Source organism: Ornithinimicrobium cavernae, assembly GCF_003121625.1.
GTDB classification, from domain to species: Bacteria; Actinomycetota; Actinomycetes; order Actinomycetales; family Dermatophilaceae; genus Ornithinicoccus; species Ornithinicoccus cavernae.
Genome location: NZ_QDDJ01000003.1, coordinates 170003 through 227673 on the forward strand (window position 1 = coordinate 170003; position 57671 = coordinate 227673).

A 57671-nucleotide genomic window follows, 5' to 3' on the forward strand; every position below is an offset into this window, starting at 1 on the left:
CGCCCCTACCTGTACGCCGGGATCATGGTGTTCGCCGCGCTCGGTTCCTACATCGTCAACCTCTCACCGATCGATGTCGGCCTGCTGTTCGGCATCGGTCTGCTCGGCTTTGTGATGCGCCGTTACGGATGGCCCGTCGCCCCCGCGATCATCGGGCTGATCCTCGGTCCCATCGCCGAGGGCCAGCTGCGTCGCGCCCTCCAGATCAGCCAGTTCGACCTGGGCATCCTGGTGTCCAGCCCGTTCTCCATCGTCGTCTACGTCGCCTGCGCGGCGCTGATCCTCGGCCCGGCTCTGGCCGGTGTCGTGGGTCGCTCCCGTCGCGGCAGTCTGACACCCGCCCCCTAGGAGGCCACCGTTGTCCACCCCAACCCCACCGGTCGTCGTGCTTGCCCACAGTCCGAACCAGTCCGCCGGCGCCGCCTTTGAGGCCGCCGTCCGGCAGGCGGGCTGGCGGGGCGCCCGGCTCGTCATCCTCAACGCCTCGACGGGCGAGTCGCTGGTCGACCCACACCACGCCAGGCCCTCGGATCTTGCGGACATGACCGGGCGCGCGGGCGAGGCGGGTGTCGACGCGGTCGTCGAGCAACCGATCGGACCCGACGTCGCCACGATCATCCTCGACCGCGCCGACGCCCTGGGCGCAGAGCTCATCGTCCTGGCGACCCGGCACCGCTCCAGCATCGGCAAGCTGATCATGGGCAGCACCGCCCAACGGGTGCTCATGGAGGCTGACGCCGAGGTGCTCCTGGTCAAGGACACAGACCGCTAGATGCTCACGGGTAACGTGCTGGTTCCCCGGCCGACCGTCGGGACGAAGGGAGTGGACAGAGCGATGTCGTCGCGTCCGGTGTTCAGCAAGAGCGAGTACGCCTACTCCGAGATCAAGCGGCGCGTCCTCGCCGACGAGCTCCAGGCGGGCACGACCGTCAACCAGGAGGTCCTCGCCGCCGAGCTGTCGATGAGCACCACCCCTGTGCGCGAGGCGCTCAAGCGGCTGGCGACCGAGGGCCTGGTGAGACTGGACACCCACCGCAACGCACGGATCACCGAGCTCACGGCGAGTGAGGCCCGCAGCCTGTACGAGGTGCGGCACCGCCTCGACCCGCTCGCCGTCGAGCTCGCGGCGCAGCGCCGGTCAGCGGAGGACATCGGCCGGATCACCGGGACACTGGAGACCCTCGAGCCACTGACCGCGGGGGACGGCGTGGAGGCGTTCGCCGCCCACCGGGCCTTCCACCGCGCCCTGTACACAGCCTCGGCCAACCCCCTGCTCGTGGAGGTCCTGGAAGGACTGTGGGACAAGGCAGACCGCTACCGGCAGCTCGGCCTGCGGGTGCGTTCGGCTGAGCCGATCGACGTGGAGCGTGTGCGAGAGGAGCACGCCGCGCTGGCCACGGCCGTCATCGACGGCCAGGCACAGGAGGCTGCCGAGGCCATGACGCGCCACGTCGCCAGCAGCCTGGGGCGCCGCGCCCTGGAGGCGCTCGAGGCCGAGGCCTGACGACCGGGGCGGCAGAGGCCTCACCCACACGCCCGGAGGCGGTCGGACCGTAGCGCCCGTCCCTCCGGGGCATCCATACCCAGACCCGACCCGTAGGACGACAGCGATGATCCGGCTCCCCGAGCAGTCCCTCCTCGTGTCCGGCGGCTCCCGGCACGGCTACTTCCCGGTGCCCGAGGTGCCTGGCTCGGAGCGGCTGCCGTTCAGCCTCAAGGTCGTCCTGGAGAACCTGCTCCGGCACCAGCACACGGGCCTGGTGTCCGCGGGCCAGGTCGCCTCCCTGGTCGGAGCTGCTGGTGCCGAGCCGGGAGCACCCGAGATCGCCTTCCACCCCAGCCGGGTCTTCCTTCACGACACCAACGGCGTGCCGGTCCTGACCGACCTGGCCGCGATGCGCGACGCCGCGACGGCCGAGGGTCTGCCGCCGGAGGTCATCGACACCCGCCTGCCCGCTCACATGACGGTCGACCACTCCGTCGTGACCGACTTCTTTGCGCGGCCCGACGCACCGCAGCTGAACGTGCGGCGGGAGTACGAGCGCAACGCCGAGCGCTACCGCTTCCTCAAGTGGGGGCAACAGGCCTTCAGGAGCCTGCGCGTCGTGCCCCCCGGCGCCGGGATCATGCACCAGGTCAACATCGAGTACCTCGCCGACGTCGTGACCACCCGTGACGGCCTGGTCTTCCCGGACACCGTGGCGGGCACCGACTCGCACACGACGATGGTCAACGGCCTGGCGGTCCTGGCCTGGGGGGTCGGCGGCATCGAGGCCGAGGCGGCCCTGCTCGGGCAGCCCGTGTCGATGCTGGTGCCGCCGGTCGTCGGGGTGGCGCTGCAGGGACAGCTGCGGCCCGGCGTCACTGCCACCGACCTCGTCCTGACCCTGACCGAGCGGATGAGGCAGACCGGCGTCGTCGGAGCGTTCGTCGAGTTCTTCGGCCCCGGAGTCGCTTCCACGACCGTTGAGACCCGCTGCACGATCGCCAATATGAGCCCGGAGTTCGGCTCGACCTGCGCGATCTTCCCGCCGGACGAGCGACTGGTGGACTACCTCACGCTGACTGGCCGGGACGCGGGCCAGGTGCGCCTGGTGCGTGACTACTTCGATGCCCAGCAGATGTGGCACGACCCCGACCGGGCGCCGGAGTTCAGCCGAGTGGTCACGCTCGACCTCGACGACGTCCGTCCCGCCCTGGCCGGGCCCCGCCGCCCACAGGACCGGGTCCCGCTGGAACGGATGCCGCAGGCCGTCGCGGCGGCGACGCCCGGTGGGGACGTGCCGAAGGCCTGGCCCGTGCCGGGCCACGGCGCGGTGGCGATCGCCTCCCTCACCTCCTGCACCAACACGTCCAACCCGGCCGTCATGATCGCCGCGGGGCTGCTCGCGCGGAACGCCGTCGACCGCGGGCTGCGGGTCCCCGACTGGGTCAAGACGAGTCTCGCCCCCGGGTCCACGGTCGTGACCGACTACCTCACCGACCTCGGCCTCGTCGGCCCGCTCGAACAGCTGGGCTTCGGCCTGGTCGGATACGGCTGCATGACGTGCATCGGCAACTCCGGCGACCTGCTCCCGGAGATGACCAGACTCGTGCGTGAGGAGGGGCTCGCCGCGGCCGCGGTGCTGTCCGGCAACCGCAACTTCGACGGACGCATCAACAACGACGTCTCGCTCAACTTTCTCGCGTCACCGCCGCTCGTGGTGGCGTTCGCGCTCGCCGGAACCACCGACATCGACCTGAGCACCCAGCCGCTCGGGGAGGACGCCGAGGGCCGGCCGGTGCTGCTGGCCGACATCTGGCCCACCGACGGAGAGGTTGCCGAGGCCGCCCGCGGTGCGCTCACGCCTCAGATGTTCACCCGCGCCTATGCCACCCTCTTCGACGGCGACGAGAACTGGCGAGCCCTCGACGCGCCCACCGGACCGACCTTCAGCTGGGACCCGTCGTCGACCTACCTGCAACCGCCCCCGTTCGTTCGGCGGGCCGAACCGGGGGATCCCACGACCGAGGCCGGGGCGTCTGCCGCAGGAGCCTCCTGTCGGATCCGGGGCGCGCGAGTCCTGGAGCTGCTCGGCGACTCTGTCACCACCGACCACATCTGCCCGGCGGGTCGGATCCCGAGCACCAGTCCCTCCGGTCGCTTCCTGATGGGGCAGGGGGTCGAGCTCCGGGACCTCAACAGCTATGCGTCGCGACGCGGCAACTGGCAGGTCATGGAGCTCGGCGGCTTCGGCAACGCACGCCTGGTCAACCACCTCGTCCCCGACGCTCCCGGCGGCCGGACCCTGGACCTCACAGACGTCGACCGGCCGGTGGTCGAGGTCCCGACGGCGGCACGCCGATACGCCGCTGAGGGGGTCCCGCTCGTGGTCCTCGGTGGGCACGAGTACGGCACCGGCTCCTCGCGCGACTGGGCGGCGAAAGTGACCGCACTGCTCGGCGTCCGGGCCGTCATCGCGCGGTCCTTCGAGCGGATCCACCGCTCCAACCTCGTCGGCATGGGCGTGCTGCCGCTGGAGTTCCGGGACGGACAGGACCCGACCAGCCTCGGGCTCGACGGACTGGAGGTCCTCGACGTCTCCGGCCCACCGGGTGACCTCGTAGCCGGGGCCGCCACGGTGACGGCCACCCACCCGGACACCGGGCGCGTGACCGAGTTCGACGTCCGGGTGCGCCTGGACACGGCGCGCGAGCGCGACTACTACCTCGCCGGGGGCCTGCTGCCCTACGTGCTGCAGCAGGTCCGCGCGGCCGCCGGCCCTCCACCCGATGCCCGATGACCCTCAGAGCAGCAGAAGGAGATCTCCATGACCCCGACACCTGGTGACGTGCCGGCCACCGCCGACCTGTGGGACGAGTACGGCGACCAGCTCGACAGCTGCGACCTCCCCCTCCACCGCTACGGCGGGCGCCGTCGGTTCGCGGGAAGGATCGTGACGTTGCGGGCGCGCGAGGACAACCGCGGCCTCAAGGCCCTCCTGGACGAGCCGGGTGAGGGGCGCGTCATCGTGGTGGACGGTGACGGGTCCACCCGGGTCGCACTGCTCGGCGACCTGCTCGCCGCCCGCGCCGCGGCGAACGGCTGGGCCGGCATCATCATCCACGGTGCGGTGCGCGACGTGGAGGCGCTCGCAGGGGTCGACCTGGGGGTGGTGGCCCTCGGCTCCAACCCGCGGCGCAGCCGCAAGGAGACCGATGGTGAGCGCGATGTGCCGGTGTCCTTCGGTGGTGCCCGGTTCGAACCGGGTGACTGGGTCGCTGTCGATGCCGACGGGGTGGTCGTGCACCGTGGGGGACCGCCACACCGGTCGTGAGCCGTCGCGAGTGACCCCGCCACCCGCGCTCCATGTCGGGTGGGGCTACGGGTGTCCGACGGGGCGCAGGACGGCGACGAGGAACTCGGCGTCGTCGCTGAACGGCCGCAGGTCCCAGGTGGAGAGCAGCAGGTCGGGCCGCAGCCCGCTCGCGGCGGCGTCCGTGAGGAACTCCTCGAACGGGTACCCCCGGCCGGCGCCGTAGCCGACCACGACCCGTCCCTCGGGGGCGGTGTGGGCGCGCAGGCGGCCGAGCACCTCCTGCCGGGTGCTGGGTGCGAGGAACGCCATGACGTTTCCGGCACTGACGACCACGTCGAACGGCTCGGGTATGCCGTGGGCCGGCAGGTCGAGCAGCGCCAGGTCCTGCGTGACCCAGGTCGGCCCGGGGTGGTCCTCCTCGGCCGCGCGGACCAGGACCGGGTCGACGTCCACCCCGACCACGGTGTGGCCGAGGCGGTGCAGCTGCCCGCCGATGCGGCCCGGTCCGCACCCGGCGTCCAGGATGCGGGCGCCCCGTGGCGCCATCGCGTCGACCAGCCGCGCCTCGCCGACCACATCGACACCGTCGGCCGCGAGCTGACGGAACCGGTCGACATACCTCACGGAGTGCTCGGGGTCCTCGGCAACCTGCCGCATCCAGCCGCTCTGCTCAACCATTGGACCAGGGTAGGCCGGGTCGGACCGCGACGGTGACCGTCTCCATCCAGCGGTGGGGAGGTGCGTCGGGACCGCCGTGCCGTGCGACCATCGGGCATGGCAGAGAGGCGACCGGGCGGACCGTCGACGAGGGTGAGAGTGGGGCTCGTCGGCTACGGCCTGGGCGGCTCCGTGTTCCATGCGCCCTTCATCGAGGCGGACCCCGAGCTCGAGCTGGTCGCCGTCGTCACCACCGACCCGCACCGGCGCGCCCTCGTGCGCGAGCGGCACCCGCACGCCGAGGTCGTCGGGTCGGTCGACGAGCTGCTCGCACGGGCCGATCTCGACCTGGTGGTGGTGACCACCCCCAACGCCACCCACGTGCCCCTGGCCCTGGCCGTCCTGCGCTCCAGCCGCCACGTCGTCGTGGACAAGCCGGTGGCGCCAGGCGCGGCGGAGGCGCGGGCGGTGGCCGCGGTCGCCGCCGAGCAGCAGCGCGTGTGCTTCCCGTTCCACAACCGCCGCTGGGACGGGGACTTCCGCACGGTCCGCGACCTGGTGAGTCAGGGGCGGCTGGGACCCCTGCAGCGCGTGGAGATCCGGTGGGAGCGGTGGCGGCCGGACCCCGCCCCCGCGCCGGAGAAGGCCTGGAAGGAGGACCCCGACCCGGGTGCCGCGGCCGGGGTGCACTTCGACCTCGGCCCCCACGTCATCGACCAGGCCCTGCTCCTGCTGGGTCGCCCGACGACGGTCTATGCTGAGCTCGGGACACGCCGGGCCGGCGCCCGTACGGTGGACGACGCCTTCCTGGCCCTCACCTTCGCCGGGGGCGCGGTCGCCCACCTGACGATGAGCCTGGCGGTGGGCGGGCCGATGCCGCGCTTCCACGTCGTCGGTCGGGACGCGACGTACGTCGGCGTGACCGCGCTGGACCCGCAGGAGGCCGCGCTCGCCGCCGGCCGTCGGCCGACCGAGCCCTCGTGGGGCACGGTCGGGGACGGCGAGTGGGGGAGCCTGCGGGCCGGCGACCGGGTCGCGGTCGTGCCGACCCTCCCCGGCGACTACGGAGCCTTCTACCGGGGCGTGGCCCGGACCGTCCTCGCCGACGACTCTCCGCCGGTCACGATGCGGGAGGCCATCACCGTCCTCGAGGTCCTGGACGCAGCTCGGCGCTCTGCGGCCGAGGGCACGGTCGTGCGGCTGGACGAGGGCACCCTCCACTCCTGAGGCGAGGTGGCGATCCGACCTGCACGCCGGGCGTTCATCGCGCTGGCAGTGCCCCTTTGTCGCTCTCCAGAGGGGGCAACGATCGAGATCTCGTGCTCTCGGATCCCGGCGTAGCCTCGTGGAGTGACCACCGCACGTGCGAGCGATCGCGAGGGGCCGACGGATGCTGCGGAGGTCGAGGCACTCATCCCGGTGCTCCGCCGCGTCGTCCGGGCGCGTGTGGGTTCCCACCCCCAGGCCGAGGACCTGGTTCAGGAGACTCTGGCGCGCGTGCTGGCAGCGAGGGAGCGCATCGAGCCAGGCATGCTGGAGCCCTACGCGATCGCGACCGCCCGCAACGTCGTGGCCTCGTTGTGGCGCCAGGGCGATCGCGCCGTCCGTAACGCCCACCGACTGTTCGATCCTGGGCGGCCTGACGGGGCGGATGACGTCGTCATCGCCACCGAGCAGACCGCGGCGGTGGGGCGGGCGCTGGCGCAGCTGTCCGAGGACGAGCGGAGACTGCTCCTGGCGCACGAGGTCACGGGCCAGGACACCCGGTCCCTCGCGGAGGCGGCTGACTCGACAGCGGGAGCAGTCGCCGCGCGGCTCAAGCGCATCCGCGCGCGACTCCGGGTCGAGTACCTGTTGGCGCTCGACGATGTCGAGCCGCCCAGCGACCGCTGCCGCGCTGTGCTCGTGGCGCTCTCCGGCGCCGACCGACGTCGCCAGGACGAACTGGACACCGAGCGCCACCTCCTGGAGTGTCCGCTCTGCGCGCGTCTGAGCGAGCCGCTGGTGGAGCGTGGCCCTGTGCGGTCTGACGAGGCGCACGTGCCGATCGCGGAGGCAGCCGACATCGTCACCGCACGGCACCGGGCCCGAGAGCTGGCCGCTCGGGCGGGCTTCGACGGGGTCGATCTGACCCTGATCGCGACCGCTGTGTCGGAGATGGCCCGCAACATCGTGAGGTTCGCCGACAACGGCGAGGTCAGCGTGCGACTCCTGGACAGGCCACGTCGCGGCATCCGTGTCATCGTCCGCGACACGGGACCAGGCATCCCCGATGTGGACAGGGCCCTGCAGGACGGGTACAGCACCGACGAAGGGCTCGGTCTCGGGCTCCCGGGAGCGCGGCGGCTGATGGACGAGTTCCTCGTCGAGTCGAGTCAGGGCAACGGAACGACAGTGAAGATGACCAAGTGGATCAAGAGAGGATGATGACTCGTGGCCGAGGACACCCAGACAGGCGAGGACCCCAGCGGGGTCCCGGCCACTCACCTGCTGCCGCAGCTGGTGGCGCACCTGCGCGAGCACCGAGCGAGGCTGAGCGACGAATGGGCGTCTCGCATACGTGACACGCACCTCCTGGAGGCGATGACCCCGCAGGAGATGGTCGCCGAGACGACCGCCGTCTACGACAACTACGTGGAGGTCCTGGAGACCGGCAGCGTGGAAGCGCTGCAGCACTACGCCCGCGACCTCTCCGAGCGGATCATTCCGCGTGGGGTGGAGACCCACGAGGTGGTCGGCATCGTCCTCCTGCTGCGCGACGTCCTGGCCAGGTCGCTCTTCGAGAAGTACGAGGGAGACTTCGGGCTGCTGAACCAGGTGCTCGACGCGTACGAGCCGGCCGCCAACCGCATCGCAAACACGGTCGCGGTGAGTTTCGTCGAGGAGCGCGAGCGAGTCATCCGTCAGCAGCAGGACGCCATCCGCGAGCTCTCCACCCCGGTCCTGCCGGTGCGCGAGCGTCTGCTCATCCTGCCCATCATCGGAGTCCTGGACAGTGACCGGGCCCGGCAGCTGACGGGACAGCTGCTCACGGGCATCAGGACACACCGGGCGAAGGTGGTCGTGATGGACATCACCGGCGCTCCCGAGGTCGACGAGACCGTGGCCAACCATCTCGTGCGGACGGTCGACGCGTCACGTCTCATGGGTGCCAGCGTCATCATCACGGGGCTGTCGCCGACGATCGCCCAGACCCTTGTCACCATCGGCGTCGACCTGAGCAAGATGAACACCATCGGAGACCTGCAGGGCGGCCTCGAGGAGGCCGAGCGCCTGCTCGGTTACACCGTCACCCGGAAGGAACCGTCGACCTCATCGTGAACACTGGTCCGGCGCTCGTCTCGATCCTGCGGCAGGGCAGCACCCTGGTCGCATCGATCCACACCGCCCTCAACGACACGGAGATGGTCCGCTTCCAGCAGGACCTCATCCGCCAGATCGGCGAGCACCGAGCGCGCGGCGTCATCATCGACGTGGCGGCCCTGGACGTGCTGGACAGTTTCGCGAGCCGGACCCTGCGCGCTGTCGCGGAGATGGCCCGGCTGCGAGGAGCGAGCACCGTCGTGGTGGGCATCCAGCCCGAGGTGGCCTACGCGATGGTCGAGCTCGGGACCGGTGGCGACGCTCTCACCACAGCCCTCGACCTCGAGGACGGGCTCGCTCTGCTCGCAGACCTCGGCCAGAGCGGGCCCGCCCGCGGATGAACGAGCTCGAGTCCCTCGTGAGGGACTACCGGGTCGCCTTTCTGCGCTACCTGCCCAAACGGGAGGAGGTAGCGCTGTCACAGGGCTACGAGATCGGCCGAGCCGCCTTCGCCCGCGGCATCAGTGTGCTGCACCTGACGCAGGTCCATCACACGGTGCTTGCCGAGGTCCTCGCCACTGCTCTGCCCGAGGAGATGTCACAGATCGCAGCGGCGGCAGCGGAGTTCCAGATGGAGGTGCTCGCCCCCTTTGACATGGCCCGGCGCGAGCGACCCCAGCGACCGGACACCGCAACCCCCACCACATGACGCGAGATGTCGTCGGTCGAGGTCCCGCGTCAGGACATTCTTCTGCGGGTTGCCACGTCGGAGGTCCAGTGAGCTCCGCGTCATACGGCTCACCCTCAGGCCTCTTCACTCCTGAACGGCCCACACGGGCACTCATTACGTACAGGAGATCGATCATGATGCTACGACGCAAGCTGCTCGGAACCGCTACCGCCGCTCTCCTCGTGGGGGCGCTGGGAGTCGCTCCCGCAACCACGGCGGCCACCGCGGCCACTCACGTGCCCGCCGCGGCGCCAGGAACCTTCGCCGCCGCACAGCCTGCCGCTACGGCGCAGGCCGTGACCGGCACGTTGCAGGACGGCACGGCCTTCACCGGTGCCATCAGCAACCTCACCGTCGGGACCGTTGACGGCGTCCTCACCCTCACCGGAACCCTCACCGGGACCGGCCTGCCCGCCGGAGGCGTGCCGTTCACCACGACGGTCACTGACCTCGCGGCCAACCAGGCGTGCACGATCCTGGACCTGACCCTCGGGCCGATCCACCTGGACCTGTTGGGCCTGGTGATCGACCTCAACCAGGTCGAGCTCGACATCACCGCTGTCCCGGGCGCCGGCAACCTCCTGGGCAACCTGCTGTGTGCGATCGCCGGCCTGCTCGACAACGGCGGACCGCTGCAGGGCATCGGCGCGCTTCTCAACCGACTCCTCACCGGCCTCGGCCTGTGAGTGCCGGCCCGTGAACGGTCGCGACCGGCATCAACCCTCGATGCCGGTCGCGACCGGGGCCCCAAAGATCAGAGATCGGAGCACCATGAAGACCCACCCACGTGGCCAACGAGGACTCCGGCAAGGACTCCTCATGGGTGCGCTCGGAGCCTGGCGGCGTCCTGACAGAGACACCGAGCGCATCGACGTGCGTCGCGGCGACCGGCCCTACGAGCGGGTTGTCGCCGACGAGGGCTCGCCAGCCGACCAGGCACATCGGGCCTCCGGGGAGCGGTCGCCGCACGGGCGGCCAGATGGCTCGCCGTGAGCGTGAGCTCGTTCCCCCTACGAGCGCCGTGCGAGGACACGGTCGTCTCAGGAACGGCCCTCGGATGAGACAGCCTCGCGCCGCACACGTGCGGTGCGCTGCGACCGAGGTGACGTGCGGCGACCGGCCACGGTGAGCCGGTGCAGCACCCTGACCCACAGGGACCAGCGCGCGGGGTGCCGGACCCTGCCGGTGGCTACTCGCTCCGCGTTGTCCAGCAGGTCCTCGAGGACCGCGTCGTGCAGGCTCCGCACGACGAGCGGGACGAGCACCCGCATCCGGCCCGTCGCCCGGGCACCGACCTCGTGGCGCACGCTGCACCGCTGCCTCCCTGCCGGGGTCACGGTGAACTCGTGCCACCCGACCAGCCCGGTCCTCGCGTGGAACGCGAAGCGGACTCGGCGCCCTGGCTCGTGGCCGGTCACGTGGTAGCGGATCGGTCCGTGTCCGCCGTCCGCGCCGACCTGCAGAGGGCGGTCCAGGATCATCGGCGGCCAGTTGCGTGACGGCCACCACCGGTCCTCCGGACCCCCGAGGGCGTCCAGGTGGGCTCCGACCGCGTCGGCCGAGGCATCGATCGTGCGTCGATGGACATTGCGCATGACAGGCGGCCTTCCATACGGGTGCGTATGGAGAACCGTACGCTACCGTATGGCGATGGCGCAACGACTTTCGGCGAAGGACTGGGCACGGGAAGCGCTGGTGGTGATCAGTGAGGGAGGCCTCGGGGCTCTGGCCGTCGAGTCGCTCGCGCGCCGCCTGGGTGCCACCAAGGGCAGCTTCTACTGGCACTTCGAGAACCGCGCGGCGCTGGTGGCGGCCGCCCTCGAGCGCTGGGAGCTGACCCACACCGAGGGCACCATCGCGCTCGCGGAGAGCCCGCTGCCCGACGGGGGTCAGCCCTCGCCGGCCGAGCAGCTCCGGAGGCTGTTGACCACGGTGGTCGGCTATACCCGGCACGGCGACCTGGAGGTCGCACTCCTTGCCTCGGCCGACGACCCACAGGTCGCCCCGGTGCTCCGCCGGGTCACGGAGCGCCGCATCGCCTATGTGGCCCGGCTGTACGAGGGCCTGGGGTTGGCGCCCGAGGACGCGAGGCGCAGTGCGGTCCTGGGGGTGAGTGTCTTCCTCGGGCACCTGCAGTATGCGCGGATCGGCACGGTGCCTCCCGAGCCCACCGGTCCCGAGTGGGAGGACTACCTGGAGCTGGTGATCCGGACCCTCATGCCTGCTGACACTCCCGCCGGTCAGCGATGACTCGATGGTGGGCCCGACCGCGGTTGTGGGCCCCGTGGGACTCGAACCCACAACCTACGGATTAAAAGTCCGCAGCTCTAACCATTGAGCTAGAGGCCCGGGCCCACGACGACACCATCCCGAGGCATCACGTGGGCTGCTGGGGAAGTCTACGTGCCGCCTCGGCCGAGACGGGATCTGCGCTGCCGGGACCTGCGCGCTTTGCCCTGTCCTGACCGTCTCTGGCACCTCGCTTGTCCGCGTGGTCGACACCTGCTCGGGGCGTCTTACGCAGACGTTCACGTGGTGGCCGATGTGCCGTCAGGAGCTGACGCCAAGGTCGGGAGCAAGCCGGCCAGTCGGCCGGCCATCAACCCACACGAGGAGTGGAATCGTGACCTCTCACGACAGTTCCCCCACGAGACGGACCTCGCCGCGGCTCCGCCTGACCGGTGTCGCAGCGGTCGGACTCACCGGCTTCCTGCTCGCCCCGGTCGCCGGGGCCGCCGGCCCCCAGCCCGGGCCGGACGCAGACTGGGCGAGCACGGCATACCGCGGCAGTGTCCAGGTCGTCCCGGGACCCGACGAGGACCAGGAGACCATCGACGGCGTCGTCTTCGTTGACCGGGACCGGGACTCGGTCCAGGGCACCGACGAGCGTGGGATCGGCGGCGTGACCGTCTCCAACGGACGGGACGTGACGACCACCGCGCCGGACGGCAGCTACCAGCTCCCCGCCTTCGACAACATGACGGTCTTCGTCACCCAGCCCCGCGGCTACCAGGTGCCGGTGGATGACGACAACGTCGCCCAGTTCTTCTACCACCACCTGCCTGAGGGCTCACCGGAGCTGCGGTTCGGCGGGATCGACCCGACCGGTCCGCTCCCGGACCAGGTGAACTTCCCGCTCGTCCAGAGCGCGGAGACCCAGGCCGCTGAGCAGCACTGCGTGATCGGTGGCGACATCCAGACCTACAACCACCCCCAGGTGGGACACGCCCGGAACGGGGCCTTCGCCGACCTGGCCGCCCGCGACGACTACACCGGGTGCGGCGCGCTGTTCATCGGCGACGTGGTCGGTGACGACCTCAGCCTCTACCCGCAGACCCGCGAGCTCGCCGGCATGCTCAACGGTCCCGCCCGCTTCCTGCCGGGCAACCACGACCTCGACTTCGATGCGGACACGCCCGAGCACAGCTTCGACACGTTCAAAGCCAACCTGGCGCCGGAGTACTACTCCTACGACACCGGCAAGGCGCACGTCGTGGCGCTCAACACCGTCGAGTACCCGACCAAGCCCTCACCGGCGAAGGGCGACTACAACGGCGCGATCGACGCGGACCAGCTGGAGTGGCTCGCCAACGACATCGCGCAGGTCCCCGAGAACCGGCTGATCGTTCTCGCGGCGCACATCCCGCTGCTGGACTACGCCGACCAGGGCAGCGACAAGCACCAGGTGGACCAGGTCCGCGAGATCTACGAGATCCTCGAGGGCCGTGAGGTCATCGCCCTGGGCGGGCACACGCACAGCCTCGAGAACCTGCGCGAGGGCGACCGCCTGGCCGGATGGTCCGACCTGTTCGGGGTCGACGGTCTGCCGTTCACGCACATCACCGCCGGTGCCATCTCCGGTGACTGGTACTCCGGCCGGATGCTGTCCGAGGGCTACCCGACGGCCATCCAGCGGGACGGTGCACGACCCGGCGTGCTCACCCTGGACATCAGGAACACCGAGGTCCGCGAGCGCTTCACCATCCGCGGGGCGGACGACTCCGAGCAGCTGGCCCTGGGGCTGAACACGCCGCGCTACCGCGAGTGGTATGCCGCCAACCTGGCCAACCGGGGATCCGCACCGGAGTTCGTGGACCCGTTGGTGGTGCCCCGGTCCGCGCTCGGTGAGACGTGGCTGACCACCAACTTCTGGATGGGCAGCACCGGCTCCACGGTCGAGGTGAGCGTCGACGGCGGCGAGGCGGTCGAGGCCCTCCGGAGCCAGCAGATGGAGGGGGAGGGCCAGCTCATCGGCGCCGAGTGGTCCGACCCGGTCGCCACCCAGGAGCAGCTGGTCCACGGCGGCAGCCTGGCCGACCGCACGATGCACCTGTGGCGGCTGGAGCTGCCCGCGGACCTGGCCGTCGGTGAGCACACCGCCGAGGTCACCGCGACCGACGTCCACGGGCGCGAGTTCACCGAGACCCTGACCTTCGAGGTCACGGAGTGACGGTCCGCTGAACAGTCGAGCGCCAGCACGGACGACCTGCCCGCGCTGGCGCTCTGCTGTGCCCGGTGCGGTCAGCCCTTGTGCGGCAGGTGCACGTCCACCCACACCAGGCGGTGGTCGCTGGAGGGGAACGGGTAGGTGCCGGTCAGCGCCGACAGCGGGTCGCTCGACACGGGCCAGAAGACGCCCGAGTCCTGGATGCGCAGGCTCTTGCTCGGCAGGACGTAGTCGACGCGGATGTTACCGGGGGGCTCGGCGAAGTCGGCGGTGTCGAACCTCGGGTCACCGACGTGCTCGAGGTTGATGCCGCCCTGCAGCTCGCTCGCCTCGACGGCGCCCTCACTGGCCGGCGGGTTGGTGGCGTTGACCCGCGGGTGCTCGAGCAGCTGGTTGATCGCGCCGTCGTAGGAGTCACCGTCCAGCGGGTCCGCGTTCTGGTCACCGGCGATGACGAACCGCGCGCCCGGCTGGAGCCCGCCGGTCCCGTCGTTGTCGTCGTAGATGTAGGCCGAGTCCTGCGGCGACCCGACATAGTCGGCCCAGAACCGGATCTCGTCGTGGTTGCGCCGGCCGTTGCGGTCCTCCGGGCCGTCGAAGGTGGGAGGCGTCGGGTGGCTCACCAGGAAGTGCACCGTCTGGTTCGCGCCGACCCGGACCGGCACGTCCCAGTGCGACTTGCTCGACAGGCGCAGGACCGCCTGCTCCTCGGGGGAGTAGAAGTCGGTCGGCAGCAGGTTGCCGGGCATGTCCTGCCACCGGAAGTTCTGGAAGGTGCGCACGGCCTCGGTGTCGATGGGGTACCTGGAGTAGACGACCATGCCGTACTGCCCCGGGAAGAGCCCGAACCCGAACGCGTCGTCACCGCCGCCCACGACGCCGTCGTTGTTGAGGTCGTGACCCGACGGGATGCCGGTGTTGGACGGTGCCACGTAGTAGTAGGGGTAGTCGACCGGCGCGGCACCGTTCTGACCGACCGCCAGGTAGTTGTCGCGGAACAGCTCGGCGGCCCGGCCGCCCTCGACGTAGTCGAACTCGTTGACCAGCAGGACGTCGGGGGCGTTGCGCTGGATGATCTCGGCGATGACCTTGGCCTGCGCGTTGTCGGGCGTGGACAGGTCGGCGAGCAGCTGCCCCTCGGAGCCGCGGTTGAGCGAGGCGTTGAAGGTCGAGAAGCGGACGTCCATGTCGGGCCTCCCGGGCTGGGCGGCGGCCGCCGTGGCGGCGGGCGCGGTGGGTGCCGCACTGGCGGGCAGGAGCGCCGCACCGGAGGCGAGGGTGGCAGTCGCCAGGCCGACCACGGCCAGGCGCTGCATGCGGTGAGCAGTCATGCAGGGCAGGCTAGACCCGCCGGTATGCCGTGTCGCGCGTTCAGCGTGAACGTCCGGTGAATCCTCACCGGCCTGCGAGGGCCTCCTCCATGCCGCGCGCGGCCCGGTCCCCGAGCCGCTCCAGCGCCAGGGCGAGGACCGGCCGCAGGAGACGGACCCAGCCGCGGAAGGCGAACTCGGCACGGTAGTCCACCGTGCTGCCACCGGCGGCTGCGGGCCGGACCGTGATCGTGTCCCTGGCCACGAGGGAGGCGTTCTCCCCCCGCAGGGCGATGCGGCCCGCCGGGTCGAGCTCGACAACGGTGTAGATCACCTCGGTGGTCCGGCCCAGGAAGCGGCTGGTGTTGCGGTACCTGGTGCCTACCCCGCCGTCGCCGCTCTCACGCACCGTGCGCACCGTCCCGGGGTCCCACTCGGTGGTCGTCTCGAAGTCACTGAGGTAGGCGAAGGCCCGTGCGGCGTCCCGGTCCGTGGACATCCGTCGTTCGATCTGCATCGAAGCACTCCTGTCGCTTGCGCGGATGATGCGGTTGACCATAGTCTAGACAAACAGTAGACAAGACGCCAGGTGGACGGAGCACGGTATGGACAGCAGGACACCGCGGGTCGCGGTCATCGGGGCCGGGATCTCCGGTCTCACGGCGGCCTACGCGCTGCGTGAGACCCACGCGGTGACGCTGTTCGAGTCCGACGACCGGCTGGGCGGGCACGCCCACACGCACGACGTGCCGACCGCCGACGGGGGAGTCGTCCCGATCGACAGCGGCTTCATCGTCCACAACGAGCGGACCTATCCCACGCTGCTGCGGCTGTTCCACGAGCTCGGTGTGCCGACCCGTCGGACCGAGATGTCGATGAGCATCACCTGCGACGGCTGCGGCCTGTCCTACGCCGGTGGCCGTGGCCTCCCCGGGTTGGTCGGCGGCCTGGGCCTGCGCGGCCGTGACGACGTCCGGCACGCCGCGGCACTGGCTCCCGTGCTGCGGCAGGTGCCGCGCTTCTACCGCGCCGCTCGCAGGCTGCTGGACACGCCCGCCTCGACGTGGGACCCGACGCTGTCCCAGTTCCTGCACCGGCACCTCTTCAGTGACCACTTCGTGCGCCACTTCGCGCTCCCGCTCGTCAGCTGCGTCTGGTCCGCCGGCGACCTGGATGCCGAGGTCTACCCCGCGCGCCACCTGTTCACCTTCCTGGAGCACCACGGGATGCTGCGGATCAGCGGCTCACCGACCTGGAAGACGGTCGTGGGCGGCTCGCGGACCTACGTCGACCGGGTCGCCGCCCAGCTGCCCGATGTCCGCCGGAGCAGCGCCGTGCACGCCGTGGAGCGACACGAGGACTCCGTCGTCGTGACGGAGTCCGGCGGCCGGCGCGAGACCTACGACCGGGTCGTCGTGGCCACCCACGCCGACCAGGCTCTCGAGCTGCTCGCCGACGCCGAGCCCGCGGAGAAGGAGGCGCTTGCCGCGTTCGGCTACTCGGTCAACCAGACGCTGCTCCACACCGACGTCTCAGCCCTGCCGGCCCCGCGGGTCCGGGCGTCGTGGAACTACCGGATGAGCGGGTGCCAGGTCCCGGCGCCGGCCGTGCGGGTGAGCTACTGGATGAACCGTCTGCACGGACTGGAGCCCGCCCTCGAGGACCACGTCGTCACCCTCAACGCGGGGCCGGAGATCGCGCCGGAGCGGGTGGTCGCCCGGATGACGTACGCCCACCCCGTCTTCACCCGTGAGTCGGTGGCCGCGGCTGCCGTGCTCCGGGAGGCCGGTGGCCCACGCCTCGCGTTCGCAGGCGCCCACCTCGGGTGGGGCTTCCACGAGGACGGCGCGCGCTCCGGGCTGGCCGCCGCCCGCCGGCTGGGTGGCCGGTGGTGAGCGCTGCGGTCGAGGTCGGCCCCGAGCGCCCGGACGGCACCGGGGCGGTCCGGGAGAGGCAGCGCGTCGCGCCCCCGCCGTTGCCTGCCCTGGTCGTCGGCACGGTGACGCACCGGAGGCTGCGACCGATCGGCCACCGCGTCGACCACCGGCACTACTCCTGGCTGGTGGACCTCGACGACCTGCCCGACCTACCCCGGCCGCTGCGGTGGCTGGCCTCGTTCCGCCCCGAGGACCATCTGGACGCAGGGCGCCTGGGAGGCGGCATCCGTGGCGACCTGGTGCGCTTCCTGTCGCGCCGCGGCGTCGCGGTCGAGCCCGGGGACCGGCTGCTCCTGCTCGCCCACCCCCGCAGCGTGGGCCACGGCTTCAACCCGTTGAGCGTGCACTGGTGCCTGACCGCCGCGAACGAGGTCCGTGCGGTCGTGCTCGAGGTGCACAACACCTATGGGCAACGGCACGCCTACCTCCTGCACCCCGACGCCCGGGGTCGCGCGCGGGTCGGCAAGGAGTTCTACGTCTCCCCCTTCAACGACAGCTCCGGAACGTATGCCGTGCGGCTGCGCCTGGACGAGCGGGTCGCCGTCTCGGTCCGGCTGGAGCGCGAGTCTCAGGTGGTGCTCACCGCGACGCTGGCCGGGCGCACCAGGCCCGGGACGGTGCCGCACCTGCTCTGGACGGCCCTGACCCTTCCGCTGATGACCCACCGGGTCTCCGCCCTGATCCGCGCGCACGGCACCTGGCTGTGGCTCCGCGGGCTCCCGGTGCGGCCCCGACCAGACCACGAGGACGTGACCCGATGACAACGACCCAGACCTCCCCACGACTGCACCTCCCGGGTGTCGACGACCCGACCTGCCTGAGCCGCAGGGGTGGCGGCCTCTGCCGACGAGCGCAGGTCGCCCGGATCGTGCTGGCCACGGCCGCGCGCCGGGCCGGCGTCGACCTGCTGTGGCCCGACGGTTCTCCCGTCGGGAGCGGGGAGCCGGCGCCGGGTCGACCGGCCGTCGAGATCCGCCGGCCCCGTGACTTCCTGGAGCGCGTCGCCCACGACCCGAAGATCGGCATCGGCGAGGCCTACATGGCCGGTGACTGGCGCGCGGCACCGGGCACCGACCTGGCCTCGGCCATGGTGCCGTTCGCGGAGCGCATCGAGGCGTTCCTGCCCCCGTGGCTGCACCGGCTGCGCTTCGTGGTCGACCGGCGCCCGCCCCGCACGGACAACAGCCCGGCCGGTGCCCGCCGGCACATCGAGGCGCACTACGACCTGTCCAACGACATGTTCGCCACCTTCCTCGACCCGTCCATGAGCTACAGCTCGGCGCGGTTCGACCTGTCCCTCCCGCGCGAGGGGCAGGACCTGCAGGACGCCCAGCTGCGCAAGATCGACGCCGTGCTCGACGCGGCGCGCGTCGGACCCGGCAGCCGCGTGCTGGAGATCGGCACCGGCTGGGGCAGCCTGGCGGTCCGCGCCGCCCGGCGGGGCGCGCGAGTCGTCACCCTCACCCTGTCGGCGGAGCAGGCGTCCCTCGCCCGGGAGCGGGTCGAGCGGGCCGGCGTGGCCGACCGGGTCAGCATCCGGCTCCAGGACTACCGAGAGGTGGACGGCAGCTACGACGCCGTCGTGTCGGTGGAGATGGTCGAGGCGGTGGGCGAGGCCTACTGGCCGGCCTACTTCCGGGCCATCGACGAGCGGCTCGCCCCCGGTGGCGTCGCCGCGGTCCAGGCGATCCTGATGAGCCACCAGCGGCTTCGCACCACCCGCCGCTCCTACGGCTGGATCAACAAGCACATCTTCCCCGGTGGCATCATTCCGTCGATGGAGGCCATCGAGGCGGTCACCCGGGAGCACACCGACCTGCGGGTCCAGTCCGTCGAGCGCTTCGGCGCGGACTACGCCGAGACCCTGCGCCGCTGGCGCGAGCGATTCCTGGGCGAGTGGGACCGCATCGAGGCCCGCGGCTTCGACGCGGTGTTCCGGCGCCGCTGGGAGTTCTACCTGGCCTTCTGCCAGGCCGGGTTCACCGGTGGGGCGATCGACGTGGGCCTGATCAGGCTGGAACGCCCGTGAGGGCCCTGGTCACCGGAGCTACCGGCTACATCGGCGGCCTGCTCGTCCCCCAGCTGCTCGAGGCCGGCTGGCAGGTGCGGGTGCTCACGCGTGACGCGGCGCGTCTCGACGACGCCTGGCGGGGTCGCGTCGAGGTCGTCGAGGGCGACGCCGCCTCCACCGACGATCTCGACCGGGCGCTCGCGGCGGAGGGCGCCGAGCCGCTCGACGTGGCGTACTACCTCGTGCACAGCATGGACGGGGACGGTGACTTCGCGGACCGGGACCGCCAGCTCGCCACGGACTTCGGGGCGGCGGCCGCGCGCGGTGGCGTGCGGCGCATCGTCTACCTCTCCGGACTGCACCCGGACGGGGAGCTGTCCGCGCACCTGGCCTCGCGGGTGGAGGTGGGCCGGATCCTGCTGGACAGCGGCGTGCCGACGGCCGTGCTGCAGGCCGCGACGGTCATCGGGGACGGCTCGGTGTCCTTCGCGATGCTGCGTCACCTCACCACGCGGCTGCCCGTCATGGTGGCGCCGAAGTGGTTGCGCAACCGCATCCAGCCGATCGCCGTCGAGGATGTGCTGCACTACCTCCTCGCTGCGGCCGGGCTCCCGCCGGACGTGAGCCGGACCTTCGACATCGGTGGGCCGGACGTCCTGACCTACGAGGAGATGATGCAGGTCTTCGCGGAGGAGACCGACCAGCGCCGCAGGGTCATCGTCACCGTGCCGGTGCTGACGCCCCGCCTGGCAAGCCACTGGGTCGGTCTCGTCACGCCCGTCGACGCCGGGGTCGCCAAGCCGCTCGTCGGCTCGCTCGTGCACGAGGTGGTGTGCCACGAGGACGACCTGGTGGACCTGGTCGGGCCACCCCCCAGCGGTCGCACGCCCTACCGGGAGGCGGTGCGCGCGGCCATGATGGGTGTCGCGCCCGACACCGCGTTACGACGTCTCGGTGAGGTGGCGACCGCGGTGACGGCCGCCGCCGTCACCGGCAGCCTGGGGACCGATCCCGGCAGCCGCTGGTACCGCGCACTGGACAAGCCGGCGTGGCAGCCTCCCCGCATTGCCTTCCCGCTGGTGTGGTCGGCGCTCTACGCCGATCTCGCCGCGGTCTCGACGGCGACGCTGGTCGACCTCGACCAGCGGGGTGCGGCACGTCCCGGGCCGGCCAGCGCTCACGGCACCACCCCCGCGGCCGGGGCCATGGGCTACGAGCGTGCCCTGTGGCTCAACCTCGTCCTGAACGCGACCTGGAGTCTCAGCTGCTTCCGGGCCCGGCGGCCGGCTCTGGCGGCGGTGCACAGCGCGGTCCTCACCGTGAGTGCGGCCGACCTGGCGCGACGGGCGGGCCGGGTCGAGGCGCGCCGTGGTTGGCAGCTGGCCCCGTATGCCGTGTGGTGCGGTTTCGCGACCGCCCTGTCCGTCTCCCAGGCCCGACGCAACCGGTGAGGGATCCTGCGGCGAGCGGTGCACGGACCTCACTCCTCGCGTCGGTGCCGGCTCCGGTGCCCCACGCCCTGTGCCGCCTGCACCGGGTCACCGGACAGGAGCCTGGCGCCCAGTCGGTGGGCGACCTGCTCGGTGGCTCCCGCGCCGGCGATGACGAGCTGTGCCGCGGTCAACGCCTGCCGGGCCGCCCCCGGGAGCTCGCGGAGCTGGTCGGCGGCCTCGACCAGCGGGTCCGGCCGCACCGCGGAGAGGACGACGAGCTCCGGACCGAGGGCCTCCACGGCGGAGCCGAGGGTGGCCACTGGTGTGTCCGCCCCGAGGTAGCGCACGCGCCACCCGGCGCGCCCGAGCACCACGCCGAAGGCCAGCAGCCCCAGCTCGTGCTGCTCGCCCGGCGGGCACGCCAGCACCGCCAGCGGCCCCGTGCCGGCGTCCCAGGCGAGAGCCAGGACGGCGAGACGGTGGCGCACCACATTGCTCGCGAAGTGCTCCTGCGCGACCGTGAACGACCCGCTCGCCCACCGCTCACCCGTCTCGTGCAGGACGGGGAGGACCACCTCCTGCAGCGCCTCCTCGACCCCCAGCTGCTCGAACGCGACGTCGAGCGCGGCATGGGCCGCGCTGTCGTCGAATCCGCCGATGGCTGCGAGCAGACGCTCGCGGAGCGCGATCGTCGCATCACCGATGGTCCCGTCCGAGACGGGGCGCGCCGTCGACACGGAGTCGTCGGAGGCAGACTGCCGGGACGCGGAGAGTGCGGCAGCGGCGGCCTGCGCGGTGGCCAGGCCGGTGGTGCGCAGCCGCACGGTCTCGCGGACCCGCCACTCGTCCGAGGGGCCGTAGAGACGGTAGCCGCCGGGGGAGCGGATCGGTGCCAGCAGCCCGTAGCGCCGCTCCCACACCCGCAGCACGTGCACGCTGACACCCGTGCGAGCAGCCAGCTCCCCGATGCGCATGGTTGCCGCGGCCGTGGTCACGCTGGCAGCCTACAACCTGAGACAAAGCATGCACAGAGCGCTAGACACACCGTGGACGGCGCGTCTCCGAGCGTTGCCGGGAGGGCGGTTCGTTGACTCACGGATGGGCCGGTGGGCCGGGGCGGCCGCCGCACGAGCTGCGCCGCTTCCTGCAGGATGCCCTGCTCCGGCCGGTGCCCCGGGACCATCGGGAGACCGACCGCGCGTTCCGGCGCCGTCGCGCGGTCTGTGCGGTGACGCTGGTCGTGGGTGCGGTGGTGCTCGGGCTCGGGCTCCACACCGCGCCCGGAGACCCGCGGTTCATCGTCCTCACCTCCGTGCTCGCGCTCGTGTGGGCGTCCGGGGCCCTCGTTGCCGGTCCGCTGCACCTGGGGCGGGGCTGGACGCGTCGGGGTGGCCGGGCGCGCCCGGTGGTGCAGTCGGTGGTGCTGGGCCTGCTGATGGTTGCCGTGTTCTGTGCCGGGGCCGTGCTCGTGGCCCGCGTGCCGGTGCTGCGCGACGCGGTCAACGACGTGCTCGACCACGCGCGCTACGCGCCGCTCCCGCTCGTCGCGCTGATCACCCTGGTCAACGGGCTGGCCGAGGAGATGTTCTTCCGCGGCGCCCTCTACGCCGCCGTGGGCGCCGGCCGTCAGGTGCTGGTCACGACCGGTCTGTACGTCCTGGTCACTGCCGCCAGCGGCAATCTCGTGCTGGTCCTGGCCGCCGCCGTGCTGGGCCTGCTCGTCGGTGCCCAGCGTCGGGTCACCGGGGGTGTGCTCGGGCCGGCCCTGACCCATGTCACCTGGTCCGTGTCCCTGCTCCTCCTGCTCCCGCCACTGCTCGCCGCCCTGTCCTAGGAGACACATGAGATCAGCTGCCCACCACGTCGGCTCGATGGTCGACACCGCGCTGGACCGGCTGGTGGCCCCTGGGTACACCCGGGTCGGCCATGCCGTGCGGCGCCGCCTGCCGGGCTGGCCGGACGACCCGGACCCGGGTGCCCTGGTCGGGCGGCAGGTGGCTGTCACCGGCGCCACCTCGGGACTCGGCGCGGCCACCGCGCGGGGCGCGCTCGCGCTGGGCGCCCATGTCCACCTCGTGGTCCGCGACACCGCCAAGGGGGAGCGCGTCGTCACCGACCTCGGGGCCCCCGGCCGCACCACGGTCTGGCACTGCGACGTGGCCGACCTCGAGAGCGTGCGGACGTTCACCACCGCCTTCCGGGCGGAGGTGAACACGCTCGACGGTCTCGTGCACAACGCCGGTGCCCTCCCGCCCACGCGCACCGAGTCGGCGCAGGGGCACGAGCTGACGATGGCGCTCCACGTCCTGGGGCCCGTGGCGATGACCGAGGCACTGCTGCCCGTGCTGTCCGACGGGGCGCCAGTCCTCCTGATCACCTCGGGAGGGATGTACGGCCAACGCCTGCGCGCCGACGACCCCGACTACCACCACGGGCCCTACTCCGGCACAACCGCCTACGCCCGCAGCAAGCGCGCCCAGGTCGAGCTGCTCCCGCTGATGCGGCGGCGCTGGGCGCGGAGTGGTGGTCGCGGACCCACCGTGCACGCCGCACACCCCGGCTGGGCGAGCTCGCCCGGGTTGTCCGCGGCCCTCCCCGGCTTTGCCAGGGCCACCGCCCCGCTGCTGCGCACGCCGGAGGCCGGCGCGGACACGGGGCTCTGGTTGCTGACGCGGCCGGGGCAGGGCGGGGGCCAGCTGTGGCACGACCGGCGTCCGCGCCCCACGCACCTGTGGCGCGGGACCCGCACCGGCCCCGACGAGGCGGCCCGGCTGTGGCGCTGGGTCCTCGGGGCCGCCGGCCTGAGCGGTGACGGCACCGGGCGCGGCTGAGGGCGACCGGTCGCCGGTGGGACACGGTGAGACGCGCCGTAAACGGCAGGTGAACCCTGCGTCACGCGTTGGTCGCCAGCGCGTGCGGGTTGGGAAATGACAGGTCGGTAGTTCAGCGACCCGCTTGTCACAGGGGTCACTCCTGCCTCATATTGGTGGGGACCTACACCTCAGGAGCCCCCTCGTGCGACCCACTCTCGCTGCCTCGCTCGCCCTCGCGCTGACAGCCACCCTCCTCCCCGGAGCCGCCCTGGCCACCACGGCGCCGCCGTCGCCCGAGGAGGCCCCCGCCCCGGCAACCGCCTCCGACGAGGGGCAGGGCGAGGAGGTCGGTGAGCCGCTCCCCGACGAGCACCTGCACCCCGTCTACGGCATGGTCACCGGTGACCCGGAGGACGTCGCGCTCTCGGAGCCGACGACGGTCACCGACCTCACCTCGATGCCGGCGCCGGACGCGGGCGCCGAGGTCTACCCGATGCCGGAGAGCGGCCACTACACGCTGACGGGAGGCGGGTTCGGCCACCGGATCGGCATGTCGCAGTACGGCGCGCACGGCGCCGGCACCCAGGGGCTGAGCCACGAGGAGATCCTCGCCTTCTACTACCCGGGCACCGAGCTCGCCACCCGGGACACGGACACGATCCGGGTCGGCATCACGATCGACAACGACGGCACCACCAGGGTGGACCACCGGCCCGGCCTGGTCGTCAGCAACGGCCCCGGTGCGACGGCATACCCGCTGCCGAACTGGGACCAGTGGCGCGTCTCCGCGACAACCGACAACCCCAGCAGCTGTGTCCTGGAGGGCCGCGACGACAGCGGATGGAAGCCCTACCAGCCCAAGGGGATGCCGACCGGCTGCCCGGTGACCTTCACCTCACCGACCGAGAAGACGGTCGACGTCTATCTCCCCGGGGGCAGCCGCAGGGTCTACCGCGGACAGATCACCGCGACCCACGTCGGTGACAAGGATCTGGCGACGGTCAACCGGCTGCCGATGCAGCACTACCTGTGGTCGGTCGTCTCGGCGGAGATGCCGTCCTCCTTCCACCAGCAGGGGCTGCGGGCCCAGGCCGTCGCCGCGCGCACCTATGCCGAGCGGGACATCGACGGCGACGACGCCTACGACATCTGCGACAGCACCTACTGCCAGGCCTATCGGGGCCGCGGCGCCCGCAACAGCGACGGCACCATCACCAGCCACGAGCACGCCGAGAACAAGAACGCCGTCAACGCCACCGTCGGCCAGGTGCTCACCTACGACTTCCCGTGGGGCACCGGCCTGGCGACGACGATGTACTCCTCGTCCACCGGCGGCTACACCATCCCGGCCGGGAAGGAGCACGGCTACCTGGTCGCCCAGGAGGACCCCTACGACAACACCCCGAGCAACGCCCGGCACCGCTGGACCGCCGAGCTGACGGCCACCGCCCTGCAGTCGCGCTACAAGATCCACAAGGTGACCCGGGTGCAGGTCCTCAGGCGCGACGGTCTGGGCGCCTGGGGCGGCCGGGTGCTCGATGCCAAGGTCGAGGGCTACACGGCAAGCGGCCACTACACGTATGCCGAGGCCTCCGGGGTCGGCCTGTACCTGGCCCGTCCGTGGCCGTACTGGAGGACCGGCCTGTCCACCGACTACTTCACCTTCAACGACCCGCAGGTGCCGGCGCCGCCGGAGCCGGGCCCGGGTGAGGTGAGCCGGACCTCCGGCGAGAACCGCTACGAGACGGCCGCCGAGGTCTCGCGGTCCTGGGCGCCTGGTGCCGGCGTGGTCTACCTCGTCAACGGCGAGGACTTCCCCGACGCCCTGACCGCGGCGGCCCGCGCCGGTGTCTACGACGCACCCGTGCTGCTCATCAAGCGGGACAGCATCCCGGAGCCGACCCAGGAGGCGCTGACCAGGCTGCGGCCCGGTCGGCTCGTGGTCGTCGGTGGTGAGGGTGCCGTCAGCGCTGCGACCGAGAAGAAGCTCGACGGCTACACGTCCGGCAGCATCCAGCGGGTGGGGGGCGCCGACCGCTACGAGACGGCGGCCGACCTTGCCTCCTACTACGGCAGCGGGCAGTCCCGGGTCTTCCTGGCCAGCGGGGAGGACTACCCGGACGCCCTGGCCGCGGCGGCGCTCGCCGGCACCCAGCGCAGCCCCCTGCTGCTGACCAGGCACGGACGGCTGGACGCCGCGACGATCGCGCAGCTGGACCGGTTGAACCCCCGCGAGATCGTCGTCCTCGGTGGCGGCGCGGTCGTCTCGCGGGCGGTGGCCGAGCAGGCCGCCGGCTACGCCACCAACGGCTACCGCCGGCTGGCCGGCCCGGACCGCTACCGCACGGCCGAGCAGGTGGCCCGGCAGTTCCCCCAGGAGATCAGCTCGACCCTGGTCGCCTCGGGGGAGCAGTTTCCCGACGCGCTGGTCGGTGCCGCGCTCGCCGGGCGCAACGGCGTGCCGGTGGTCCTGGCCAAGCGTGACGCGATCCCGCAGGGCACCGTCGGTGCCCTGTCCTATCTCGGTCCGCACGCCCTCAACGTGCTCGGCGGCGCGACCGCCGTGAGCGACGCCACGGTGAACGCACTCAAGAAGTACCTCGACTAGTGCCGGAGTAGTGGGACAATCCGCCCATGACCGAGACGCACACCGCTGTGCCCGGAGCACCCACCCGCACCCTGGTGGAGACCAACGGGATCGACATCATCACGGAGGCGGAGCGCACCGCCAAGCCCGCGGACCTGTTCTGGCCGTGGTTCGCCGCCAACGTGTCGGTCTTCGGCATGAGCTATGCGGCGTTCGTCTACGGCTTCGGCGTGAGCTTCTGGCAGGGCGTGCTGGTCACCGTCGTGGGCGTGACCTTCTCGTTCCTGCTCTGCGGCATCATCGCGATCGCCGGCAAGCGGGGGTCGGTGCCCACCATGGTGCTGTCCCGCTCGGCCTTCGGGGTGACCGGCCAGCGGGTCCCCGGCATCTTCTCCTGGCTGATCTCGATCGGCTGGGAGACCTTCCTGGCCATCATGGCCACCCTGGCCACCGCCACCGTGTTCAACGAGCTGGGCTGGAGCAGCGGCACCACGACCAAGGTGATCGCCTGCGCCGTCATCGCGGCGCTCATCGTCCTCGCCTCGGTCGCCGGCTACCACACGATCATCCGGCTGCAGTCGGTGCTGACCTGGGTGACCGGCGTCGTCACCATCGGTTACGTCTTCATCACCTTCCGGGACATCGACCTCTCGACCGCGACCGCCCTGCCGAGCGGCTCGACCCAGGCACTGATCGGTGCCCTGGTCATGGTGATGACCGGGTTCGGCCTGGGCTGGATCAACATCGCCGCCGACTGGTCGCGCTACCAGCGGCGCGACGCGGCCGGGTCAAAGATCGTCTTCTGGAACACCTTCGGCGGTGCCCTGGCCCCCGTCCTGCTGGTCTGCTACGGGCTGGCGCTGGCCGGCTCCAACCCCGACCTGATCGACGGCATCGCCAACGACCCGGTGGGCACGCTGGCCACGATCCTGCCGACCTGGTTCCTCATCCCGTTCTGGATCGCGGCCGTGCTGGCGCTCGTCAGCGGCGCCGTCCTCGGCATCTACTCCTCCGGCCTGACCCTGCTCAGCCTGGGCATCGACATCCCCCGCCCCGCGGCGGCCCTCATCGACGGGGTCATCCTGACGCTCGGCACGATCTACGTCGTCTTCTTCGCCGAGTCCTTCCTCGCGCCCTTCCAGAGCTTCCTGATCACCCTCGGCGTGCCGATCGCTGCGTGGGCGGGCATCCTGATCGCCGACATCATGCTGCGTCGCAGGAACTACGACGAGGCGGCCCTGTTCGACGGTCGCGGGCGCTACGGCGGCTGGAACTGGACCTCGATCGGGCTCATGGTCGTGGCGTCCGTCGTCGGCTGGGGCCTGGTTGTCAACAACTTCGCGGACGCCGCCACCTGGAACAACTGGCAGGGCTACCTGCTCGAGCCCCTCGGGATGGGCACCTTCGTGGACGACCCCGCTGGGGCCTACTGGGACGGCGCCTGGGCCTACGCCAACCTCGGTGTCCTGCTGGCCCTGCTGATCGGCTTCGCGGGCTACGCGCTGCTGCAGGCAGGTGCGGTCCGTCGCCAGGAGGCGACCGAGGTCGCCCCGGAGGGCCGTCAGGACCTCACGCAGGGACCGGTCGCATGAGTGCCGGCTCCGGCGGGGCCGGGTCGACGACCGGACCGGGTGAGGCCTCGGACGCCTCCAAGGAGCAGGAGGGCCGCCGCAAGGACGGACCGGCCGACGTCGAGGACTCGGCCGGCACCGACCGCTGGCTGGTCGTCGTCGACCCCCAGGTCATCTTCGCCGACCCCGACTCCACGTGGGCGGCGCCCCGGTTCGGGGAGATCGTGGAGCCGGTGCGCCGGCTGGGCGCAGCCTTCGGTGACCGGGTGATCGTCACCCGCTGGGTGCCGCCGGTGGAGAAGCAGGGCTCGTGGGTGCCCTACTTCGAGCAGTTCGCGTTCGCCGACCAGCCCCCTGACCACCACCTGTTCGACCTGGTGCCGCAGGCCGCGGACCTGGCTACACGGCATACCGTCGCCGAGCCGACCTTCGGCAAGTGGGGAGCCCAGCTGGAGGCCATCACCGGACCCACCCCGCACCTGGTGCTGACCGGGGTGGCGACTGACTGCTGTGTCATCTCCACGGCGCTGCCGGCGATCGACGCGGGCGCGCAGGTGACGGTGGTGTCCGACGGGTGCGCCGGGTCCGACGACGACAGCCACCAGCGGGCGCTGGACGTCATGGCGCTCTATGCGCCGCAGCTGTTCGTCATGACGAGCCAGGAGTTCCTCGACGAGGTGGAGCCGGAGCAGGAGTAGGTCGCCGCTGTCGGTGCGGGCTGCCAAGGTGGGTCCATGAGCGACTCAGCGCACAAGGACGTCCTGCACCGCTACCTCAAGAGCGCCCGCGAGGCCCTGCTCTGGAAGCTCGACGGGCTGGATGAGTATGCCGTCCGGCGCCCCATGACGCGGACCGGCACCAACCTGCTCGGCCTGGTCAAGCACGTGGCGAGCGTGACCGACGGCTACCTCGGCGCGGTGATGGGGCGACCGTCCGGCATCGAGCTCCCCTGGTTCCCCGAGGACCCGGCCGACGAGGAGCCCAACGCCGACCTGTGGGTGCCGGCGGACCAGTCGCGCGAGCTCATCATCGACCTGCACCACCGGGTGGCGGCCCACGCCGACGCGACGATCGAGGCCCTCGACCTGGACGCGGTGGGGCACGTGCCGTGGTGGGGTGACCGCGGCGAGGTGACCCTGCAGCAGATCCTGGTGCACGTCACGACCGAGACCAACCGGCACGCGGGGCACGCCGACATCATCCGCGAGCTGATCGACGGCGCGGTGGGCCACCGCCCCGAGGTGGACAACATGTGGGCCGACGACAGCGAGGACTACTGGGTGCGCCACAGCGAGCGGGTCGAGGCCGCCGCGCGCGCCGCGCAGGAGGCTGCGGGCCGCTGACGGCGCTCAGGACACCCAGCCTCGCTTGTGTGCCTGCAGGCCGAGCTGGATGCGCGTGTGGACGGCGCACGCCTCCATCAGCGTCGCCACCCGTCGCTGAACGGTGCGCACCGACAGGCCCAGCTGGCTCCCGACGGCCTGGTCCGTGAGGCCGGAGAGCAGCAGCGTCAGCACGCGCAGGTCCGTCTCGTCGAGCCCGTCCCGGGCGGCCGGCCCGGTCGGTGTGGTGCCGAGGGGGCGCCCGGTGGCCCAGGCGTGACCGAAGAGGGCGAGGAGCCCGTCGAGCAGCCCGCTGGGGTGGACCAGCAGCGCCCCGACCGGGCCCCGGCCCTCCTCCTCGGCGGGTGCCAGGGGGACCAGCGCGAGCTCGCGGTCCACCAGGATCATGCGCAGGGGCAGCTTGTCGGTGACGCGGACCTGCTCCCCCCGGGACATGGCCTCCTCGGCGTTGCGGTAGACGCCCGGCTGCTCGAGGGCCGCCCGCTCCATCACGACCCGGAAGGACACCCCGCGCTCGGCGGCCCGGTCCTCCTCCGTGTTCTGCTCGGCGGAGACCACGGCCACGCCCGTCCGGATGAGCGCCAGCACCTCTGAGCGCGCGGACCGCTGCAGCTGGGCGAAGCGCTGCGCCACCGCCTCGCCGCCGGTGACGACGTCGATGACGTCGGTCACGGTGCGCCGGGCGGCGGCGCCGCGGTACTGCTCGGTCAGGGCCTCCAGCTCCGAGCGCGCCCGGTTGATGTCCTCCTGCCGCTCGCGGACCAGGGAGCCCAGCGCGACCATCGGCGGGGAGGCGACGAACTCGCCGCTGCCGGCCGTGGAACGGGCCACCAGACCCTTCTCGCTGAGGGCGGCCAGGGCGGGGCCCAGCACGCCCACCTCGATGTCGAGCTGCGTCGCCAGCTCGGCCGGGCTGGCCGAGGGGACGGCGACCAGCTTCCGGTAGGCGGCCTCTTCGACCGGATCGAGTCCCAACACGTCGAGCATCTTGTCCTCGTTCCGTCATGGGTAGGGCTCAAGCCTACGGCGGTTTCATGCCACGGCATATACCCGTCATTGCGAACGCCGTAGGTCGGTGTCAGATTTATGACGTTACCGCCCCTTCCTGCACCAGAGCGAGGACCTCCCCATGACTCACCGACCACGTGCGAGGACGGCCCTGTCCGGCGTCGTCACCGCAGCGCTCCTGGCGACGGCGACAGCCGGCGCCTCGTGGGCGGCACCCGACGACGGGCAGCTGCCTCCGTCCGACACGGCGCTCCAACCCGTCCGGCCGTCCGGTGGGCTGCCCGGCAGCGACACCGTGCACCGGCTCACCCTGATCACCGGCGACGTCGTCACGGTCACCGACCTCGGCGACGGCACCTCGACCGTGGACGTCGAGACCGCCGACGGGACGGGTGGCGGCTTCCAGACGATGACCGTCGACGGGCAGCTCCACGTGGTCCCCGACGCGGCCCGGTCGTTCCTGGCCGCGGGCAGCCTGGACGAGGACCTGTTCAACGTGAGCCGGCTCATCGAGCAGGGCATCGGTGAGGACGGATCCGGCACCACGCCGGTCATCGTGCAGTTCCGTGAGGGCGCGTCCGCCGCGTCCGCACGCACCTCCCTGGGCACCCCCACCGCACAGCTGGAGAGCCTGAACGCCGTGGCGCTGCAGGCGCAGCCCGACGCCGCCAACGAGCTGTGGCGGTCCCTCACCGCAGGTCGCACCGACGGCAGGCTGGCCGCAGGGATCCGTGCGGTCCACCTGGACGGACTCGTCGAGGTCTCGCTGGCTGACAGCGTGCCCCAGATCGGCGCACCGGAGGCCTGGGACCGTGGCGTGGACGGCACCGGCGTCACCGTGGCCGTCCTGGACACCGGTGTCGACCTGAGCCACCCGGACCTGGCCGACGTCGTGGTCGACTCCGCGAGCTTCGTGCCCGGTGAGGACGTCACCGACGTGCACGGCCACGGCACCCACGTGGCCTCCACCGTGGCGGGCTCTGGAGCCGCGTCCGACGGCGCACAGACCGGTGTGGCTCCCGGTGCGGACGTCGTGGTCGGCAAGGTGCTCGGCAACGACGGCTTCGGGCAGGAGTCCTGGATCATCGACGGGATGGAGTGGGCCGCCGACCACGCCGACGTGGTCAACATGAGCCTCGGCAGCAGCGAGCCCAGCGACGGCACCGACCCGATGGCGCAGGCGCTGCAGGCGCTCAGCGAGGAGACCGACACCCTCTTCGCAGTGGCCGCGGGCAACCTCGGTCGCGTCGGCGGGATCGGCTCGCCCGGCGCCGCCGAGGCAGCCCTGACCGTGGGTGCCGTCGACGGTCAGGACCTGCGCGCCTGGTTCACCGACATGGGGCCGCGCGCCGGTGACGCCCTGGTCAAGCCGGACCTCACCGCCCCGGGCGTGGACGTCGTCGCGGCACGGTCGCAGGACAGTGCCGGCGAGGGCTGGTACACCGCGATGGACGGCACGTCGATGGCGACCCCGCACGTGGCCGGGACCGCGGCGCTGCTCCTGCAGCAGCACCCCGACCTGTCCGCCGAGGCGCTCAAGGAGCGGCTGATGTCCTCGGCCCTGCCGCTGCAGGGGGAGGGGCCGTTCCAGGTGGGGGCCGGGCGGGTCGACGTCCCGGCGGCGCTGGACGCGACCGTGACCGCCACCGGTGCGGTGTCCTTCGGCTTCTTCGACTGGCCGCACGAGGGCGACACCCCCGTGGTCCGGGAGATCACCTACAGCAACCACGGCGACACCGAGGTCACCCTGGCCCTGCGTCTGGAGGGCAGTGACCAGGCCGGAGGAGCGCTCCCGGAGGGGGTGGCGCACCTGTCCGTCACCGAGGTCACCGTGCCCGCCGGTGGGCAGTCCACCGTCGAGGTGACCCTGGACCCGCAGCGGGTCGCGCTGGCCTCGACCCTCTCCGGCTACGTCATCGCGACGGCCGGCGACACGGATCTCGCCCGCACCGGCTGGGGTGTGGTCAAGGAGGAGGAGCGCTATGAGCTGACCCTGCGCGCCACCGACCTGGACGGCTCGGCGGCCCATGCCTACGTCGTGCTGAAGGGACGCGAGGACATGTGGCCGTCCCAGGTCGAGGTCCGGGGCGAGACGACCCTGCGACTGCCGGCCGGCACCTATGCCGCCATGAGCTTCATGGACGTCACGGTCTCGGCCGACGAGCTCGGCGTGGCCATGGTCGGTGACCCGCAGGTCGAGCTGACGCAGGACACCGTTGTGGAGCTCGATGCCCGCCAGACCCACGAGATCACCGTGGACGTCCCGGACGACGGGCTCGAGCCCGAGCACCGACGCATGGAGTACAGCATCGGTGGTGGGACCGGTCTGGCGGGTGCCTACGCGGTCCCCGTCTTCGCCGACCGGCTCTTCGCCGCACCGATGGAGGGGACGACCGACGGTGCCTTCGAGTACCTCACGCGCTGGCGCCTGCGGACACCGTTCGTCTCGGTGACCGAGGGCGGCGCGCGGTTGGACGTGACCGGGCTCGCGGGAAGCGCGCTGCCGACCGAGGGAGTCACCCTCGACGCGGTGTACGCCGGGACGGGCACCGCGGAGGAGCTCGCCGTCGTCGACACCGACGGCAGGGCGGTCGTGGTCACCCGTGACCAGACCCTGGACCTGGTGGCGATCGCTGCTGGGGTCGAGGCGGCGGGGGCGGGCCTCCTCGTCGTCGTCAACGACGAGCCCGCCGAGTTCGCGGCAGGGGTCGGCTGGGACCCGCAGCTCTCGATCCCGGCGGTCGGCCTGAGCGGCGTCGAGGGTGAGGGCCTGATCTCGCGGATCGGGGCCGGTGCCGTCGAGCTGACTGTCGGGGGCGGTGCGGACAGCCCGGTCCTCTATGACCTGGTCGACCCGCACCCCGGTGGGATCCCGGGCGACCTGGCCTACGCCCCCGGGGAGGACGACCTGGCCCGCATCGACGCGGCATACCACGGCAGTGCGCAGCGTCCCGCCGGTGAGTTCCGCTACGACTTCCGGCCGCACACGCCGTTCGGTGTCGGCTCGCCCCAGCTGATGAACGTCCCGTTCGAGCGGACCGAGTGGGTCTCCGCACAGGAGGGCACGCGGTGGTACCAGGATGCGACCGTCGTCGAGGGCAACTGGCAGGAGCGCGGCGTGCTCCAGGGCTATGAGCCGGGCAGCACCACGGCCGAGTCGTGGTTCGCCGCCGTCGTCCAGCCGCGCCTGGGCGAGGGGTTCTGGGGGCCGAACCGGCAGGGCAACATGCTGCAGGTCAACCTGCCCAGCTGGGCAGGGGACGAGCCGTCCCACACCGGCTCGCTGGGCACCTTCCAGGGAGACGACGACCAGGTGATCCGCTGGTACCGCGGCGACACCCTTCTCGAGGAGTCCATCGGCTGGCAGAGCTCCTGGCTGGAGATCGAGGAGACCGAGCGCACGCAGTTCCGCGTCACCAACGACGTCAGCCGCGACGTCTCCTGGGGCACCAGCCCCTCCAGCAGCACCGAGTGGACGTTCTGGACCCAGACGCCGGAGGACTGGACGAACCTGCTGCCGTTCGTGCAGGTCGACTTCGCGGTCGAGACCGACCTGACCGGCACCACGTCGTCGGCCCCCACCGACACGATCGGGCTGTCCGCGTGGCAGCTGCCGAACACGGTCGGCGCCGGGACGATCACGTCCGGCTCCCTGGAGGTCTCCTACGACCACGGCACCACCTGGGAGGAGCTCGACCTGGTCGGGCAGGCCGGCGACTGGACCGCGCAGGTCACCTACCCCGAGGGCACCGGGACGGTCTCGCTCCGGGCGACGGCAGAGGACTCGGAGGGCAACTCGGTCCGCCAGGAGGTCATCGACGCCTACCTGGTGCCGGACATCGAGCCGGAGCCAGAACCGGAGCCGGTCGTCGTCGACCGGGTGGCCGGGGCGGACCGCTACGCGACGGCGGCCCTGATCGCCGAGGAGTACCCCGCCGGTGTCGACACGGTCTACCTCATGACCGGGGAGACGTTCGCCGATGCGCTGACCGGTGCCGCACCGGCCAGTGAGGGCCGTGTCCCGGGCACTGCCCACGTCACCACCGAGGACGGCTCACCGGCGCCCGCCCTGCTGGTCAAGGCGGACCGGGTCCCCAGCGCGACGAGGGCAGCCCTGGACGCGATCAGCCCCGAGCACCTTGTCGTGCTCGGTGGCAAGGGCGCGATCTCGGCGGACGTGGTCGACGAGCTCGGCCGCTGGGGCACGGTGCACCGGGTGGCCGGTGAGGACCGCTACGAGACCGCGACGATGCTCTCCGAGATGTACCCGGCCGGACTGGACCGGGTCTACGTCGCCAGCGGCGAGGACCGGTCCTTCGCGGACGCCCTCGCGGGTGCGGCGCTCGCCGGCCACGAGGGTGTCCCGGTGCTCCTCACCCAGCGCGACCACGTGCCGGCGACGGTCGTGGCGGCGCTGGAGCGTCTGGACGCGGGAGAGGTGGTCGTCCTGGGTGGCACTGCAGCGGTGAGTGACGCGGTGCTCACGGAGCTCGGGGCCGGTCGGCGCCTGTCCGGTGCGGACCGCTACGGCACCGCGGCGGTCATCTCGGCCCAGCACGCGCCGGGCGCAGACGGCACCCTGATCGCCACGGGCCAGAACTGGCCCGACGCGCTCACGGGCTCGGCGCTGGCGGCCCACCTGGGTGTGCCCGTGAACCTGGTCAAGCACGACAGCGTGCCGCGGGTCACCGGTGCTGAGCTGGGCCGGTTGGCGCCGGCCGGTGCTGCTGTCCTCGGCGGCACGGGCGTCATCGCCGAGCAGGTGGTGCAGCTGCTGACCGAGCTGCTCAACGCGGAGTAGGGCGACAGCCTCGCCTCCGGACCGGCCGCTCCGGCGGGTGTGCGCCGCGACGGAGGTCCCGTCCCCGACCGGGGACGGGGCCTCCTGCCGGTGGTGTCGTGTCAGGATGGCGGCGACAGCACGTGCTGGTGGGAGGTCGAGGATGGCGGATCTGGCTCGGTATGCCGGTGGGTCCGGTGAGGTCGCACGTGCGCGTCGGGAGGGCGGCGCCCCGGTCGGGCGCTCGGTCGACGAGGGGGACTGGAGCGGCACCGTGCTGGGCCGCGACAGTCTCGGTCTGACTCCCCGGGCCGACGGCGGTGAACCCTTCAGCGAGTCCGTCCGCACGCTGCGTGGAGTGCGCAGACGTGACACCAGCTACTCACGCAGCCGGCTCGGCTGGATCGCCCAGGTGGGAGGCGTCCTGGTCGCGGTCAGCGACCAGCCCCTGGTGCCCAGGTCCGACGGGAGGTTCCAGGCCGCGGACGGTTGGGGTGCGGTCGAGCTCACCTGGCACGCCGTGACCAGGCCGCCGGACCGCCGCACCGGGGACGTCGCCCAGGACACCGTCCTCGCCCACCAGGAGACACCAGCTCCTCGGGACACTGCCCCGGGAGGCCTGGGAGAGCTCAGCGACCTCGCCTACCTGCCCGGGCCGCTGCGGCAGAGTGTCCTGGCCCGCCTGGAGGGCGCGGACCTCGCCGATGTCCACGCCGTGCGCTGGACCAGGCCCGACGGCAGCAGCTACCACACCGTGTCCGGCCTGGTGCTCCGCGGGACGGAAGGCATCGCGCTGCGGGCCACGCGGCAGGCCGGAGCGCCGACCTGGCAGGCGGAACAGCTCTCCTACTCCTTCGTCCAGCAACGGCCGGCCGTGACAGGAGGCGCCGATGGCTCCCGACCCAAACTGGTATGAGGTGCTGCGGGTGCACCCGTCGGCCCTCCCGGAGCAGATCAGGCGCAGCTACACGATCCTCGCCCAGCACGGGCACCCGGACTCCGGTGGCGCCGGGGCCGACATGCAGCAGCTCCGGCAGGCCCGGGACGTCCTGCTCGACCCGGAGCGCCGCCGTGCCTACGACGCCCAGCTGAGAGCACAGACGCAGACCGGTCAGCCCGAGGCGGCCGGCGTGCCGACGCACGCCCAGCGTGATGAGTGGGGGCAGGAGTCCGTGTGGGTGCCGCCCCCGCCGCAGGGGTCCGGGTGGCAGCAGCCGCCACCACACCCGCCCGGGCACGGCCCCGTCGCGCCGGACGGCGTCTCGCGGGCGCCGCGCCTGTCCCGCGCGGACGTCCTGGGGCGCAGCGCGCCGGAGCGGGTCACCGGCCTGGTGTGGCTGCTGGTGTCACTGGTCGCGCCGGTGGCCAGCGCACTGCTGGACCTCTCCCTCGTCGATGCCCTCACGTATGCCGGGCTCGTGCTCCTGTCGGTCCTCGTGGGCGCCCTGCGCCTCACCGGTCGGGCCAGCTGGCCCTACGTGGTGTGGGTCGTGGTCGCGCTGGCCCTCGGTGCCGTGCTGGTCGGGCCGATGGGGCAGTGGGGGACGGGCCTCTACGTCCTGGTGTGGGCCGCGGCCTTCGTCGGTGCCGTGGAGACCCGGCGGCGCGGGCGGTGACGGGTCCGCTGACCCGGCTCAGCCCCGTCCGAAGAGCCCCCGGCCCCTCGACCGGGGCCGGACCATCGCGAGCACCGGCTCCCGGGTGAGCGGGTGGGAGTCCTCGACCAGCTCGTACCGTGAGCTCACGTAGCGCAGGCGCTGACCGGCCCGGGGCACCCGGTCCCCGTCGTCTCCCGTGCTCGCGAGCGCGCCCTGCAGGCGGGTCGTCAGCCGTTCGTGGCTGCGGTCCGGGTCCGAGAACATCACCTCACGGCCGCCGAGGGCCGCGAACCCCCGCGTGATGACAGCCTGCCCCTCCGGGACCTCGGTCGGGTGCACGCGGTAGGTCACGACGGCCGCCCCGTCGAGATCCTCGGCGAACTGCCCGGCCGTGGTCACGTGCCGCTGGTGCGGCAGCCAGACGGCGGCGATGTCGCTGCGCTCGGCGAGCATGGCCACCAGCGCCATGACGGCCATGACAGGGCTGCCGTCACCCTCCTTCTCGGGCGTCAGCGTCACCACGCTGCGATGCGTCTCCACGGCCGGCAGCACGGCCTCGCGCTGCGGGCTGCTGGCGGCGTCATCCGCCAGCTGGGCCGCTCTCAGCTGCCCCCGGAACAACCGCAACCGCACGGCGTCCTCGTCGTCGACCGGGACGACCCCCTCCAGGAGCCGGTCCTCGGCGAAGACGGCGGCCCGGTTCGGCACGGCCTGGTCCAGCACGTCACCCAGGTGACGTGGGGTGCCGGTCATCAGCAGGTGCACCGACCACGGCGGCGGGCCGGGAACGGCGCTGGGCCGGTTGTGCTGGACGACCGCGCGGACACGGGCGTCCATGAGGCGGTCCAGGAGGGCGTCGCCGCCCCCGGGCACGGCGACCTTGTAGGCCATCTCCTCGGGCGTGAGGGGGAACACGGCCAGGACCTCGACCTCGCCCACCGGAGTCTGCGCCCGCATGAGGTCCGCCGGGTAGCCGACCGGCGGACCGACGATGGCGCCGCTGTAGGGGCTGCCGGGCGGGAACAACGCGCTCTCGTCGTCCACGACGGTGTGGCCCCAGGTCAGGAACGAGTCATAGGTGCTCGGGATCCGGGCCAGGTCCTTCAGGAGCCTGATCGGCCAGTAGCTCGTGGGATCGGCCAGGAGGTCGGCGTCGAGCGGGTCGATGCCCGGCCAGGCCGCGGGCACCCCGAGCATCAGCTCCAGCCGGTCGCCACGGAGTCCGGGCGGGGTGTTCATCGGCAGGTCGGACATGCCCGCCGTCACGATGGTGACGTGGGGGACCGCCTCGGTCGGGCGGAACACCAGGAGGTCCAGCTGGATGCCGGTGCTGACACGCTCGGTGAGCACCGTGTAGGCGTCACCGAGGAACTCGGTGAGGTGGGCCACGCAGGCGGCGCGGCGCACCGGGTCGCGCGGGGCCGGCGCATCGGGGGCGACCGCGTCCTGGTCGTGCCGGAACAGCGGGTCACCGCCCCCCGTGGTCTCCTCGGCGGTCGGGCTCGGGCCGGTGCCTGGGCGGTCGGTCATGGTTCCCCCTGCGTGGTGGTCCGGCCAGTGTGTCGTTGTGCACCGGGTGAGGCGAGTTCTGTCACGACGCTGACGTGAGGCCCGCGCCGGTGGTTCCCTCCGTCGCCGAGCCGGCCAGCTCGCCACCGGCGCACACGAGGGGCAGGTGAGCGGACGGCATACGGGATGATGGAGGCGATGGCCACTCCCAGCACGCTCACCGACCTGCTCCCGCCCGAGGGTGTCAACCCCGACCCGGACTCCCTCTACGAGAGCTTTGCGGGGTGGGCGGAGGAGCGTGGCACGGCTCTCTACCCGCACCAGGAGGAGGCGGTGATCGAGCTGCTCAGCGGCTCGAACGTCATCCTCGCGACCCCCACGGGGTCGGGCAAGAGCCTGGTCGCCACCGCGGCGCACTTCCAGGCGCTCGCCGAGGACCGGGTGAGCTTCTACACCGCGCCCATCAAGGCGCTGGTCAGTGAGAAGTTCTTCGCCCTCTGCCAGGTCTTCGGGGCCGACAACGTGGGCATGCTCACCGGTGACGCCGCCGTCAACGCCGACGCCCCGATCATCTGCTGCACCGCCGAGATCCTGGCCAACATCGCCCTGCGCGAGGGCGCCCAGGCCGACGTCGGCCTGGTGATCATGGACGAGTTCCACTTCTACGCCGAGCCCGACCGGGGGTGGGCCTGGCAGGTGCCGCTGCTGGAGCTGCCGGACGCGCAGTTCCTGCTCATGTCGGCCACGCTCGGCGACGTCACGCGGTTCGTGGACGACATCTCCCGCCGCACCGGCAGGGCCACGGCCGTCGTCGCCGGCGCCGAACGACCGGTGCCGCTGAGCTTCAGCTGGGCGGTCACCCCGATCACCGAGACGATCACCGAGCTGCTGGAGACCCACCAGGCGCCGGTCTACATCGTCCACTTCACGCAGAAGGAGGCGCTGGAGCGGGCGCAGTCCCTCCTGTCGCTCAAGATGGCCACCCGGGAGGAGAAGGACGCGATCGCCGAGCGGATCGGCGCCTTCCGGTTCACCGCCGGCTTCGGGCGGACCCTGTCCAAGCTGGTCCGTCACGGCATCGGGGTGCATCACGCGGGGATGTTGCCGCGCTACCGGCGGCTGGTCGAGCAGCTCGCCCAGGACGGGCTGCTCAAGGTCATCTGCGGCACGGACACCCTCGGCGTGGGCATCAACGTGCCGATCCGGACGGTCCTGTTCACCGGCCTGACGAAGTTTGACGGGAGCCGGCAGCGCGTGCTCCGCGCCCGGGAGTTCCACCAGATCGCCGGGCGGGCCGGGCGTGCCGGCTACGACACGAGCGGCTACGTGGTCGTGCAGGCACCAGAGCACCACATCGACAACCTCCGGGCCCTGGCCAAGGCGGGGGACGACCCGAAGAAGCAGCGCAAGGTGCAACGGAAGAAGCCGCCGGAGGGCTTCGTCAGCTGGACCGAGGAGACCTACGAGAAGCTGGTCGGCGGTGAGCCGGAGCCGCTGGTCTCCCGGATGCGCGTCGACCACTCGATCATCCTCAACGTCGTTGCCCGGCAGGGTGACCCGTTCGTGAACCTGCGCAAGCTGCTGCGGGACAACCACGAGGACCCGCGCAACCAGGCCAGACTGTCCCGCAAGGCCATCACGCTGGCCCGCAGCCTGCTCGACAGCGGGGTGCTCGAGCGGCTCCCCGAGCCGCAGGAGTCCGGTCGTCGGGTGATCCTCTCCGCCGGGGTGCAGGAGAACTTCGCCCTCAACCAGCCCCTCGCGCCCTTCGCGGTCGCGGCCCTGGAGGTGCTGGACCGGGAGGACCCGGCCTACGCCCTCGACGTCGTCTCGGTGGTGGAGGCCGTCCTGGAGGACCCACGGCAGGTGCTCTATGCGCAGCAGTCGAGGGCCAAGGGCGAGGCGGTGGCGCAGATGAAGGCCGAGGGGATCGAGTACGACCAGCGGATGGAGCTGCTCGAGGACGTCACCTGGCCCATGCCGCTGGTGGAGCTGCTCGAGGGCACCCTGGAGATCTACCGGCAGTCCCACCCGTGGGTGAGCGAGGACGCGCTCAGCCCCAAGTCCGTCGTCCGCGACATGTACGAGCGGGCGATGAGCTTCACCGAGTTCGTCGGCTTCTACCAGCTCACCCGGTCCGAGGGGATCGTGCTGCGCTATCTCACCGACGCCTACCGCACGCTGCGCAACACCGTGCCCGACAGCGCCAAGACCGAGGAGCTGGACGACCTCATCCACTGGCTCGGTGAGACCATCCGGCAGACCGACTCCAGCCTCCTGGACGAGTGGGAGGCGCTCACGGACCCGGACCTGGTCGCGGCCGCGGCGGCCCGCGCGGCCGAGGGCGTGCCCCTGGCACCGAGCCGCCCGATCACCGGCAACGAGCGGGCCTTCCGGGTGATGGTGCGCAACGCGGTGTTCCGCCGCGTCGAGCTGGCCGCCCGCGACGTCTACAACGACCTCGCGGAGCTGGAGCGGGCGGTGGCCCAGCTGACCGAGCCGCCCAGGGAGCCGTTGATGAGCGCCGACGACTGGGACACCGCGCTGGAGACCTACTGGGACGAGCACGACGAGATCGGCCTCGGGCCGGACGCCCGCGGCCCGGCGATGCTCTCCATCACGGCCCTCGTCGGGCCCCAGCCAGGAGTGCGGGAGGTGCCGGGGGTCGCCTCCAGCGGACCGGAGGACGTCCGGCTCTGGCAGGTGCGGCAGACCCTGGCCGACCCGGCCGGCGACCACGACTGGGTCATCGAGGCCGTGTGCGACCTGGACGCCTCCGACGAGGTGGGCGAGCCGGTCCTGCTCGCCAGCGCGATGCGGCGTCTCTGACCGGTTCCCCCTGGCGACCAGGCGCATGGTGGCGCGTCCTTTCGGGCGACCGGGCGGGTGGTCGCCCGCCGATCTCCTCGACCGAGCGCACCGGCACGGTGACAGGGGTATGCCGAGGCGAGCCTCGGCATACCCCTGCTCCTGCCAGGTGGTCCGGTGGGGCGTCGACCGATGCGCCCGGTGATCAGAAATCTCGCGTGACGACGCGCTCGGTCGGGAGCGGGGGAGGAGCTACCGGCCGGCGATCGCCTCCAGCGTGGCGATGGCGTCGCCGCCCTCCGTGGGGGCCACCACGATCCGCCGGTCCAGCACGTGCTCGACCCCCGGCTCGAGGGTGACCTGGAACCGGCTCATGATCCAGTTGCCGTTGCCGTAGGCGTCGAACGCACCGGCACCGTCGGCATAGACCAGGCCGTAGGACTGCGGGTCGTTGCCGGTGGCACCCACCCAGCGCCCAGCCGGATCGAAGGCGGCTGGCTCGGCATACGGGGTCGTGATCTCGGGGTGACCGGAGACCAGGCTCCGCTGCCCCGAGCCGTCGTGGTCGAGCGCGTCGCCCACCCACACCTGCGTCGCCGCGGCGCCGGTGTTCCGGAAGGTCGTGGTCGCGGAGACCCACGGCTGGTCCGCCTCGAGGACATAGTCGGTGGTGACCTCGATCGCCGTGTCCTCCCGGGAGGCGCCGGTGACCCGCACCACCGCCCGCGTGTCGGTCACCTCGACGATCTCGACGCTGTCGGAGACGACCTGGAGCTGCTGCCACGCCTCGGTGCCCTCCGGCCGGGTGGTCGTGACGTAGGGGCCGTTCAGCCAGTCGATCTGGTCTGCGCCGCCCCGCACCGCGAGGTCGCGGACCTTGCCCACCGTGGAGCCCGAGAGCTGCGGGTCGTTGCCGCCGGTCGCCACCGACAACCACACGTCGTCATTGAGCATCACGACATCCTCCGTCGTGCCCTCGACCAGGCCCGCGGGGAGGCGGTGACCCGTGGTCGCGTCCACGGGGACAGGGGTCAGGGCCAGGTCCACGGTCTCGACGACCGTCTCCTCGAGCGTGACCTCCTGCTCGGCGACGCCGTAGCCCAGGCCCGTGGCGCGGACCCGGTAGGTGCCCGGCTCCAGCGTCAGCCGGTAGGTGCCCTCGGCGTTGGTCCACGCGGTGCGCACCACCTCCCCGCCTGCGTCCAGCGCCTCCACCTTCTGGCCGGTCGCCACCTCGCCGTCGACGGTGACACTGCCCTGCACGCCCGCGCGGTCGGCGACCTCGTCGTCCAGCGCGGGGATCGCCGCGGCCCAGCCGGCGATGTCCGCCGTGGGGTGGCCTGCGCCCGGGTACTCGGTGAGGTGGTACCACGTGATGGTCCGGGACTGGCCCGAGGCCACCGAGGCGTCGAAGCTGGCGCCGAAGATGTAGCCGTCGGCACGCAGGCCCGCCGGCTCGTCCTCCACCCAGGCCACCGCGTGGGCCGGTTGGGTGCTCTGGCCGTCTGCGCCGTCATAGACGAAGTTGCTGGTCCAGCCCTCGGTCACCACCCCGGGGTTCCAGCGGTCGATGCCGGGGACCCAGGCCTTGTCGTTCGAGGAGTCGGGATCGAGGGTGTAGCTGAAGAAGCCCTCGAAGTCCTCGGACCCGGTGTTGTCGACGGTGAGCTCCATCTTGACGACCGGGCTGTCCGGGAGCGCCTCGTAGCGCACCGAGGTCTTGAGGCTGCCGTCGATCTGTGCCTCGCCACTGGCGACGACGCTGTCACCGTCGACCGTGACCTCGGGCAGGTTGAGCCACTCGCCGGAGCGGTTCCACGGCCGGCCGGGGTCGGCCATGACCGGCGACAGGACCATCTCGGACCAGTCCAGCGTCTCCGTGCCGCGCTCGTCCGTCAGGAAGATATCGGCCAGCCAGCCCTCCTGGAACGTCCCGGGCCTGTTGTTCGAGTCCACTCGCTCGACGATGGTGGCCTGGACCCGGTCGTTCATCACGAACGAGTAGGTGTCGCCGGCCTCGACGTCCGTGCGGGTCGATGAGCTGCCGTAGTCGGGGATGACCGCGGACTGGCCGGCAACCGGGCCGCGGACCACCTCCAGGCTCAGGTCCGCCTCGACCTCACCGGTCTCGCCGAGAGTGACCTCTGCGGCGCTGCCCGCACCGGACACGGCGCCGCGCACCGAGGCCTGGACGGTGTAGGTGCCGGGCTCGGCCGCGACGTGGTAGCTGCCGTCGGCCCGGGTCGAGGTCGTGGCCACGACCTCCTCGCCCCGGACCAGCCGGACCGAGGCACCGTCGACCGGCTCGCCGGTGGTGCCGTCCACGACGGTGCCGGTGGCTGCGCCCCAGGGGTCAGCCGCCTCACCGTCGGGAGTCCAGGCATACAGGTTGCCGTCGTAGGCCCCGGCGACCACCGTGTTGCCGCTGACTGCCGGACCAGCGGTGACCCAGGCGCCGATCTCCTGCTCCCACAGCGGCTGGCCGGTGCGCTTGTCGAGGGCGTACATCGAGCCGTTGTTGGAGCCGACGAACAGCGTGTTGCCGCTGACGGCGGGGGAGGAGATGACACCACCCTGGTAGGTGGATCCCGGCAGCAGCCGGTCCCAGAGCACCGCCCCGGTGCGGGCGTCCAGCGCGGTCACCGCGCCGGACGGGAAACCCATGTAGGCGATGTCGTCGTCGACGGCTGCCGCCGACGGGGTGGCGTTGGAGGAGATCTTCGACGGGTGCGGGCTGCGGAACTGCCACAGCTCGGCGCCGGTCGCAGCATCGCGGGCGATGAGACCGTTGCCCGAGCCGATGAAGACCCGCCCGCCGGCCGCCGACGGGACGCCGTCCTGCCAACCGCCCAGCCGTTCCGTGCCCGTCCACAGCCGGGTCCCGGTCTCCAGGTCGAAGGCCAGCACCCGGTCCGCGGTCTGGTTGCCGACGAAGACCCTGCCGTCGGCGACGGCCGGGGTGCCGTCGGACATCGTCGCCCCCGTCATCGGCGACTGCCAGGCCACCTCACCGCTCTCGGTGTCCATCGCGACCAGCAGACCGCGGGACCCAGCGCCGTGACGCGTCTGCAGCGGCCAGAGGACCTTGCCCTCCGCGACCGTGACGCCGTAGTAGCCGTAGGCGCGCTGGTTGAAGGGCTCGGGTGCCTCGTCGGGCGTGTACCGCCACAGCTCCTCACCCGTCCCGGCGTCGAGCGCGTACATCACACCGCGCAGGCTCGGGACGAACACCTTCCCGTCGGCCACGGCCACCGAGCCGTGCACCGAGGACTCGACGGGGTGGGTCCACCGCTCCTCGCCCGTGACCAGGTCGACGGCGTGCACGGCCCAGTTGCCGTCACCGTTCTCGTCCCGGGTGCCGGCGTACACGACACCGTCGTGGATGGCGGGAGCGCCGGTCAGGAAGACCCCCTCGGTGTGGTGCGTCCAGGCCAGCCGCTGCCCCGCCGGGACCTCGTCCGGGCTCACGCCGGCGTGCGCCTGGTCGCCGTGGTGCTGCGACCAGTTGGCACCGGCCACCGGCTGCTCGGGGGCGGCGTCCCTGTCCACGGTGAAGGTGGAGGACTCCGACCAGGAGTCCCCGGAGGCGTCCGTGGCCTCGACGGTCAGCGTGTGCTCACCGGGGGTGAGGACCCGCCCGTTGGCCGGGGGCCGCTGCAGGTCCTGGAACACCACGCGGGCGGTCCAGGTGTAGTCGCCCCCGGTGGAGTTCATCGGTGCCCAGCTGCCGTCGTCGATCCGGTAGCGGACCTTCACCGCCGGGTCGGACGTGTCGTAGGCGTTGACCTGGACGTGGGAGAGTCCCTGCCACGGGACCGAGCTGCCGTCCGCCGGGTTGGTGATCACCATCTCCTGCTCGCGGCCGTAGGACCGCACGGGGTTCTCAAAGGTCTCGCCGTCCATGTGGACATAGCGGAAACCGCGGGGAGCGTTGTCGATCGTGTAGGAGCTCGACACCGTCTGCACGTGCTTGGCCGTGCTCGCGAAGTCGCTGTCCGGGTCCACGTCGTTGCTGTGCTCGTGACCGACCAGGATCAGCTCGGCCTCGTGCTGCTCGAACAGGTCGCCGAAGGCGTCGTACTGGTTCGCCGAGCCGAAGGGCACGTTCATCGGCTGGTGGGTCAGCACGACGACGCGCTTACCGGTCGCGTTCTGTGCGAGGTCCTCCCTGAGCCACGTCAGCTGCTCGTCGAAGGGGGCCTGGCCGTTGTTCTCGACCACCACGAAGTGCCGGTTGCCGTAGTCGAAGGAGTACCACTCCGGGCCGACGTGGCGGCGGTAGTTGTCGATGCGCGAGGCGTAGTCGTTGCCGCCGCCCCCGAAGTACTCGTGGTTGCCCACGGCCGGCCAGACGGGGAGCTCGGAGTGAGAGGTGGCGTTCTTGTAGTAGCCGAACTCGGCGTGGGTGGCGTTGTTGGTCAGGTCACCGCTGACCGCGATGAAGCCGAGGGGCTCGGTCGTGGAGTTGATCTCCTCGATCTGCTGGGCCAGCTGGGCGTTCACGTGCGGGTCGGCGACGTTGGCGAAGGTGAAGGCGGACTCCAGCCCGGGCTCGTGGCGGACCAGCGCGAAGTCCGCGGTCGGCGTGGCTCCGTCCTCGACCTCACCGAGGTTGCGATAGAACCGCGGTGTCATGAACTCGTCCACGCCGACGTCCCAGCCCGCGGGCTGGGTGAGGAACACCGAGTCGGTGGTGCGTCGGGTCGTCGACGTCTCGAGGCTGTAGTCGCCCGCGGCATCGGTGCGCACGATGCGCACGCCGTCCGAGACCGCCACGTCCGGGATGCCGGGCTCATCGGCGTCGTGGGTGTCGTTGCCGTTGAGGTCCTCGAAGACCGTGCCGCTGATCACGGCCGTGGGCGGGTCGAGCGCGTCGGCGATCGTCGTGGTCAGCGGGGCGGCGACGACCGCGAGAGCGGTCGCACCGGTGACGGCGTACAGGCCGCCGCGCAACCGTCGCGGTCGGTGAGATGGTCTGGACACGGCTGATGACCTCCTGAGGTCAGTGGGGGATGGGGCAGGGGGCGGGTCAGTGGGGGTGGATGGGTGCAGGGGGCAGATCTGAGCGGTATGCGGAGGGGTCGGCCCGGTCGGGCGTCCGGGCTGCTCCGGTGGTCCGGGTGGGCGGCAGAGGCAGCACCCGGAGCGTCGCCACCGGGACGACCACGAGGGACAGGCAGGCCACGGTCGCGCCGCCCCAGAACGCCACGAGCGGCCAGGCCCCGGCCACCGGGCCGGTGGCCGCCAGCGAGTCGGTGAGCGCCAGGGCCGCCGCGCCGAGGGCCGCACCGTGGACCAGCCCGGCGGCCCCGGTCGTCAGGGCCCGGACCCCGCCACGACGCTCGGGCCGGCCGGTCAGGGCGAGGACCGCGTCGAGCACGACGAAGCCGACGGTGACCACGAGCAGCGGCGTCACCACGGCTCGGGGCACTGCCGACCAGCCCAGGACCGTCACGGTGTAGGCCACCGTGATGCCCAGCAGGAAACCCCCGGTGGCCGCCCCGGTGCCCCGGACCCACCCGCGGAGGGTCCCCGACCCGCCCCGGTGTGCGGTGACGACGACCAGCAGGGCCAGCCCCACGGCATACAGCAGGTGCGACGGGGTGGTGACCAGGTGGCCGGCTCCCGCGGTGGCCAGCTGCCGACCCACTACCCACGGGTCGGCACCGGCCGTGGAGAAGCTCGGGCGGTCGGCGGTGAGGAGGACCGTGCCCTCGTGCCCGCCGAGCTGGTAGTCCACCGTGTTGTCGTGGGAGTCGACGACGCCGTCCGTGGCCCGGAAGACCTCGTAGTGGAGCGTGTACGAACGCGGGTCGTCGACGGGGCAGTGCAGCCGCAGGCGCAGCTCGGCGAACGGGAGCGTGGTCTCGTCGTAGACGCCTGAGCCGGTCAGGACGGTCGTGCAGGTCACTCCGTCCGCGGAGAGTCTCAGCCGGTCCTCGAGATAGGCGAGCACCTGCGGGTGGTGCTCGGCGAGGCGGTCAGCGCGGGCCTCGTTGTGCGGAGCGGTCAGTGCCTCGGTGCCCAGCGCAGCGGCCCGGACGAGGGCGTCGTAGTCGATCTGGAGGGTGTAGGCGACGTGCCCGTCCTCCTCGAAGAGGTAGCTGAAGCCCGACGTGGCCCGCACGTGGGCGGTGGCCGCCCCCGTGAGGGTCGTCAGCAGGAGGACCAGACCAGCGGTCAGGGCGGCGACCACCCGTGCCCGGCGCGCTGCGGGGGTAGCGTGCTCCGATCTCGGTGTCGCACTGGGGGGTCGCCCGTTCCGGGGCAGGGGAGCGTGGAGCCGCGACATGGGTGCCTTCGGGGACAGGACCTGCTGAGGACGGTGGTGCCGTCGAGAAGGCTAGGGCCGCCGCCGCTGCCTCAGCGGGGACCTGCCACTTCCTGACCGAGGGTTCGGGCAAGGTTCCGGGGCCGTTCACCACCTCGCCCGCGACGGCACCCGCGTGTCGCCCGTGCGACGCCTGCGGTTCAGCGAAGGGACCGCGCGGTGCCTACCCGCCGACGGCCTGCGTGTCGTCGAACCGCCGGGACAGGCTGTCCAGGACGTGCGTCCAGCCCTGGCGGTAGGACTCCACTCCGTCGGGGTCGACGACCTGGTGGGTCACCGTCACCAGGGTGCCGCCGTCCTGCTCGGCCAGGTCGACCCGGACCTGCTCCTCGGGCCCGGCGCTGTCACCGTCCAGCCAGGTCCAGGTCAGCTCGATCAGGTCCGGCTCGCGCAGGGTCCGGAAGGTGCCGCGCACCCCGATCCCGGCCGCGACCGACTGCACCAGGTAGTCCCCGCCGACGCGGCCGTCCACGGTGTAGGTGGTGTCGCCGATGGTGACCCACCACCACCGCGACATCCCCTCGGGACTCAGCCACGCGGCATACACCTGGGGTCGTGGGGCGGGGACGTGCTGGGTGATCACGAGCTCGTGGGTCATGCGTTCTCCTCGGTGGGTGGGGTGAAGGACCGGGCCAGGTTGTCGAGCTGCGCGGCCCAGAAGGTGCGGGTGCGGTGCAGCCACTCCTCGGCCGACCGCAGCTGGTCGCACTCCAGGTGGACCGTCACGGTGCGGCCCGCCTTGGTGCGGCTCACGACGCCCGCCGACTCGAGGACGGCGAGGTGCTTGAGGGTGCCCGGCAGGGAGATGGGCAGGTGGGCGGCCAGCTCCGAGACAGTCTGGTCGCGCTGGGCGAGCAGGTCCACGATGAGCGTGCGCCTCGGGTCACCGAGCGCGGCGAAGACCGGGGCGTGGTCGCGATAGTTAACCATGCGGTTCACTGTATGCCGCGTGGTCGGGTCGCGCAAGGGTGTGCCCCTGGTGGGCGAGTGGCACGCATCACTGTGCGCCCGGTCACAGTCGGCAGTAGGTTTGCCGTCATGCCGAACCTTGCCGCCCTGCTCGAGGGCTCAGCCGCGACCTACCCGACCCGCGACGCGCTGGTCCTGGGGGAGACCAGGCTCAGCTACGCCCAGGTGGACGCGGCCGCCAGCCAGGTCGCGAACCTGCTGGTCGAACGCGGGATCGGCCCGGGCGACAAGGTCGCCCTGACCTGCCCGAACCTGCCGTTCTTCCCGATCGTCTACTACGGCATCCTCAAGACGGGGGCGACGGTCGTGCCCCTCAACGTGCTGCTCAAGGCGCGGGAGATCGCCTACCACCTGGCCGACTCCGACGCGGTCGCCTACGTCTGCTTCGAGGGCACCGCCGAGCTGCCGATGGCGCGGGAGGGCGCGGCCGCCTTCGCGCAGACACCCGGCTGCGAGCACCTCCTCGTGATCACCGCGGACCCGGCCGCCCCCTCGCCGGTCGAGGGCGCGACGACGTTGGGGGCAGCCATGGCCGGGCAGGCGCCGACCTTCGAGACCCACCCGGTTGCCGACGACGACACGGCGGTGATCCTCTACACCTCGGGCACGACGGGCCAGCCCAAGGGCGCTGAGCTGACCCACGCGAACATGACCTCCAACGCCCTCGTGGGCCGGGAGCTCTTCAGAGGCGATCCGGAGCACCCGGACACCTACCTGTGCGTGCTCCCGCTGTTCCACTCCTTCGGGCAGACCGTGATCCAGAACGGCGCCTTCGCGCTGGGCGGCACGGTCGTGCTGCTGCCGCGGTTCGAGGCCACCGCCGCGCTCGGCCTCATGCAGCGGGAACGGGTGACCTTCTTCGCCGGCGTGCCGACGATGTACTGGGGCCTCCTCGGGGCCCTGGACGACTCCGTGGACGTCGCTGCGCTCGCCGCGCACCTGCGCGTGGCGGCCGCCGGTGGGTCCGCTCTGCCCGGGGAGGTCCACAAGGCCTTCCGGGAGCGGTTCGGCGTGACGATCCTGGAGGGCTACGGGCTGTCGGAGACCTCGCCGATCGCGTCCTTCTCCGTGTTCGGTGAGGAGCCACGCGTCGGCTCGGTCGGCGTGCCGATCCCGGGCGTGCAGATGAAGCTCATCAACCCCGACTGGTCCGATGTGGACCGCTCGGAGGACCCGGACGCGGTGGGCGAGATCGCGATCGAGGGGCCCAACATCATGAAGGGCTACTACGACCGACCGGACGCCACGGCCGAGGCGATTCACGAGGGCTGGTTCCGCAGCGGGGACCTGGCCCGGCAGGACGCCGACGGCTACTACTACATCGTCGACCGGGCCAAGGACATGATCATCCGGGGTGGTTTCAACGTCTACCCGCGCGAGATCGAGGAGGTCCTGATGACCCACCCCGCCGTCTCGCTCGCCGCCGTGATCGGCGTGCCGCACGAGAGCCTCGGCGAGGAGGTCCGCGCCTACGTGATCCCCGAGAAGGGCGCCGAGGTCTCCGGGGAGGAGCTGGTGGCGTGGGGCCGGGAGCAGTTCGCCGCCTACAAGTACCCGCGTGAGGTCGAGGTCGTCAGCGACCTGCCCATGACCGCGACCGGCAAGATCCTCAAGCGCGAACTCGGCTGACGGCTCGCCGCGGCCGACGAGAGCACGACGAAGAGGTGGGGTGGGACGACGAAACCACTGCAAGAGGTGGGGGTCAGATGAGCAGGGCCAGCGCCCAGTAGGTGACCGCGGCCACCAGCCCCGCACCGGGGAAGGTGAGCACCCAGGCGCCGATGATGTTGCCCGCGACGCCCCACCGCACCGCGGAGAGCCGGCGCGTGGCGCCGACACCCATGATGGCCGAGGTGATCGTGTGCGTCGTGGAGATCGGTGCGTGGAAGACGATGCCCGCCACGTAGAGCACGGAGGCCGCGACGCTCTCGGCCGCGAAGCCCTGCGGCGGGTCGAGGTCGATGATCTTGCGGCCGAGCGTCCGCATGATCCGCCAGCCACCCGCATACGTCCCGGCGGAGATCACCAGCGCGGAGGTGACGGTCACCCACAGCGGGATGCTCTCGCCCTCGTGGTAGCCACCGACGACCAGCGCCAGGACCACGATGCCCATGGTCTTGGCCGCGTCCTGCAGGCCGTGGCCGAGGGCCATCGCGGCGGCCGACACGGTCTGCGCGTAGCGGAACTTGCGGGACATCCGGCCGGGGTGCCCGTGGCGGAAGATCCAGAGGATGGCGGTCATCGCCAGGAAGCCGAGGATCATGCCCACCACCGGCGACACCAGCATGGGGATGACGATCTTGCTCAGGATCCCGTCCCACAGCACCGTGGTGCCGGCCGCCAGCGACGCACCGGCCATGCCGCCGATCAGGGCGTGCGAGGACGACGACGGCAGGCCGTACCACCAGGTGAGCATGTTCCACCCGATGGCACCGACCAGGGCCGCGGCGACGATCGCGAGCCCGGTCATGCCCTCCGGCGGGGCGATGATGCCCGACCCCACGGTCTGGGCGACACCGGTGCCCAGGAACGCACCGATCAGGTTGAAGACCGCGGCCATGGCCAGGGCCACCCGCGGGGTGAGCGCCCGGGTCGACACCGAGGTGGCGATCGCGTTGGCGGCGTCGTGGAAACCGTTGGTGTAGTTGAAGCCCATCGCCAACAGGACGACGAGGGCGACGGGAAGCCAGTTCTCCACCGGCTCAGGACTCCTTGGCGGCGATGCTCTCGACCGTGTTGGCCACGGTCTCGAAGGAGTCGGCCGCCGCCTCGAGCTCGTCGTAGAGCGCCTTGTACCGGATGATGTCGACCGCGTCCCGCTCCCCGTCGAAGAGGGCGGCGATCATCCGCCGGTAGTTGCGGTCCGCGACGTTCTCCAGGCTGTTGATGGCGATCCAGAACTCTCGCAGGTGGTGCATCTTCTGCAGCCCGGGCATGGCCTCCAGGGTCAGGTCGGCCATCTCGACGAGGACGTCCACCTGCTCGGTGACCGCCGCCGGGAGCTCCTGCACGCGGTAGAGCACCATGATGTCCAGGCTCGCCTCGATGTGGTCGAGGCAGTCGTCCAGGCGGGCCGCCAGGCGGTAGATGTCGTCGCGGTCGAACGGGGTGATGAACGAGCTGTTCACCGCGGACATGATCGTGTGCGTCGCCTCGTCGCCGTGGTGCTCGATGTCCTTGAGGCGCTGGGCCGCGGCCTTCCACTCGCCCGGCGGGCCCTCGACGGTCGCCTTCAGCAGGTGGGCGCCGTCCCGGATATGGGTCGCCAGGTCCGCGAACTGGCCGTAGAAGGTGGTGTTCTGGGGTGTCAGCTTGAAGCGCACGGCGACGATGCTACGGGACACCGGCCGGTCGACCCACCGTCACCCGCCGTCCATCCGTCGTTCACGCACGCCGTGCCTGCGCGGCAAAAAGTGCTTGCAGCCGCACGCAGGGCCTGCCACGGTGAAGGGACCGGAAGACGACGACGTCCATCTGAGTGGGGAAATCATGCGCAAGGCGATCCTGGTCCTGCTGTCCGCTGCCGCCCTGGTGCTGGCACCGTCCGCTGCCTCGTCCGGCGGGGAGGAGCCGCGAGGTGGGCCGCCGGGTGAGGTGCCGGTCTGTCTGGTCACGGAGGCGCACCCCGACCAGGAGCGGACCATCGAGGTCCCCGCGTTCGTCGCCACGGTGCTCACCCGGGTGACCCTGTCCTACGCGGGGGCGTGCGCCGAGTACGGCGAGTCCGCGCCCCGGGGAGAGGGGACGCTCACGGCATACAGCCAGGTCTGGCAGGGAGAGCCGCAGGCCGTCGGCCTGGTCTTCCCCTCCGAGACCCTCCAGGGGCTGCCCTACGACCCGCCGACCGCCGGCCTGTGGTGCTACGACAAGGACGGCAACGGGGAGGTCGACCCGATGATGGAGTGCTCGGGCGGCTACGAGGACGCCCTGCACCTCGGGGAGGACTTCCGCACCGAGGTCGACTCGCCCTTCACCTACGTGTTGACCAACTGGAACCCGATGGGGCACATGCCACCCGGGATCTACGACACGCCGCACTTCGACGTGCACTTCTACACCAACCCCAACGAGGAGCGCCTGGCGATCCGGCCGGGTCCGTGTGACGTGCTGGTGCACTGCGACGACTACCCGCTGGGCAAGAACCTGCCCGAGGCGCGGTACCTGCACCCGGACTTCCAGGACCTCAACGCGATCGAGCCGGCGATGGGCAATCACCTGACCGACCTCACCGGGCCCGAGCACAACGGTGAGCCGTTCACGCACACCTTCATCTACGGCACCTGGGACGGCGAGGTCACCTTCTACGAGCCGATGGTCACGCACGAGTGGTACTCCGGGCTGTCCGAGGGCACCCTCGCGGACGGGTGCTTCCCGATCAAGCAGCCGGAGGCGTTCCAGGAGGCCGGCTGGTACCCGACCGAGTACTGCACGCGGTACCGCGAGAACCGGGACGAGCTGACCACGTCGCTGGAGGGCTTTGCCTACCACGAGGCAGGCTGAGTATGCCGAGTGGCCGGCTCCGCGGAGCGGGTCCCCCTGGGGGCCCGCTCCGGTGGCGTCCCGGCGGCCGCCCCTGACACGCTGGGGGTGAGCCGTCCTCGAGCAGGGAGTCACGATGAGTGCCGCAGCCGGGTCCACCGGGCCGTTGACGCAGGAGGAGCTGGAGTCGGTCGACGCCTGGTGGCGTGCCGCCAACTACCTGGCCGTCGGGCAGATCTACCTGATGGGCAACGCGCTGCTGCGCCAGCCGCTCGCCGCGGAGCACGTCAAGCCGCGGCTGCTCGGCCACTGGGGCACCTCGCCGGGCCAGAACTTCCTCTACGCCCACCTCAACCACCAGATCATCGACCGCGACCTGGACGCGATCTACCTGTCCGGGCCCGGCCACGGTGGGCCGTCGCTGGTCGCGGCGGCCTGGCTCGAGGGCACCTACTCGGAGGTGTACTCCCACGTCGGCGGCGACGAGCGCGGGGTCAACGCGCTGTGCCGCCAGTTCTCCTTCCCCGGCGGCGTGCCCAGCCACGTCGCGCCGGAGACCCCCGGCTCGATCCACGAGGGCGGTGAGCTCGGCTACGTCCTGTCCCACGCCTACGGCGCGGCCTTCGACAACCCCGACCTGGTGGCGGTCGCGGTCATCGGTGACGGCGAGGCCGAGACCGGCCCGCTGGCCACCGCCTGGCACAGCAACAAGTTCCTCGACCCCAGGGTCGACGGCACGGTGCTGCCGGTCCTGCACCTCAACGGTTACAAGATCGCCAACCCGACGGTGCTGGACCGGATCCCGCGCGAGGAGCTCGAGGCGCTGCTCGTCGGCTACGGCCACCGGCCCTACTTCTTCGAGGGCGGGTTCGACGACGAGGAGCCGCACCGCACCCACCAGCGGTTCGCCGCGCTACTCGCCGAGGTGCTCGACGAGATCGCGAGGATCCGCACCGAGGCGGCTGACGGCATACGGCAGGGTCGGCCGCGGTGGCCGATGATCGTCTTCCGCACGCCGAAGGGCTGGACCGGGCCGGAGGAGGTCGACGGGCTGCCGGTGGAGGGCACGTGGCGCTCCCACCAGGTCCCGATGGCGGCGGTGCGCGGCAACGAGGACTACACCCGGCTGCTCGAGGACTGGCTGCGCAGCTACCGTCCGGAGGACCTGTTCGGCGAGGACGGCCGGATCCTGCCGGTCGTCGCCCGCAACAACCCGGTGGGCACCCGCCGGATGAGCGCGAACCCGCACGCCAACGGCGGGATGCTGACCCGCGACCTCGACCTGCCCGACTTCCGGGAGTATGCCGTGCAGGTCCCCTCTCCCGGCGGTGCGACCGCCGAGGCGACCCGGGTCCTGGGCGGCTGGGTGGCCGACGTGGTGGACCGCAACCGGGAGACGTTCCGGGTCTTCGGGCCCGACGAGACGCACTCCAACCGGTTGTCGGCCGCCGTGGAGCAGGGCGGCAAGGCCTGGCAGGCGGAGGTCGTCGAGACCGACGTCGACCTCTCCCGGACCGGTCGGGTGATGGAGATCCTGTCCGAGCACCAGTGCCAGGGGTGGCTCGAGGGTTACCTGCTGACCGGGCGCCACGGGCTGCTGAACAGCTACGAGGCGTTCATCCACATCGTCGACTCGATGTTCAACCAGCACGCCAAGTGGCTGGACGCCTGCCGTGACATCCCGTGGCGGGCGCCGGTGCCCTCGCTGAACTACCTGCTCTCCTCGCACGTCTGGCGGCAGGACCACAACGGCTTCTCCCACCAGGACCCCGGGTTCCTCGACGTGGTGATGAACAAGACGGCCGACGTGATCCGCATCTACCTGCCGCCGGACGCCAACACCCTGCTGTCGACCTACGACCACTGCCTGCGCAGCCGGAGCTACGTCAACGTGGTGGTCGCCGGCAAGCAGCCCGGACCGCAGTGGCTCTCCATGGACGAGGCGGTGCTGCACTGCACGCGTGGCATCGGCACGTGGGACTGGGCCGGCTCGGAGGTCGCCGGTGAGGTGCCCGACGTGGTGCTCGGGTGCGCCGGTGACGTGCCGACGATGGAGACGGTGGCGGCCGCCGCACTGCTCGCCGAGCACCTGCCCGACCTGCGCGTCCGCGTGGTCAACGTCGTCGACCTGCTGCGGCTCCAGGACGAGCGGGAGCACCCGCACGGCCTGAGCCACCGCGACTTCGACGCGCTGTTCACCACCGACCGCCCGGTGATCTTCGCCTTCCACGGCTACCCGTCGCTGGTGCACCAGCTGACCTACCGCCGCACCAACCACCACAACATCCACGTGCGCGGGTTCAAGGAGCAGGGCACCACCACGACCCCGTTCGACATGCTGATGATGAACGACCTGGACCGCTACCGGCTCGTCGTCGACGTCATCGACCGGGTGCCCGGACTGGCCGCGCGCGCCGCGGGGCTGCGCCAGGAGATGCTGGACGCCCGGGTCCGGGCCAGGGACTACACGCGCGAGCACGGCGAGGACATCCCGGAGGTCGCCGGCTGGGCGTTCACCGACGACGACAACACGCAGGGCTCGGGCGCCCCCGGCTCGGACACCGGCGGCGACAACGCCTGACCCGCAGCAGAGCGCCCACGCTGTGGTGTCTTGGAGCCTCTTGGGTCTCTTGCAGCCGGCTACAGCCGGGTCCAAGAGACGGAACCCGCTCCAAGAGGACAGTTGGTGGCGGGCAGCCGGGAGCGCTCCTTCAGGATTGGTGGCGCGCAGCCGGGAACCGCTCTCAGGGCCGGAGGTCTGCAGCCGGGAGCGCGCGCTCAGGGCTGGTAGCCGAGGTTGGGCGCGAGCCAGCGCTCGGCCTCCTCCAGGCTCCAGTCCTTGCGCGCGGCGTAGTCCTTCACCTGGTCGCGGTCCAGCTTGCCGACCGCGAAGTAGACCGCCTCGGGGTGGGCGATATAGAGCCCGGAGACCGCTGAGGTGGGGGTCATCGCGCACGATTCGGTGAGCTCCAGGCCGACCTCGTCGGCGCCCAGCAGCCGGAACAGCGTCCGCTTCTCGGTGTGGTCGGGCTGCGCGGGGTAGCCGGGCGCCGGGCGGATGCCGTCATAGCGCTCCTTGACCAGCTCGGCGATCTCCAGCTGCTCCTCGGGGGCATACCCCCACAGGTCGGTGCGCACCAGGCGGTGCAGCCACTCGGCGAACGCCTCGGCCAGTCGGTCGGACAGCGCCTGGGCCAGGATCGCCGAGTAGTCGTCCAGATCCTCCTTGAACTGCATCGCGAGCTCGTGCGCGCCGTGGATGGCCACCGCGAACCCGCCGATGTGGTCGCCCTCGGGAGCGACGAAGTCGGCCAGGGCGGCATAACGGTTGGACCGCTGCTTCTGCTGCCGCAGCGTGTGCAGCACCGTCGTGGTGCCGTCCGCCTCGGTGATCTCGACGTCGTCCGGTCCGAGCCGGCGGGCGGGCCACAGCGCGACGACGCCGCGGGGCCTCAGCAGCCGCTCGTCGACGATCCGGCGGAGCAGGGCCTGCCCGTCGGCGAAGAGCTCGCGGGCCTGCTGCCCCTGGCGCGGGTCCTCGAGCAGCCGCGGGTAGGTGCCGCGCAGCTCCCACGCCGAGAAGAACGGCGTCCAGTCGATGACCTCGACCAGCTCCTCCAGGGACGGCTCGACCACGTGGCGTCCGAGCCGGCGCGGCGCCGGCTGCCCGGGGGCGCTCACCGCGCGGGTGTCCGCGCGGGCTGTCGCCAGGTCCACCAGGGTGACCCGCTTGTCGCCGTGCCGTTCCCGGAGCTCGGCGAACTGCCGGCCCACGCGCTCGGCCAGGGCGGACTCCCGACTGATCGCGTCCCCGGCGACGCCGACGGCCCGGCTGGCGTCGGTGACGTGGGCGACGGTCCCGGCGTAGGCGGGGTCGATCTTGACCGCGGTGTGCGCGGCGCTGGTCGTGGCCCCGCCGACCAGCAACGGTGTGGAGAGGCCGCGCCGGGTCATCTCCGTGGCGACGCCGACCATCTCGTCGAGGCTCGGCGTGATCAGCCCGGAGACGCCGATGACGTCGGCGCCCCACTCGGCCGCCGTGTCGAGCAGCGTCTCGGCGGGCACCATGACGCCCAGGTCGCGCACGTCGTAGCCGTTGCACGCGAGGACGACCCCGACGATGTTCTTGCCGATGTCGTGCACGTCCCCCTTGACGGTGGCCAGCAGGATCTTGCCCTTGGTGTGGCCACCCGTCTCGGCAGCCGCTGCCTCCAGGTAGGGCGTCAGGTGCGCCACCGCACGCTTCATCACGCGGGCCGACTTCACCACCTGGGGGAGGAACATCTGGCCGCTGCCGAACAGGTCACCGACAACGTCCATCCCGTCCATGAGCGGGCCCTCGATCACGGTCAGCGCCGAGCCCAGCTCCTGGTAGGCCTCCTCGGCGTCGTCGACCACGTGGTCGGCGATGCCGTGGACCAGGGCGTGCCGGAGCCGGTCGGCCACCGGCGCGTCGCGCCAGGCCGCCTGGTCGGCGGAGGTGCCGCGGCCGGAGGACTCGCCCTTGTAGCGCTCGGCCAGGTCCAGCAGTCGGTCCGCGGCGTCCGGACGCCGGGCCAGGATCACGTCCTCGACCGCGTCCCGGAGCTCGGGGTCGATCTCCTCGTAGATGCCGAGCATCCCGGCGTTGACGATGCCCATGTCCAGACCCGCGGCGATCGCGTGGAACAGGAACACCGCGTGCATCGCCTCGCGCACCACGTTGTTGCCCCGGAAGCTGAACGAGACGTTGCTGATGCCACCGCTGACCAGCGCGCCGGGCAGGTTCGCCTTGATCCAGCGCGTCGCCTCGATAAAGTCGCGCGCGTAGTGGTCGTGCTCGCTCATGCCGGTCGCCACGGTCAGCACGTTGGGGTCGAAGATGATGTCCTGCGGTGCAAAGCCCGCCTGCTCGGTCAGCAGTCGGTAGGCCCGCCCGCACACCTCCTGGCGGCGCGCCAGGGTGTCGGCCTGCCCGGTCTCGTCGAAGGCCATCACCACGACCGCCGCCCCGTAGCGCCGCACGATGGCCGCCCGGCGCAGGAACTCCTCCTCGCCGTCCTTGAGCGAGAGGCTGTTGACGACGCCGCGTCCCTGCAGGCACCGCAGCCCGGCCTCGAGGACCTCCCAGCGCGAGGAGTCGACCATGACCGGCACCCGTGAGATGTCCGGCTCGGCCGCGAGCAGGTTGAGGAAGTGGGTCATCGCCGCGACGCCGTCGAGCATGCCCTCGTCGAGGTTGACGTCGATCAGCTGCGCCCCCGCCTCG

44 protein-coding genes and 1 tRNA gene (2 of these 45 running past the window's edge) are annotated in these 57671 nt (G+C 71.8%); 30 read left to right on the top strand and 15 right to left on the bottom strand.

Features of this window, described 5'->3' with window-relative positions; translation table 11 throughout:
* The 5 genes from DA085_RS04170 to rraA all read left to right on the top strand — a co-directional run.
* On the top strand, positions 1-348 hold the final stretch of the coding sequence (locus DA085_RS04170) for a tripartite tricarboxylate transporter permease (protein WP_109471679.1). 1161 nt of this gene lie to the left of the window's left edge; only the last 348 of its 1509 coding nucleotides appear in the window; its start codon lies beyond the left edge, outside the window; its stop codon occupies positions 346-348.
* Positions 349-358: 10 nt separating this feature from the next.
* Complete coding sequence (locus tag DA085_RS04175; RefSeq protein ID WP_109471680.1) at positions 359-772, top strand: universal stress protein; 414 nt, start codon at positions 359-361, stop codon at positions 770-772.
* Between the two features lie 63 nt (positions 773-835).
* Positions 836-1504 carry a GntR family transcriptional regulator gene (locus tag DA085_RS04180; protein WP_109471822.1) on the top strand — a complete coding sequence of 223 codons (669 nt, stop codon included), beginning with the start codon at positions 836-838 and terminating at the stop codon, positions 1502-1504.
* 106 nt (positions 1505-1610) lie between these two features.
* A complete protein-coding gene (gene acnA, locus DA085_RS04185) occupies positions 1611-4283 on the top strand; it encodes an aconitate hydratase AcnA (protein ID WP_109471681.1) in 2673 nt (890 codons plus the stop codon).
* A 27-nt stretch (positions 4284-4310) separates the two neighbouring features.
* Complete coding sequence (gene rraA / locus DA085_RS04190) at positions 4311-4817, top strand: ribonuclease E activity regulator RraA (RefSeq protein ID WP_109471682.1); 507 nt, start codon at positions 4311-4313, stop codon at positions 4815-4817.
* A 45-nt stretch (positions 4818-4862) separates the two neighbouring features.
* Here the strand turns inward: rraA and DA085_RS04195 are convergent, their stop codons facing one another.
* Positions 4863-5477 carry a class I SAM-dependent methyltransferase gene (locus DA085_RS04195; RefSeq protein ID WP_109471683.1) on the bottom strand — a complete coding sequence of 205 codons (615 nt, stop codon included), beginning with the start codon at positions 5475-5477 and terminating at the stop codon, positions 4863-4865.
* Positions 5478-5609: 132 nt separating this feature from the next.
* Here DA085_RS04195 and DA085_RS04200 point away from each other — a divergent pair, with 132 nt between their 5' ends.
* The 6 genes from DA085_RS04200 (at position 5610) to DA085_RS04225 (ending at position 10175) form a co-directional block, all read left to right on the top strand.
* A complete protein-coding gene (locus tag DA085_RS04200; protein ID WP_237565301.1) occupies positions 5610-6683 on the top strand; it encodes a Gfo/Idh/MocA family protein in 1074 nt (357 codons plus the stop codon).
* Between the two features lie 123 nt (positions 6684-6806).
* Complete coding sequence (locus DA085_RS04205) at positions 6807-7883, top strand: sigma-70 family RNA polymerase sigma factor (protein WP_109471685.1); 1077 nt, start codon at positions 6807-6809, stop codon at positions 7881-7883.
* Between the two features lie 6 nt (positions 7884-7889).
* Positions 7890-8777 (top strand): STAS domain-containing protein, encoded by an 888-nt coding sequence (locus DA085_RS04210; protein WP_109471686.1) that lies wholly within the window; start codon positions 7890-7892, stop codon positions 8775-8777.
* Positions 8774-9160 (top strand): STAS domain-containing protein, encoded by a 387-nt coding sequence (locus DA085_RS04215; RefSeq protein ID WP_109471687.1) that lies wholly within the window; start codon positions 8774-8776, stop codon positions 9158-9160. The genes DA085_RS04210 and DA085_RS04215 overlap by 4 nt, the downstream gene beginning before the upstream one ends.
* On the top strand, positions 9157-9468 hold the full coding sequence (locus DA085_RS04220; RefSeq protein ID WP_109471688.1) for a phosphatase RsbU N-terminal domain-containing protein: 312 nt from the start codon (positions 9157-9159) through the stop codon (positions 9466-9468). Before DA085_RS04215 ends, DA085_RS04220 begins: the two co-directional genes overlap by 4 nt.
* A gap of 155 nt (positions 9469-9623) precedes the next feature.
* Entirely contained in the window at positions 9624-10175 is a 552-nt protein-coding gene (locus DA085_RS04225) for an ABC transporter substrate-binding protein (protein ID WP_237565302.1), read from the top strand.
* Between the two features lie 354 nt (positions 10176-10529).
* Here the strand turns inward: DA085_RS04225 and DA085_RS04230 are convergent, their stop codons facing one another.
* Positions 10530-11084, bottom strand: a complete 555-nt coding sequence (locus tag DA085_RS04230) for a hypothetical protein (RefSeq protein WP_109471689.1) — start codon at positions 11082-11084, stop codon at positions 10530-10532.
* 55 nt (positions 11085-11139) lie between these two features.
* Between DA085_RS04230 and DA085_RS04235 the strand changes: the two genes are divergently transcribed.
* Positions 11140-11739, top strand: coding sequence for a TetR/AcrR family transcriptional regulator (locus DA085_RS04235; protein ID WP_109471824.1), 600 nt, complete (start codon positions 11140-11142; stop codon positions 11737-11739).
* Positions 11740-11765: 26 nt separating this feature from the next.
* Here the strand turns inward: DA085_RS04235 and DA085_RS04240 are convergent.
* Positions 11766-11838, bottom strand: a tRNA-Lys gene (locus DA085_RS04240).
* A gap of 274 nt (positions 11839-12112) precedes the next feature.
* On the opposite strand from DA085_RS04240, the gene DA085_RS04245 reads away from it, so the two are divergent.
* Positions 12113-13939 carry a calcineurin-like phosphoesterase C-terminal domain-containing protein gene (locus DA085_RS04245; RefSeq protein ID WP_237565303.1) on the top strand — a complete coding sequence of 609 codons (1827 nt, stop codon included), beginning with the start codon at positions 12113-12115 and terminating at the stop codon, positions 13937-13939.
* Positions 13940-14010: 71 nt separating this feature from the next.
* Here the strand turns inward: DA085_RS04245 and DA085_RS04250 are convergent, their stop codons facing one another.
* Both DA085_RS04250 and DA085_RS04255 read right to left on the bottom strand, forming a co-directional pair.
* Positions 14011-15267 carry an endonuclease/exonuclease/phosphatase family protein gene (locus DA085_RS04250; RefSeq protein WP_109471691.1) on the bottom strand — a complete coding sequence of 419 codons (1257 nt, stop codon included), beginning with the start codon at positions 15265-15267 and terminating at the stop codon, positions 14011-14013.
* Positions 15268-15331: 64 nt separating this feature from the next.
* On the bottom strand, positions 15332-15763 hold the full coding sequence (locus DA085_RS04255; protein WP_109471692.1) for an SRPBCC family protein: 432 nt from the start codon (positions 15761-15763) through the stop codon (positions 15332-15334).
* A gap of 88 nt (positions 15764-15851) precedes the next feature.
* On the opposite strand from DA085_RS04255, the gene DA085_RS04260 reads away from it, so the two are divergent.
* From DA085_RS04260 to DA085_RS04275, 4 genes are read left to right on the top strand one after another with little or no spacing between them, the layout of a single operon-like run.
* Positions 15852-17141 (top strand): NAD(P)/FAD-dependent oxidoreductase, encoded by a 1290-nt coding sequence (locus DA085_RS04260; protein WP_109471693.1) that lies wholly within the window; start codon positions 15852-15854, stop codon positions 17139-17141.
* Complete coding sequence (locus DA085_RS04265) at positions 17138-17944, top strand: DUF1365 domain-containing protein (protein WP_237565304.1); 807 nt, start codon at positions 17138-17140, stop codon at positions 17942-17944. Before DA085_RS04260 ends, DA085_RS04265 begins: the two co-directional genes overlap by 4 nt.
* Entirely contained in the window at positions 17941-19212 is a 1272-nt protein-coding gene (locus DA085_RS04270; RefSeq protein ID WP_109471694.1) for an SAM-dependent methyltransferase, read from the top strand. Before DA085_RS04265 ends, DA085_RS04270 begins: the two co-directional genes overlap by 4 nt.
* Entirely contained in the window at positions 19209-20645 is a 1437-nt protein-coding gene (locus tag DA085_RS04275) for a tryptophan-rich sensory protein (protein ID WP_109471695.1), read from the top strand. The genes DA085_RS04270 and DA085_RS04275 overlap by 4 nt, the downstream gene beginning before the upstream one ends.
* A 29-nt stretch (positions 20646-20674) precedes the next feature.
* On the opposite strand, the gene DA085_RS04280 is transcribed toward DA085_RS04275, so the two are convergent.
* Entirely contained in the window at positions 20675-21622 is a 948-nt protein-coding gene (locus tag DA085_RS04280; protein ID WP_154402091.1) for a MerR family transcriptional regulator, read from the bottom strand.
* A gap of 92 nt (positions 21623-21714) precedes the next feature.
* On the opposite strand from DA085_RS04280, the gene DA085_RS04285 reads away from it, so the two are divergent.
* The 6 genes from DA085_RS04285 (at position 21715) to DA085_RS04310 (ending at position 28941) form a co-directional block, all read left to right on the top strand.
* Positions 21715-22461 carry a CPBP family glutamic-type intramembrane protease gene (locus DA085_RS04285; protein WP_109471697.1) on the top strand — a complete coding sequence of 249 codons (747 nt, stop codon included), beginning with the start codon at positions 21715-21717 and terminating at the stop codon, positions 22459-22461.
* 7 nt (positions 22462-22468) lie between these two features.
* Positions 22469-23458, top strand: a complete 990-nt coding sequence (locus DA085_RS04290) for an SDR family NAD(P)-dependent oxidoreductase (RefSeq protein ID WP_109471698.1) — start codon at positions 22469-22471, stop codon at positions 23456-23458.
* A 184-nt stretch (positions 23459-23642) separates the two neighbouring features.
* Complete coding sequence (locus tag DA085_RS04295; protein ID WP_154402092.1) at positions 23643-26048, top strand: cell wall-binding repeat-containing protein; 2406 nt, start codon at positions 23643-23645, stop codon at positions 26046-26048.
* 26 nt (positions 26049-26074) lie between these two features.
* Positions 26075-27619 carry a purine-cytosine permease family protein gene (locus DA085_RS04300; RefSeq protein ID WP_109471700.1) on the top strand — a complete coding sequence of 515 codons (1545 nt, stop codon included), beginning with the start codon at positions 26075-26077 and terminating at the stop codon, positions 27617-27619.
* On the top strand, positions 27616-28296 hold the full coding sequence (locus DA085_RS04305) for a cysteine hydrolase family protein (RefSeq protein ID WP_109471701.1): 681 nt from the start codon (positions 27616-27618) through the stop codon (positions 28294-28296). Before DA085_RS04300 ends, DA085_RS04305 begins: the two co-directional genes overlap by 4 nt.
* 36 nt (positions 28297-28332) lie before the next feature.
* Positions 28333-28941, top strand: coding sequence for a DinB family protein (locus DA085_RS04310; RefSeq protein ID WP_109471702.1), 609 nt, complete (start codon positions 28333-28335; stop codon positions 28939-28941).
* A gap of 6 nt (positions 28942-28947) precedes the next feature.
* Here DA085_RS04310 and DA085_RS04315 read toward each other — a convergent pair whose 3' ends face one another.
* Positions 28948-29928 carry a hypothetical protein gene (locus DA085_RS04315; RefSeq protein WP_109471703.1) on the bottom strand — a complete coding sequence of 327 codons (981 nt, stop codon included), beginning with the start codon at positions 29926-29928 and terminating at the stop codon, positions 28948-28950.
* A gap of 142 nt (positions 29929-30070) precedes the next feature.
* Between DA085_RS04315 and DA085_RS04320 the strand changes: the two genes are divergently transcribed.
* From DA085_RS04320 to DA085_RS04330, 3 genes are all read left to right on the top strand, one after another.
* Positions 30071-34750, top strand: a complete 4680-nt coding sequence (locus tag DA085_RS04320) for a S8 family serine peptidase (protein WP_109471704.1) — start codon at positions 30071-30073, stop codon at positions 34748-34750.
* Between the two features lie 142 nt (positions 34751-34892).
* Positions 34893-35645, top strand: a complete 753-nt coding sequence (locus DA085_RS04325) for a hypothetical protein (RefSeq protein ID WP_109471705.1) — start codon at positions 34893-34895, stop codon at positions 35643-35645.
* Complete coding sequence (locus tag DA085_RS04330) at positions 35620-36345, top strand: J domain-containing protein (protein WP_109471706.1); 726 nt, start codon at positions 35620-35622, stop codon at positions 36343-36345. Before DA085_RS04325 ends, DA085_RS04330 begins: the two co-directional genes overlap by 26 nt.
* A gap of 18 nt (positions 36346-36363) precedes the next feature.
* Here the strand turns inward: DA085_RS04330 and DA085_RS04335 are convergent, their stop codons facing one another.
* Complete coding sequence (locus tag DA085_RS04335) at positions 36364-37857, bottom strand: suppressor of fused domain protein (protein ID WP_109471707.1); 1494 nt, start codon at positions 37855-37857, stop codon at positions 36364-36366.
* Positions 37858-38034: 177 nt separating this feature from the next.
* Between DA085_RS04335 and DA085_RS04340 the strand changes: the two genes are divergently transcribed.
* The gene (locus DA085_RS04340) at positions 38035-40665 is read left to right on the top strand and encodes a DEAD/DEAH box helicase (RefSeq protein WP_109471826.1); all 2631 of its coding nucleotides are present in this window, start codon (positions 38035-38037) and stop codon (positions 40663-40665) included.
* A 231-nt stretch (positions 40666-40896) separates the two neighbouring features.
* Here DA085_RS04340 and DA085_RS04345 read toward each other — a convergent pair whose 3' ends face one another.
* The 4 genes from DA085_RS04345 to DA085_RS04360 all read right to left on the bottom strand — a co-directional run bounded on the left by DA085_RS04345 (position 40897) and on the right by DA085_RS04360 (position 47905).
* The gene (locus DA085_RS04345; protein WP_161958409.1) at positions 40897-45627 is read right to left on the bottom strand and encodes an outer membrane protein assembly factor BamB family protein; all 4731 of its coding nucleotides are present in this window, start codon (positions 45625-45627) and stop codon (positions 40897-40899) included.
* A gap of 46 nt (positions 45628-45673) precedes the next feature.
* The gene (locus DA085_RS04350) at positions 45674-46840 is read right to left on the bottom strand and encodes a HupE/UreJ family protein (RefSeq protein ID WP_161958410.1); all 1167 of its coding nucleotides are present in this window, start codon (positions 46838-46840) and stop codon (positions 45674-45676) included.
* A gap of 298 nt (positions 46841-47138) precedes the next feature.
* Positions 47139-47573, bottom strand: coding sequence for an SRPBCC family protein (locus DA085_RS04355; protein ID WP_109471710.1), 435 nt, complete (start codon positions 47571-47573; stop codon positions 47139-47141).
* Positions 47570-47905, bottom strand: a complete 336-nt coding sequence (locus DA085_RS04360) for an ArsR/SmtB family transcription factor (protein WP_109471711.1) — start codon at positions 47903-47905, stop codon at positions 47570-47572. The genes DA085_RS04355 and DA085_RS04360 overlap by 4 nt, the downstream gene beginning before the upstream one ends.
* A 108-nt stretch (positions 47906-48013) precedes the next feature.
* Here DA085_RS04360 and DA085_RS04365 point away from each other — a divergent pair, with 108 nt between their 5' ends.
* On the top strand, positions 48014-49573 hold the full coding sequence (locus DA085_RS04365; RefSeq protein WP_109471712.1) for a long-chain-fatty-acid--CoA ligase: 1560 nt from the start codon (positions 48014-48016) through the stop codon (positions 49571-49573).
* A gap of 73 nt (positions 49574-49646) precedes the next feature.
* Here DA085_RS04365 and DA085_RS04370 read toward each other — a convergent pair whose 3' ends face one another.
* Together DA085_RS04370 and DA085_RS04375 are read right to left on the bottom strand one after the other, a co-directional pair.
* Positions 49647-50600 (bottom strand): inorganic phosphate transporter, encoded by a 954-nt coding sequence (locus DA085_RS04370; RefSeq protein WP_109471827.1) that lies wholly within the window; start codon positions 50598-50600, stop codon positions 49647-49649.
* A gap of 46 nt (positions 50601-50646) precedes the next feature.
* Complete coding sequence (locus tag DA085_RS04375) at positions 50647-51288, bottom strand: DUF47 domain-containing protein (protein WP_237565305.1); 642 nt, start codon at positions 51286-51288, stop codon at positions 50647-50649.
* Positions 51289-51433: 145 nt separating this feature from the next.
* Here DA085_RS04375 and DA085_RS04380 point away from each other — a divergent pair, with 145 nt between their 5' ends.
* Together DA085_RS04380 and DA085_RS04385 are read left to right on the top strand one after the other, a co-directional pair.
* Positions 51434-52444: a hypothetical protein gene (locus DA085_RS04380; protein WP_109471713.1), complete on the top strand. Its 1011-nt coding sequence runs from the start codon at positions 51434-51436 to the stop codon at positions 52442-52444.
* Positions 52445-52559: 115 nt separating this feature from the next.
* Positions 52560-55004, top strand: coding sequence for a phosphoketolase family protein (locus tag DA085_RS04385; RefSeq protein WP_109471714.1), 2445 nt, complete (start codon positions 52560-52562; stop codon positions 55002-55004).
* A 197-nt stretch (positions 55005-55201) separates the two neighbouring features.
* Here DA085_RS04385 and metH read toward each other — a convergent pair whose 3' ends face one another.
* Positions 55202-57671 carry the 3' portion of a methionine synthase gene (metH, locus tag DA085_RS04390; protein ID WP_109471715.1) on the bottom strand. 1175 nt of this gene lie beyond the right edge of the window, so 2470 of the gene's 3645 nt are visible here — the last part of the coding sequence; its start codon lies off the right edge, out of view; it ends in the stop codon at positions 55202-55204.

Coding starts and splice junctions, on each gene's coding strand:
- DA085_RS04180 (WP_109471822.1), top strand. CDS start 836: ATGTCGTCGCGTCCGGTGTTCAGCAAGAGCGAGTACGCCTACTCCGAG.
- acnA (WP_109471681.1), top strand. CDS start 1,611: ATGATCCGGCTCCCCGAGCAGTCCCTCCTCGTGTCCGGCGGCTCCCGG.
- rraA (WP_109471682.1), top strand. CDS start 4,311: ATGACCCCGACACCTGGTGACGTGCCGGCCACCGCCGACCTGTGGGAC.
- DA085_RS04195 (WP_109471683.1), bottom strand. CDS start 5,477: ATGGTTGAGCAGAGCGGCTGGATGCGGCAGGTTGCCGAGGACCCCGAG.
- DA085_RS04220 (WP_109471688.1), top strand. CDS start 9,157: ATGAACGAGCTCGAGTCCCTCGTGAGGGACTACCGGGTCGCCTTTCTG.
- DA085_RS04225 (WP_237565302.1), top strand. CDS start 9,624: ATGATGCTACGACGCAAGCTGCTCGGAACCGCTACCGCCGCTCTCCTC.
- DA085_RS04230 (WP_109471689.1), bottom strand. CDS start 11,084: ATGCGCAATGTCCATCGACGCACGATCGATGCCTCGGCCGACGCGGTC.
- DA085_RS04235 (WP_109471824.1), top strand. CDS start 11,140: ATGGCGCAACGACTTTCGGCGAAGGACTGGGCACGGGAAGCGCTGGTG.
- DA085_RS04250 (WP_109471691.1), bottom strand. CDS start 15,267: ATGACTGCTCACCGCATGCAGCGCCTGGCCGTGGTCGGCCTGGCGACT.
- DA085_RS04255 (WP_109471692.1), bottom strand. CDS start 15,763: ATGCAGATCGAACGACGGATGTCCACGGACCGGGACGCCGCACGGGCC.
- DA085_RS04260 (WP_109471693.1), top strand. CDS start 15,852: ATGGACAGCAGGACACCGCGGGTCGCGGTCATCGGGGCCGGGATCTCC.
- DA085_RS04270 (WP_109471694.1), top strand. CDS start 17,941: ATGACAACGACCCAGACCTCCCCACGACTGCACCTCCCGGGTGTCGAC.
- DA085_RS04290 (WP_109471698.1), top strand. CDS start 22,469: ATGAGATCAGCTGCCCACCACGTCGGCTCGATGGTCGACACCGCGCTG.
- DA085_RS04300 (WP_109471700.1), top strand. CDS start 26,075: ATGACCGAGACGCACACCGCTGTGCCCGGAGCACCCACCCGCACCCTG.
- DA085_RS04305 (WP_109471701.1), top strand. CDS start 27,616: ATGAGTGCCGGCTCCGGCGGGGCCGGGTCGACGACCGGACCGGGTGAG.
- DA085_RS04310 (WP_109471702.1), top strand. CDS start 28,333: ATGAGCGACTCAGCGCACAAGGACGTCCTGCACCGCTACCTCAAGAGC.
- DA085_RS04315 (WP_109471703.1), bottom strand. CDS start 29,928: ATGCTCGACGTGTTGGGACTCGATCCGGTCGAAGAGGCCGCCTACCGG.
- DA085_RS04320 (WP_109471704.1), top strand. CDS start 30,071: ATGACTCACCGACCACGTGCGAGGACGGCCCTGTCCGGCGTCGTCACC.
- DA085_RS04325 (WP_109471705.1), top strand. CDS start 34,893: ATGGCGGATCTGGCTCGGTATGCCGGTGGGTCCGGTGAGGTCGCACGT.
- DA085_RS04330 (WP_109471706.1), top strand. CDS start 35,620: ATGGCTCCCGACCCAAACTGGTATGAGGTGCTGCGGGTGCACCCGTCG.
- DA085_RS04335 (WP_109471707.1), bottom strand. CDS start 37,857: ATGACCGACCGCCCAGGCACCGGCCCGAGCCCGACCGCCGAGGAGACC.
- DA085_RS04340 (WP_109471826.1), top strand. CDS start 38,035: ATGGCCACTCCCAGCACGCTCACCGACCTGCTCCCGCCCGAGGGTGTC.
- DA085_RS04355 (WP_109471710.1), bottom strand. CDS start 47,573: ATGACCCACGAGCTCGTGATCACCCAGCACGTCCCCGCCCCACGACCC.
- DA085_RS04360 (WP_109471711.1), bottom strand. CDS start 47,905: ATGGTTAACTATCGCGACCACGCCCCGGTCTTCGCCGCGCTCGGTGAC.
- DA085_RS04365 (WP_109471712.1), top strand. CDS start 48,014: ATGCCGAACCTTGCCGCCCTGCTCGAGGGCTCAGCCGCGACCTACCCG.
- DA085_RS04370 (WP_109471827.1), bottom strand. CDS start 50,600: ATGGGCTTCAACTACACCAACGGTTTCCACGACGCCGCCAACGCGATC.
- DA085_RS04380 (WP_109471713.1), top strand. CDS start 51,434: ATGCGCAAGGCGATCCTGGTCCTGCTGTCCGCTGCCGCCCTGGTGCTG.
- DA085_RS04385 (WP_109471714.1), top strand. CDS start 52,560: ATGAGTGCCGCAGCCGGGTCCACCGGGCCGTTGACGCAGGAGGAGCTG.